We start from the raw sequence: 57671 nt of genomic DNA, 5'->3' as shown, positions 1-57671 counted from the left end.
TGTTTTAAAGAAACGCGCCGCCCAAAGCCACTTGTCCAGACGGACCTTTTCTTCCTCTTCCTGCTTTTGAGCCACTTGAATTCCTCGCTCTGACAAATGTCGCAACTGTAACGTTGAAACCCTTCGACGCATAAACCTCAAGGCTCACCTAAGATACGCCAGGTAGCACCCTGTTTTCGCGAGGATACGCCGTGACCGACTTTCCCTCTTCACTCACCTCGCCCGACCAGCGTTGCGTAGGCTGCCAACAAAGCGAACCCCTGGGTTTCGATTTTGCGTTCGCCTACCAGCCTATCGTAGACCTTCGGGACCATTCGATTTTTGCCCACGAAGCCTTGGTGCGCGGCACACAAGGCGAAGGGGCGTCGTCGGTGCTGGACCAGGTCAACGACAGCAACCGCTACCGCTTCGACCAGCGCTGCCGCACCCAGGCGATTGCCGGTGCTGCAGCTTTGGGGATGCAAACCCACCTTTCCATCAACTTCATGCCCAACGCCGTGTACCGTCCGGAGTTGTGCATCCGCAGCACCCTGGAGGCGGCGCGCGCGCACAATTTTCCGCTGGATCAACTGATTTTCGAGACACTGGAAAGCGAGCATGTAGATAACTATCGCCATTTGACGAATATTCTGCGTGAATACCGCGAATTCGGCTTCAAGACCGCTATCGATGATTTCGGCGCGGGCTATTCGGGGCTGAATCTGTTGGCTGATTTCCAACCTGACTTGATCAAACTCGACATGGCGCTGATCCGCGATGTCGACCAGGATCGTGTCCGTCAGGTGATCGTCCAGGGGATTGTCACAATCTGTGAGCAGTTGAACGTTACTGTCATCGCCGAAGGCATCGAAAGTGCCGGCGAACGCGACTTTCTGTCTGACTGTGGAATATTTCTGATGCAAGGCTACTGGTTCGCCAAGCCTGCATTCAAAGCCCTGGCCGAGGTTTCACCGAAAGCCTGGGCGAATTGATCGGTTACCCATATTGAAGACATTTGACCATTTGACCGTTGTAGGTCTGCGTGAGTGGGTGGCACTTCCCGACTTGGGAGTGGCAGGCCTGCGCGCAAAGATCGACACCGGTGCCAGCACCTCCAGCCTGCATGCCACCGACATCGAGCCTTTTGAGCGCGACGGGGAGAAGTGGGTACGCTTTACCGCGCACCTGGGCAGCGTGGTGCAACTGCGCCACCGCCGCTGCGAAGCGCCCCTGGTGGCGATGAAAACCATCAAGAGCTCCAATGGCCATGCGCAGGTGCGCTACGTGATCAGCACCACCCTGGCGCTGGGTGATCGGGTATGGCGGGTGGAGTTCACCCTGGCCTGCCGCAAGGCCATGCGTTACCGCCTGTTACTGGGTTCCAAGGCGCTGATTGACGGCCATCTGGTGGTCAATCCCGGCGTCAAGTACGTTCAAGACAAGCCGGTGTTCCCGGTCTCTACTATTTCTGCCCCAGGTGCTGCATGAAGATTGCTGTGCTGTCGCGAAACCCGCGTCTGTATTCCACCCGCCGCCTGGTCGAGGCCGGCACCGAACGCGGCCATGAAATGGTGGTGATCGACACGTTGCGTGCCTATATGAACATTGCCAGCCACAAGCCGCAGATCCACTATCGCGGCAAGCCCCTGGAAGGGTTTGATGCGGTGATCCCGCGTATTGGCGCCTCGGTGACGTTCTATGGCTGCGCAGTGTTGCGCCAGTTCGAAATGATGGGGGTTTTCCCCCTCAATGAATCCGTGGCCATTGCACGCTCGCGGGACAAATTACGCTCGTTGCAACTGCTCTCGCGGCGGGGCATCGGCCTGCCGGTCACCGGCTTTGCCCACTCCCCCGACGACATCCCCGACCTGATCGAAATGGTCAATGGCGCGCCGCTGGTGATCAAGGTGCTCGAAGGCACGCAGGGCATCGGTGTGGTGCTGTGTGAAACCGCGACCGCAGCGGAATCCGTGATCGAGGCGTTCATGGGCCTCAAGCAGAACATCATGGTCCAGGAGTACATCAAGGAGGCCGGCGGTGCGGATATTCGCTGCTTCGTGGTGGGCGACAAGGTGATCGCAGCCATGAAACGCCAAGCCAAGCCTGGGGAGTTTCGCTCCAACCTGCACCGTGGCGGCAGCGCCAGCCTGATCAAGATCACCCCTGAAGAACGAATGACCGCGCTGCGGGCGGCCAAGGTGATGGGGCTGGCCGTAGCGGGGGTCGACATCCTGCGCTCCAACCACGGCCCGCTGGTGATGGAGGTGAACTCGTCGCCGGGCCTGGAAGGAATCGAGACCACCACAGGCAAGGATGTGGCGGGGATCATCATTCAGCATCTGGAGAAGAATGGTGGACCGAATATGACCAGGACCAAAGGCAAGGGTTAGAGACGCGGCTTTAAGCTTCAAGCTATAAGCTGCAAGAAAGGGCAAAAACTGTCTGCTTTTCTCTTGCGGCTTTAAGCTTGAAACTTGCGGCTTTTTCTATACCGCGTCCCTTGGCAGCATCAGCCCAAGCGGCAACCTCACCCGCGCCTCAAGACCACCACCCTCGCGGTTGCGCAGCTCAACATTGCCTCCATGCATCGAAGCAATCCGCCGCACAATCGCCAGCCCCAGGCCAGTACCCTTGCCACCCCGAGCACGGTCGCCACGGGTAAACGGGTTGAAGATACCTTCCAGTTCCGCCGGATCGATCCCCGTACCACGGTCCATCACACTCAGCACCACGTACGGCGCAGCACTGTCGCCAGACACATACGCAGCCACTTCCACATCCGAACCGGCATGGTGCAAAGCGTTGCCGATCAGATTGTTCAGCAGGCGCTTCATCGACACCCGACGCAACGCAAACGGCTGGATCGGCTCAAGGCGCATGCGCACTTGCTCGCCATTCTGGTTATAGGGTGCGACAACCTCACGCACCAGGTCCGTGAGATCAACTTCCTCCACCACCTCGTCACGCCCGTCGCGGATAAACGCCAGGAACTGGTCGAGAATCGCGTCCATGTCTTCGATGTCACGAACCATGTCGTCGGTGAGGTCGCTATGGTTGCCCATCAGCTCCAGGGACAGGCGCAATCGCGTCAATGGCGTGCGCAAGTCATGGGACACCCCCGCCAGCATCAGCTCGCGTTCGCGCCCAGCCTGTTCGACGTCCTCCGCCATCTGGTTGAAGGCGCCATACACCTCGGTCATTTCACTGGGCGTATCGCTGACCGGCAGGCGCACGCTGCGCCCCTGGCCCAATTGGCGGGCGGCAAACACCAGGCGTTTAAGCGGTTGGTTAAGCTGACGAACGAAAATCCACGCGGACGCGGTGGAAAGCAAGCCGATGGCCAGGAACCAGCCCAACACGTTCCAGATCTTCTGCCCCCGCAAAGGATGTGGATACAGCGGAACCTTGATCCAGGCATCGCCCAGGCTCGGCGCCCTCACCCACAGCGCAGGTGAAACATGCATGCGCAATCGCACCTCGGTGTCCTCGCCCAGCTCGGCCTGCATCTGGCGCTGGTAGATCTCGCTGTAAGGCCAATGTTGCTCACCTTCAGGGACGCCGGCCCCGTCAACGCGGGTCAACGTCGACGCCTTGGCTACTTTTTCGCGGTTTTCGGGATCTACCGCCCAGTAACCACGCAGTGTCAGGGCAACACCGTGGCTGTACTGCCGGTCCACCAGCACGTCTTCGTTCATCAACAGATAAACCAGTGTCAGCGCCTTGGAAAACAGAACGACGATGAGCACCAGCCAAAGGGTGCGGGAGAAGAAACTTTGTGGGAACCACAGCGGGGTTTTCATAGATGACAGCTGGACACCTTGCAGGAACGAGCGGCGCTCGCAGAATTGCAGACGCCGGGCATCCCGTCGACCCTCATGGAGTCAAACGCCAGGATGCCCGCCCTGCAAATCATCGATCACTTGGTTGCGGTGCCATCCGGCACAAACACATAGCCCACACCCCAGACCGTCTGGATATACCGAGGCTTGGACGGGTCCGGCTCGATCATCCGGCGCAGACGGGAAATCTGCACGTCGATGGAGCGCTCCAGGGCGTCCCATTCGCGACCACGGGCCAGGTTCATCAGCTTGTCGCGGGTCAGCGGCTGACGTGCGTTCATCACCAGGGCCTTGAGCACGGCGAATTCACCGGTGGTGAGCATGTGCACTTCATCGCCACGCTTGAGCTCGCGGGTCGCCAGCGACAGCTCATAGTCGCCAAAGGTGACGCTTTCGTCTTCGCTGCCCGGCGCGCCCGGTACCGGCGGTGCCTGACGACGCAATACAGCCTTGACCCGCGCCATCAGCTCGTCCGGGTTGAACGGCTTGGCCAGGTAGTCATCAGCGCCCAGCTCGAGGCCCTTGATGCGGCTCAGCTCATCGCCCTTGGCGGTGAGCATGATGATTGGAATCTGGTTGTTCGCGCCGCGCAGGCGCTTGCAGGCGGTGAGGCCGTCTTCGCCGGGCAGCATCAGGTCGAGTACGACTAGGTTGAACACTTCGCGCCCCAGGAGACGGTCCATCTGCTCGGTGTTCGGCACCGCGCGCGCACGATAGCCCTTGGAATTGAAGAAACGCTCCAGCAGGCTGCTCAGCCCCGGATCGTCATCAACGATGAGAATTTTTTCGCCTTCAGCAGTTTGTGCAGTGCTGCTCATTGGATGCTCCTCTTATCTCGGCGCGCATTATGGCGTAGCTGCCGTTATACGCACCGTGTGCATTGTTAGCAGATTTTTCCTCTACTGCCAGCGAACGCGCGCCTTCCAACCACGGGCGCAGTACCCCCCAAGGGCAGAACGCTGGTTATAATGCGGCGCCTTCGTGCAGGGCAACGTCAGATCGTTGCCGTTTACTGCCGGTTTTTTTCACCCGCTTGTCGTGATTTTTTCGATTTCGAGGGTCAATAGGCTGCCTCTTGACCCAGGTAGCGGCGCCAGTCGGGCCGCTCAACCAGCCGCGCAAGGCCTTGTTTTCCGGGCCTGCGGGCTGCTTTTCAGAATTTCAGGTGGTTTTATGGACAGCATCAACAGCCGCATCGCCGAAGAACTCGGTGTACGCCCACAACAGGTCGAAGCGGCCGTCGCTCTACTGGATGAAGGCTCCACGGTGCCCTTCATCGCCCGTTACCGAAAAGAAGTGACCGGCAGCCTCGACGACATCCAACTGCGGCACCTGGAAGAACGCCTGCGCTACCTGCGAGAACTCGACGAACGGCGTATCAGCATCCTCGCCAGCATCGAGGAACAGGGCAAGCTGACGCCTCAGCTTGAACGCGACATCAAGCTCGCCGACACCAAGACCCGCCTCGAAGACCTTTACCTGCCGTATAAACAGAAGCGCCGCACCAAGGGCCAGATCGCCCTGGAAGCCGGCCTGGGCGAACTGGCCGACGGCCTGTTCAACGACCCCTCGCTGACCCCGGACACCGAAGCCGCGCGCTTCGTCAACGCTGAAAAAGGCGTTGCCGACGTCAAGGCCGCCCTCGAAGGCGCCAAGTACATCCTGATGGAGCGCTTCGCCGAAGACGCCAACCTGCTGGAAAAACTGCGCAGCTATCTGAAACAGGAAGCCATCCTCAGCGCCCGCGTCATTGCCGGCAAAGAGGAAGAAGGCGCCAAGTTCCGCGACTACTTCGAACACGACGAGCCGCTGAAAAGCATGCCGTCCCACCGTGCGCTGGCAATTTTCCGCGGCCGCAACGAAGGTATTCTCAGCTCCGCGCTGAAAGTCGGCGACGAACTGCCGGGCACCATGCACCCGTGCGAAGGCATGATCGGGCAACAATTCGGCATCCAGAATCAGAATCGTCCTGCGGACAAGTGGCTCGGTGAAGTCGTGCGCTGGACCTGGAAGGTCAAGCTCTACACCCACCTGGAAACCGACCTGCTCGGCGAGTTGCGAGACGGTGCCGAAACCGAGGCGATCAACGTATTCGCCCACAACCTGCATGACCTGCTGCTGGCCGCGCCGGCCGGCCCGCGCGCTACCTTGGGCCTCGACCCGGGCCTGCGCACCGGCTGCAAGGTTGCCGTGGTCGATGCCACCGGCAAGCTGCTGGACCACGCCACCGTGTACCCACACGTGCCGCACAACAAATGGGACCAGACCCTCGCCATCCTGGCCGCCCTGTGCGCCAAACATTCGGTGGACCTGATCGCCATCGGCAACGGCACTGCCAGCCGTGAAACCGACAAGTTGGCCGCCGAGCTGATCAAAAAATACCCAGCCATGAAGATGACCAAGGTGATGGTCTCCGAAGCCGGTGCTTCGGTGTACTCGGCATCGGAACTGGCCTCCAAGGAATTCCCGGACCTCGACGTGTCGATCCGTGGTGCGGTGTCCATCGCCCGTCGCCTGCAGGATCCGCTGGCCGAGCTGGTGAAAATCGATCCTAAATCCATTGGCGTCGGCCAGTACCAGCACGACGTGTCGCAGCTGAAACTGGCGCGTGGCCTGGATGCGGTGGTGGAAGACTGCGTAAACGCCGTGGGCGTGGACGTGAACACCGCCTCCGTGGCGCTGCTGGCGCGTATCTCCGGCCTCAATGCCACCCTGGCGCAGAACATCGTCACTCACCGCGACGAAAACGGTGCGTTCAAAACCCGTGCCGCGCTGAAAAAAGTCGCACGCCTGGGTGAAAAAACCTTCGAGCAAGCCGCCGGCTTCCTGCGCGTCATGAACGGCGACAACCCGCTGGATTCGTCCGCCGTTCACCCGGAAGCCTACCCGCTGGTGCAACGCATCGCCGCCGAGACCGACCGCGACATCCGCTCGCTGATCGGTGACGCCGCGTTCCTCAAGCGCCTGGACCCAAAGAAGTACACCGACGAAACCTTCGGCGTGCCGACCATCACCGACATCCTGCAAGAGCTGGAAAAACCTGGCCGCGACCCGCGTCCCGAGTTCAAGACCGCCGAGTTCCAGGACGGCGTCGAAGACCTCAAGGACCTGCAACTGGGCATGATCCTCGAAGGCGTGGTCACCAACGTGACCAACTTCGGCGCGTTTGTGGACATCGGCGTGCATCAGGACGGTTTGGTGCACATCTCTGCGCTTTCGGAGAAGTTCATCAAGGATCCGCGCGAAGCCGTGAAGGCCGGTGATGTGGTCAAGGTCAAGGTCATGGAAGTCGACATCCCGCGCAAACGCGTTGGCCTGTCGATGCGCATGAGCGATACCCCAGGCGAAAAAATCGACGGCGCCCGTGGTGCACGTCCTGGCTCGGCGCCGCGCCAGTCGCAGAACCGCTCTGAAAACAGTCAACCGCGCAAGGAAACCGCCACCGCAGCGCCAAGCAACAACGCCATGGCCTCGCTGTTCGCCAACGCCAAGCAGTTGAAGAAACGCTGATGGAAATCCCCGCCGGTTTGACCCAGAGCGCGTTCAGCGAACTGATCGGCTGCCGCCTGCAACGCCTCGAAGAAGGCGTTGCCGAAGTGGCCCTGACCCTGGAGCCGCACCTACGCAACCGCGCGGGCAAGCTCCATGGCGGGGCGATTTTCAGTCTGGTGGACATCACCATGGGGCTGGCGTGTTCCAGCGCCCATGGTTTTGATCAGCAGAGCGCGACCATCGAATGCAAGATCAACTACATCCGCGCCGTGGAAGACGGTGATGTGATGTGCACCAGCCGGGTGATCCACGCCGGCCGGCGCACGCTGGTGGTCGAAGCCGATGTGTATCAGGACGAAAGGCTTGTCGCAAAAGCACAGGGCACGTTCGCTGTCCTATAGCTCCACACCCCCGATTTGAGTTAATTTCGGCGCTGCGATAACAGCGTCGGAATTTTCTTGCTGCGCCATAGCCCAATTCATGGAGTGAAGTAGGCTTTTTTAACGCGGGTCAAATCGACTCAAAACCAGGCGATCACGCCAGTTTTAACTTCACCCTTGTAGACCGTCCTGCCCACCCCCATATTGGGGCGACTGACGCGTGAAGGAATCCAACTTGAGCGAACTTCTCAACCGCCGCCTGGCTCTGCTCGGCAAGCGCGAACACCTCTCCCTGCTAGAGCAGTGCTTGCACGGCATCGAGCGTGAATGCCTACGTGTCACCGGTGAGGGTCGCCTGGCGCAAACGCCGCACCCCGAAGCCCTGGGCGCCGCGTTGACCCATGAACAGATCACCACCGACTACTCGGAATCGCTGCTGGAGTTCATCACTCCGGCCCTGCCCAACCCGGCCGATACGCTGAGCAGCCTGGACAAGATCCATCGCTTTGCCTACACCAAGCTCGGCAGTGAATACCTGTGGAGCCCCTCGATGCCGTGCCCGTTGCCGGCCGAGGAAGACATTCCGATTGCCTACTACGGCACCTCCAATATCGGACAGCTCAAGTACGTGTACCGCAAGGGCCTGGCCCTGCGTTACGGCAAGACCATGCAGTGCATCGCCGGCATCCACTACAACTTTTCCCTGCCGGAACAGTTGTGGCCGCTGCTCAAGGAGACTGAAGGCTTCGTCGGCACCGACCGCGATTATCAGTCCACTGCCTATATCGCGCTGATCCGCAACTTCCGCCGCTACAGCTGGCTGCTGATGTACCTGTTCGGTGCCTCGCCGGCCCTGGACGCGGGTTTCCTGCGCGGTCGCTCGCACCAATTGGAAGTGCTCGACGCCGACACCCTGTATCTGCCGTACGCCACCAGCCTGCGCATGAGCGACCTGGGTTACCAGAGCAACGCCCAGGCCGGCCTGACGCCGTGCTACAACGACCTGAGCAGCTACACCGACAGCCTGCGCGAAGCGGTGGCAACGCCCTACGCGCCCTATGTCGAAGTCGGCACCCATAAGGACGGTGAGTGGGTACAGCTCAACACCAACATCCTGCAGATCGAAAACGAGTACTACTCCAATATCCGTCCCAAGCGCGTGACCTACACCGGCGAGCGGCCGATCCAGGCGCTGATGGCCCGCGGCATCCAGTACATCGAAGTGCGCTGCCTGGACATCAACCCGTTCCTGCCGATGGGCATCGACCTGCCGGAGTCGCGTTTCCTCGACGCATTCCTGCTGTACTGCGCGCTGAACGACAGCCCGCTGTTCGCCGACAACGAGTGCGGCAACGCCACGTCCAACTTCCTCAGCGTGGTCAAGGAAGGGCGGCGCCCAGGCCTGCAATTGCAGCGCAAGGGCCAGGCCGTGGACATGAAGGAATGGGCCACCGAGCTGCTGGAGAAGATTGCTCCGTTGGCTGCGCTGCTTGATGAAAGCCACGGCATCACCGAACACAGCCAGGCGCTGGACGCCCAACTGGCCAAGGTCAAGGACCCGTCCCTGACCCCTTCGGCGCAGGTATTGGCGGCGATGGCCGAGCGTAAAGAGAGTTTTGCGCAGTTCTCCCTGCATCAGAGCGAGGTGCATGCCGAGTACTTCCGCCGCGAGCCGTTGCCCGCCGAAGAACAGGTACGCTTTGAGGAACTGGCGCGCAAGTCGCTGGCGCAACAGGCGGAACTGGAGCAGAACGAAGTGGGCGACTTTGATGTGTTTGTCGGGTCGTACCAGGCAAGCATCCTCGCCATCAGCAACTGACTGAAGCCGAACCCGGCTCAAAATGTGGGAGGGGGCTTGCCCCCGATAGCAGAGTGTCAGCCACCCATCAGTGACTGATCTACCGCAATCGGGGGCAAGCCCCCTCCCACATTTGCCTTCATCCAGCTCAAGATTCGCTTCAACCTTTCGCCCATAAGCTAATTCGAAAATGTTATTTATTTTCGGATTCTTAGATCATTTAGTCTCCTCCCACGCCGACCCTCGGCCGCCTGATTGAGGAGCTTCCCCTTGAAACGTTTAACCCCACTGCGCCTCCTGGCGGCGTTGTCCCTGGCCGGTGTCAGCCTGTTTGCCCAGGCGGCGGATGTAACCATCGCTTACCAGACCACCGTAGACCCGGCCAAAGTTGCCCAGGCCGACGGCGCGTACGAAAAAGCCACTAACGCCAAGATCGACTGGCGCAAATTCGACAATGGCGCCGACATCATCGCCGCCATCGCCTCCGGTGACGTGCAGATCGGCTACCTCGGCTCCAGCCCGCTGACCGCTGCGATCACCCGCAAAGTGCCGGTGGAAACCTTCCTGGTTGCCACCCAGATCGGCGGTGCCGAAGCCCTGGTGGCGCGCAACGGTTCGGGGATCAACAGCCCCCAGGACCTTATAGGCAAGAAGGTCGCCGTGCCCTTCGTTTCCACCGGCCACTACAGCCTGTTGGCCGCGCTGAAGCACTGGAACATCGACCCATCGAAAGTGACCATCCTCAACCTCGCCCCGCCGGCGATCATCGCGGCCTGGAAGCGTGGTGACATCGACGCCACTTACGTATGGGACCCGGCCCTGGGCGTGGCCAAGGAAAACGGCAAGGTGCTGATCACCTCCGGCGAGCTGGCCAAGTTCGGTGCACCGACCTTCGATGCCTGGATCGTGCGTAAGGATTTCGCCGAGAAACACCCGGAAATCGTCACAGCCTTCGCCAAAGTCACCCTGGATGCCTACGCCGCTTACCGCAAAGACCCACAAGCCTGGCTCGCCGACAAAGGCAACGTCGACAAACTGGTGAAACTCTCCGGTGCCAAGGCCAGTGACATCCCACTGCTGCTGCAAGGCAACGTCTACCCGCTGGCCGCTGACCAGGTAACCCTGCTGGGCGCACCGACCACCAAGGCCGTGACCGATACCGCTGCGTTCCTCAAGGAACAAGGCAAGGTCGACGCCGTGCTGCCGGACTACGCCCCTTACGTCAGCGCCAAGTTCATCACCCACTGATCCAGGAGTTCATCGCGATGGCCTTGCTACAACTGGAGCGCATCAGCGCACAGTACCCAGGCGCCACAGAACCGGTACTGTCTGACATTTCACTCGACCTGGGGCCCCAGCAATTGCTGGTGGCCCTCGGCCCGTCCGGCAGTGGCAAGACTTCGCTGTTGAACCTGATAGCCGGCTTTGTCGAACCGTCTGCCGGGCGCATCACCCTCGATGGCGTGCCGGTCAAAGGCCCCAGCGCCGAACGCGGTGTGGTGTTCCAGGACGACGCGCTGCTGCCCTGGCAGGACGTGCTGGCCAACGTCGGTTTCGGCCTGGAACTCGCCGGCGTGCCCAAGGCGCAGCGTGAAGTGCGGGCCCGTGAAATGCTCGCGCTGGTGGACCTCGCCGGCTTCGACAATCGCCGCATCTGGCAGCTCTCCGGCGGCCAGAAGCAACGCGTCGGCCTGGCTCGCGCCTTGGCCGCCGACCCGCGCGTGTTGCTGATGGACGAACCCTTCGGCGCCCTCGATGCCTTCACCCGCGAACAGATGCAGGAACTGTTGCTGCAAGTCTGGCGACGCACGGCCAAGCCGGTGTTCCTGATTACTCATGACATCGAAGAAGCGGTGTTCCTCGCCACCGACCTGATCCTGCTGGCGCCCAACCCGGGGCAGATCGTCGAACGCCTGCATCTGGACTTCGGCCAGCGCTACGCGGCCGGTGAGTCGGCGCGGGCGATCAAGTCCGACCCGCGCTTTATCGAAACCCGTGAGCACGTGCTGGGCAAAGTGTTCTCGCAACGGCAGGTGTCCGCATGAGCAGCTACGAACTTCCCGCCACCGCTACCAAACCGGTGGCGCACGCCGTGATACCGGCGCGGCGCAGCCTGAGCACGCGCTGGATCAGCCTGTTGACCCTGGTCGCCTTGCTGGCCCTCTGGTGGGCCGTCACCGCCAGCGGCCTGATCGAACCGTTGTTCCTGCCACCACCCTCCGCCGTGCTGCAAAAAGGCTGGCTGCTGGCGACCACGGGCTATATGGATTCCACCTTATGGCAGCACCTGGGCGCGAGCCTCAGCCGGATCGGCCTGGGCCTGGGCTTCGCGGTGCTGACCGCCGTGCCGGTGGGGATTGCCATCGGCTCCAACCGCATCGCCCGTGGCATTCTCGACCCGCTGATCGAGTTTTACCGACCGATTCCGCCCCTGGCTTATCTGCCGTTGATCGTGATCTGGTGCGGTATCGGCGAGCTGTCCAAGGTGCTGCTGATTTACCTCGCGATCTTTGCCCCGATTGCTATCGCCACCGCGACCGGTGTGCGCACCGTCGACCCGGCCAAGCTGCGTGCGGCGCAGTCGTTGGGCGCCACCCGTGCCCAACTGATTCGCCATGTGATCCTGCCGAGCGCCCTGCCCGACATCCTCACCGGTGTGCGTATCGGCCTGGGCGTGGGCTGGTCGACCCTGGTCGCCGCCGAACTGATCGCGGCCACCAGCGGCCTGGGTTTCATGGTGCAGTCGGCGGCGCAGTTCCTGGTCACCGATGTGGTGGTGCTGGGGATCCTGGTGATCGCCCTGATCGCCTTCGCCATGGAAATGGGCCTGCGCGCCCTGCAGCGCAAACTGGTGCCTTGGCATGGCCAGGCACACTGAGTGATGAGAACTTAAATTGAGCAACCTGACCGTTACCCCCCTCAGCGTCGCCTTGGGCGCCCAGATCAGCGGCGTCGACATTACCCAGCCGCTGAGCGCCGAACACCGCGATGCCATCGAGCAGGCGTTACTCCGCCACTCGGTGTTGTTCTTCCGTGACCAGCCGATCACCCCGCAGCAACAGGCACGGTTCGCGGCGAATTTTGGCGACCTGCATATCCACCCGATCTACCCCAACGTGCCGGAACAGCCCGAAGTGCTGATCCTCGACACCGCCGTCACCGACGTACGCGACAATGCCGTATGGCACACCGATGTGACCTTCCTGCCCACCCCGGCCCTCGGCGCGGTACTCAGCGCCAAGCTGCTGCCGGCGTTTGGTGGCGATACGCTGTGGGCCAGTGGCATCGCGGCGTATGAGGCGCTGTCCGAACCGCTGAAACGGTTGCTCGATGGGCTGACGGCTACCCACGACTTCACCAAATCCTTCCCGCTGGAACGCTTTGGCAACAGCGCCGAAGACCTGGCGCGCTGGGAAGAAACCCGCAGGAAAAACCCACCGCTGTCGCACCCGGTAGTGCGCACGCATCCGGTGAGCGGGCGTAAGTCGCTGTTTGTCAGTGATGGGTTCACCACTAGGATCAATGAGCTGGAACCGGCGGAAAGCGAAGCGATCCTCAAACTGCTGTTCGCCCACGCGACACGCCCGGAATTCACCCTCCGCTGGCGCTGGCAGGAAAACGACGTGGCGTTCTGGGATAACCGCGTGACCCAGCATTACGCGGTGGATGACTACCGGCCGCAGCGGCGGGTGATGCATCGGGCGACGATTCTTGGGGATGTGCCGTTCTAAACCACACTGCAAATCAAATGTGGGAGGGGATTGCCCCCTCCCACATTGACCCAGTGGTGTCAGGTTATTCAGCGCTGGACGGCTTTTCCCACAAGTTGATTCCACCTTCCTGCGCAAACCGATCGATCTCCGCAAGTTCTTCCGCACTGAAGCTCAGGTTCTTCAACGCCCCGACATTCTCGATGATCTGCTCCGGCCGGCTGGCACCGATCAGCGCGCTGGTTACCCGAGGGTCGCGCAAGGTCCAGGCCAGCGCCAATTGCGCCAGGCTTTGGCCACGGCGCTGGGCGATTTCGTTCAGTGCACGTACGTGGGCGATGTTGGCTTCAGACAGGTGCTTGGCCTGCAACGAACCACCACCCGGGCGGTTGACCCGTGCGTCGGCCGGCACGCCGTTGAGGTACTTGTCGGTGAGCAAACCCTGGGCCAGCGGTGTGAAGGCGATCACTCCGGCGCCGAGTTCTTCGGTGGTGTCCAGCAGGTCTTTTTCCACCCAACGGTTGAGCAGGTTGTAGGCCGGTTGGTGGATCAGCAGCGGCACTTTCCACTCTTTGAGCAGTGCCGCCATTTCGCGGGTTTTCACCCCGGAGTAAGACGAGATACCGATGTACAACGCCTTGCCCTGCTGCACGGCGGTGGCGAGGGCGCTGGCGGTTTCTTCCAGGGGCGTGTCGGCATCAAACCGGTGGGAGTAGAAAATATCCACGTAATCGACGCCCAGGCGTTGCAGGCTCTGGTCCAGGCTTGCCAGCACGTATTTGCGTGAGCCGCCGCCCTGGCCGTAAGGGCCCGGCCACATGTCCCAACCGGCCTTGCTGGAGATGATCAATTCGTCGCGGTAGTGCTTGAAGTCTTCGCGCAGCAAACGACCGAAGTTGATCTCGGCGCTGCCGTAGGGTGGGCCGTAGTTGTTGGCCAGGTCGAAGTGGTTGATCCCCAGGTCGAACGCGGTGCGCAGCAGGGCGCGCTGGGTGTCGATCGGGGTGCTGTCGCCAAAGTTGTGCCATAGCCCCAGGGACAGTGCCGGCAGCACCAACCCACTGCGGCCTACGCGGCGATACGGGATAGATTCATAGCGGTTTTCGGCAGCAATGTAAGTCATCGAATCCTCTCTTGGACGTAGGCAAATAAGGCCTGGGAATAACGATATTCCCAGGCCTTTTAACCAGCTGAATCGCTTAAGTCTGCCCTTCCGTTTTACAGCAATTTCCTACCAGAGTGGAACGACATAGCTGACATAGAAGCGGTTTTCATCCTGCACGGTGGCACCGGTAATATCCGGGCTGGCGTGGGCATTTTTCCAGGTCACGCCAAGGCCCTTGAGGGTACCGGTCGGCACTTGGTACGCCACGGCCACGTTACGCTCCCATTCGCTGGTGGTGCCTTGGGCGGTGCGGATGTCATCGCCGTGGGCGTAGGCAGCGGAGAACGTCAGGCCGTTGAGGCCGAGTTTGCCCAAATCATATTTGTACTGCGCCAGCCAGGTACGTTCGCCGGCGTGCTGGAATTTGTTCAGCTGCATGTTGGTCAGCGCCGGGGTGTCGGCACCCGAGCCTGGGCCTTGGCGGGCGTCACCGCTGTTAAGGCCGGAGTCCAGGTACGGGAAGTCGCTGTCGCCGCTGTTTTTCTGGAGGCCCAGGCCGACGGTATGGCCGTCCAGGCTGTAGCTTTCCAGCAGGCTGACGGTGGACTGGTTGATGCGGCCCTTGTTCACGCCGTCGCCGTACAGGCCCGCTGCGGCAAAGTCCTTATCCCCGTCGGCGTTGGCGCCCACACCCAGGCTGCGGAACACGCGCACGTCGGTATCGATCGCCCCCACCGATAAGGCGTCATGGCGTTTGGCGCCGAGGAAGAACTGCTGGTAGTAATCCTCAAGGTTGGAGTACCACAGGCTGACAGTGGTGTTCTGTATGCCGCTGTAATCCGCACCGCCGAACAGGAAGCGGTCACTTTCTTTGGTCCCGCCGGCGGTGATCATGCCCTGGTCGCCGGTTTCGTTGCGGATCTTGGTCTTGAAAATATCACCGCCGGTGAAGGTGAAGTCGCTGAGGTCCTTGGACACCAGTTGCACACCGGTGTTGGTCTGCTGGTACAGGCGCCCGTCGGTGTTGGCCAGCACCGGGTTATTGCCGTACAGCGTACCGACGCGCAACTCATCCTTGGCAAAGCGCATCTTGAACGTCGGGCTGAGCACGCCGAACTGGTCGGCGGATTTGCCGTTGTCCAGCGGGAACATGCTGCCGGGATAGCGGCCCTGGTGATCCTTGTCGTTGAGGTCGCCACCGGAATCCAGTTTCAAGCCGTAGAACGCCTGCAGATCCAGGCCGAAACCCACTGGCCCCTCGGTGTAGCCCGACTTGAAGTTGAACTCGAAACCCTGGCCCCAATCCCGAATGCTATGGGCCTTGGCATTGCTGCCGACCACGTCACGTCCCTGCTGGTTGAGATAGCGGTTGAGCAGGGACACGTCGGCGTGGCTGTCATCGATAAAATCCGCCTGGGCAGACAGCATAAAGCTCGCCATGGCGGCTCCCACCACAGGGCTTAAAAACGTCTTCATGGGCACCGGTCTCCGTCACTGTTCTGAAATGAAAGCGTCAAACGCTTCACACAATTACGCAGTGACCAGATGACAGTTACGCGTCAAAACAGCGCCTTGACGGATGAAATTAAGTTTAAGAAAGCCCCGTAGAACGGGGCTTTGCGGGGAGTTGAGCGTCAGCGCACCAAGTGCAGGAACTGCAGGTGGCGCTCGTACTGGTCAAGGATGTCGTTGATGATCTGCTCCTTGGTGTAGCCCACCAGGTCGTAGTCCTGGCTGCCCTCGCTCAAGTGCACTTCCGCCCGGTAGTAGCGACGGTTATTGAGCTGCTTGGAGCCCATGCCACCGCGTGCAAATGAGGGCGTGAAATAGCCGCGCATCTGCACCTGGTACACGAACGGATGCTCTTCGCCGTGACCGATTTCCAGGCTGACGCTGTCGTTGGACGGGTCGGGCTGGGTGACGACATTGAGGCCTTTTTCGACAAACACCGCCGTCACTTCTTCAATCGCCGGACGCACCGTGGTCTCAAGGAAGCGGTACACCTCATCCCGCGACGGGAAATGCACGGCCTGGCTCAAACGCTGGCGCCAACCGCCGGTGCCTTTGCGTGAGCCCGAGACCGGCGCCAGCGAGTGCAACTGCGCAATCTGCTTTTGTGACTCGAGGTAGAAGGCCTTGTGCAGCCCCCACATCATCAGCAACAGGATCAGCGAGAACGGCAGCGAGGTCAGCACCACCGCCGATTTCAGCGAATCGATACTGCCGGCAAACAACAACGCGCTGGTGATCAGTGCCGTCATCGCGCCCCAGAACACCCGCAGCCATTTCGGCCCGTCTTCGTCGGCGTTGCCGCCCTTGGACGACAGGGTTGAGAGCACCACGGTGCCGGAGTCGGCCGACGTGACGAAGAACACGAAGCTGATAAACACCGTGACCGCGATGACGGTTTTGCTCCACGGGTAGGTTTCCAGCAGCAGGTAGAGGCTCATCGATGGATCATCGATGGCCGACTGACCGAGTGCGGTCATGCCGTGGTTGAGCACTTGGTCGATGGCGCTGTTGCCGAAAATCGACATCCACGCCAGGGTGAAGCCCAGCGGGATCAGCAGCACGCCGAACACGAATTCGCGGATGGTCCGGCCACGGGAAATGCGTGCAATGAACAGGCCCACGAACGGCGACCATGCAATCCACCAGGCCCAGTAGAACACCGTCCAGCCGCCCAGCCAGTCGCTGGGTTTGTCGTAGGCGTACACATCGAAACTCTTGGTCGGCAATGCGCCCAGGTAGTCACCTATGTTCTGGATCAGGGTGTTGAGCAAGTGCTGGGTGGGCCCGGCGAATAACACAAACAGCAGCAGCGCACAGGCCAGCAGCATGTTGATGTCGGACATCACCCGCACACCCTTGTCGACGCCGGCGACGGCGACCAGGATCGCCGCGCCCATCATCAAGGTGATCAAGCCGACCTGGATCCACTGGGTGTGGGCAATGCCGAACAGGTAGTCGAGGCCGGAGTTGAGGTGCAGCACGCCGAAGCCCATGTCGGCACCGAGGCCGAACACCGTGGCAATGATGCCGAAGCCATCCACCGCATAGCCGATAGGGCCATTGATGCGCTTGCCGATCAGCGGGTACAGCGCCGAGCGCAGCGCCAGCGGCAGGTTATGCCGGTAGGCGAAATACGCCAGCGCCATGCCGACAAACGCAAACACGCCCCAGCCGTGCAGGCCCCAGTGCAGGAACAGCACCTGCATGGCCTGGCGTGCAGCGTCGGCATTCATGGCCTCGCCCTGAGGCGGTTGCACCAGATGCGTCAACGGTTCGGACACGCAGAAGAAGAACAGCGTGATGCTGATCCCGGCGGCGAACAACATGCCGGCCCAGGACAGGTAACTGAATTCGGGCTCGTCGTGGTCGGCACCGAGTTTTATCTTGCCGTAGCCCGATAGCGCGGTGACCACCACGAAGACCAGATACAGGGTCATCGCCAGCATGTAGTACCAGCCGACCGTGTTGGCCGCCCAGTTTTGCGCCGCCAGCAGCCAGGCACCGGCCTGTTGCGGGATAGCGATGACAGTGATGCCGAACAGCAAGATGAAGGTAGCGGCAAAGTAGAACACCGGTGCATTCATGCGCACCAGGCCGCTGGATGGGGTGGACGATGCACTCATGAACGGTGCACCCCGAGGGTGAGGGATGTGGCTGTATAAAACGGACTCAGCAAAGGTAAGCCTCCTGTTGTGAGCGGGCAGCGAACCACCGGGTTTAACTTGAACGAACAGTCAAGTTAAACATGAATAGGCGGTTTGGGACTAATCGCAGGGCTGAGTGGTATGACGGGTGAACAAAGGAAATCGTTCAGCGACTGCTGAATGAAATACGGCCTCCGTGTGGAATGCCGTCAAAATGTGGGAGGGGCTTGCTCCCGATGGCGGTGGTTCAGCCAGTGCATCTGTGACTGACAGACCGCTATCGGGAGCAAGCCCCCTCCCACAGGTGACCGGTGCAGGCTCTCTACTTCTGCGTCCCATCATCATGCTGCAAATTCGCCTGCGTAATGTTCGCCCCCACCGGCACGCTGCGCGTCAGCCACACGTTACCGCCAATAGTCGAACCCTTGCCGATGGTGATGCGCCCGAGGATCGTCGCCCCGGCATAGATCACCACGTCATCCTCGACAATCGGATGGCGCGCATGGCCCTTCTGCAACTGCCCATCCTCATCCGCGGGGAAGCGCTTGGCCCCCAACGTGACCGCCTGATAGATACGCACCCGCTCGCCGATGATGGCGGTTTCGCCGATCACCACACCCGTCCCGTGGTCGATAAAGAAGCTCGGGCCGATCTGCGCGCCGGGATGGATATCGATACCGGTGGCCGAATGGGCGATTTCCGCGCTGATCCGCGCCAGCAGCGGCAAGCCAGCGCGGTAGAGGTGGTGGGCCAGGCGATGGTGAATCACCGCGAGAATCCCCGGGTAGCACAGCAGTACTTCATCCACACTGCGTGCGGCCGGGTCGCCGTGGTAGGCGGCGAGTACGTCGGTATCCAGCAGGCTGCGCAAGGACGGCAAGGCCAAGGCAAAATCCTGGATCAGGCGGATGGCATGGGCATCGATCTGACTGTCATCCTGGCCGCCCTGGCGCGCGGCATAACGCAACTCCAGACGCGCCTGGGCCAGCAAGGCGTTCAGCGCGACGTCGAGGGTATGGCCGACGTAGAAATCTTCACTTTCTTCACGCAAATCCACGGGCCCCAGGCGCATCGGAAACAGCGCACCACACAGGGCTTCGAGAATCTGCGCAACGGCTTCACGGGACGGCAATTCGCGGCCGCCATGCTCGCCGCTCAGGCGACCATTGCGCGTTCGCCACTGGTCACGGGCGCCACGCAACTGGCGGACGATGGTCTGTAATTGCCAATGGCTGGAACGCTCACTCACGGTATTCACTCCTGACGTAATGGCCATCACTTTACGGTATGCACCCTGATCGTCCTTAAGAACCAATGGTGTGATGCTAAGAACCATCAGGCATAAGCGATTGACGGTTGCCCGATGAAAAGTGCCTGCCTATAGTCGCTCCATCCCTTAGCCACCGTGCGTAGCCATGATCAAGCAACAGCTCGACCGTTTTAACCGCCTGGAACTGCTGGGCGGCGCCACCGCCCTGGAAAAACTCGAACGGCTGTCGACCTGGTTGGGACGCGACATCTACGTCAAGCGCGATGACACCACGCCACTGGCCATGGGTGGCAACAAGCTGCGCAAACTCGAATACCTGGCAGCCGATGCCATCGCCCAGGGCGCCGATACCCTGGTGACCGCCGGCGCGATCCAGTCCAACCACGTACGCCAGACCGCTGCCCTCGCCGCCAAGCTCGGCCTGGGCTGCGTCGCCCTGCTGGAAAACCCCACTGGCACCGAAGACCCCAACTACCTGGGCAACGGCAACCGCCTGCTGCTGGAGCTGTTCGACGCCAAGGTAGAGTTGGTCGAAAACCTCGACAACGTCGACGACCAACTCAACGCCCTCGCCGATCGCCTGCGCAGCAACGGCAAGAAGCCCTACCTGGTACCCATCGGCGGCTCCAATGCCCTTGGCGCGCTCGGTTATGTGCGCGCCGGGCTGGAGCTGGCCGGGCAGATCGAAGACAGCGGGATCGAATTCGCCGCCGTGGTGCTGGCCTCCGGCAGCGCCGGTACCCACAGTGGCCTGGCCTTGGCATTGAGTGAGGTACTGCCGCAGTTGCCCGTGATCGGCATTACCGTATCGCGCACTGAAGAAGCGCAGTTCCCGAAAGTACAGGGCCTGGCCGAACGCACGGCCGAACTGCTCGGCGTGGACATCCCCGACGCCTTCAAGGTGATCCTGTGGGACGAATATTTCGGCCCCCGTTATGGCGAACCGAACGCCGGCACCCTTTCGGCGGTCAAGCTATTGGCGAGCCAGGAAGGCCTGCTGCTGGACCCGGTCTACACTGGCAAGGCCATGGCCGGTTTGCTCGACGGTATCGGGCGTCAGCGCTTTGAAGACGGGCCGATTATTTTCCTGCATACCGGTGGGGCGCCGGCGTTGTTTGCCTATGACTCGGTTTTCAACTGAATAAACACGGGCTAAATGTGGGAGGGGGCTTGCTCCCACATTAGACCCACCACATATTCATAAATAGAATATCAATTAAGATTTATATTATTTTCAAGTCTTAAAATCCGGCTTTATCATCGCGCCGCAGGCGAAGACGCGCTACGCGCTTTAAGGCAGGATACGCCTACTGCGTCACCTGCTTCGCTCAACATAAAAAACACAGGGGCTCTTCATGACTATTTCTGTATTCCGTCGCACGTTGCTGGTTGGCACTTTGGGTCTGGCGCTTGGGGCTGGTTGGCTGGGCCAGGCGGTTGCCGGCGAGCAACTGGGCAACATCAAAAAGGCCGGCGAGATCAAAATCGGCCTGGAAGGCACCTATCCGCCGTTCAGCTTTCAGGATGAGAAAGGCAAACTGGCGGGTTTCGAAGTCGAGCTGTCCGAAGCGCTGGCCAAAGAACTGGGTGTGAAGGTCAAGCTGCAGGCCACCAAATGGGACGGCATTCTGGCGGCATTGGAATCCAAGCGTCTGGATGCAGTGATCAATCAGGTGACCATCTCCGACGAGCGCAAGAAAAAATACGACTTCTCCGAGCCCTACACCGTTTCCGGGATTCAAGCGCTGGTCCTGAAAAAGAACGAAGACAAGCTCAACATCAAATCCGCCAACGACCTGGCCGGTAAAAAGGTGGGTGTGGGCCTGGGCACCAACTACGAGGAGTGGGTAAAAGCCAATGTGCCTACCGCTGATATCCGTACCTACGAAGATGATCCTACCAAGTTCCAGGACCTGCGCATCGGCCGTATCGACGCCATCCTGATCGACCGCCTGGCCGCCTTGGAATATGCCAAGAAAGCCCCAGACACCGTCGCTGCCGGTGCTGCCTTCTCCCGTCAGGAAGCCGGTGTTGCCCTCCGCAAAGGCGAGCCTGAACTGCTTGAGGCGGTGAACAAGGCCCTCGACAAATTGCGCGCTGACGGCACCTTGAAGAAGCTATCGGATAAGTACTTCAACGCTGACGTTACCCAATAATGGAAGCAAAGCTCCAACTCGTCCTGGATTCCACGCCCTTCTTGCTGCAGGGCGTGTACTTCACCGTCATCCTGAGCCTGGGCGGCATGTTTTTCGGCTTTCTGCTGGGCTTCGGCCTGGCACTGATGCGCCTCTCGCGCATCAGGCTGGTGAGCTGGATCGCCCGCGTCTACGTGTCGTTCTTTCGCGGCACGCCGTTGCTGGTACAGCTGTTCGTGATGTATTACGGTTTGCCGCAAGTGGGCATCGAACTGGACCCGATTCCCGCCGCCCTGATCGGCCTCTCGCTGAACATGGCCGCATATATCTGTGAAACCCTGCGTGCCGCCATCAGCTCCATCGAGCGCGGCCAGTGGGAAGCCGCTGCCAGTATCGGCATGACCCGTGTGCAGACCCTGCGCCGGGCGATCCTGCCGCAGGCGATGCGTACGGCACTGCCACCACTGGGCAACAGCTTCACCTCACTGGTGAAGGACACCTCGCTGGCGGCAACCATTCAAGTGCCGGAGCTGCTGCGCCAAGCACAACTGGTGTCTGCGCGGACCTTCGAAATGTTTGCCATGTACCTGTCGGCCGCCCTGATCTACTGGGTGCTCATCAGTATCCTGGCGCATTTCCAAAACCGCCTGGAAGACCGGGTCAACCGGCATGACCTGGAGTCTTGAAGCATGATCGTGGTTGAAAAACTGACCAAACAATTCAACGGTCAGGTGGTACTCAACGGCATCGACCTGGAGGTCAAGGAAGGCGAAGTCGTCGCCATCATCGGCCCCAGCGGTTCCGGCAAGACCACCTTCCTGCGCTGCCTGAATTTCCTCGAAGAACCCACCAGCGGCCGTATCAAGGTGGGCGATATCCAGATCGACGGCAGCAAACCGCTCAACCAGCAACAAGGCCTGGTGCGGCGCCTGCGCCAACACGTGGGTTTTGTGTTCCAGAACTTCAACCTGTTCCCCCACCGCACGGCACTGGAAAACGTCATCGAAGGGCCGACCGTGGTCAAGAAGATGCCGCGCGAAGAGGCTATCGCCCTGGGGCGCAAGTTGCTGGCCAGGGTCGGCCTGGCCGGCAAGGAAGACGCCTACCCACGGCGCCTTTCCGGCGGCCAGCAACAACGCGTGGCGATTGCCCGCGCACTGGCCATGGAGCCGGAGGTGATCCTGTTCGACGAACCCACCTCGGCGCTGGACCCGGAGTTGGTCGGCGAAGTGCTGGCAACCATCCGCAGCCTCGCCGAAGAAAACCGCACCATGGTCATCGTCACCCACGAAATGAGCTTTGCCCGCGATGTCGCCAACCGGGTGATCTTCTTCGACAAGGGCGTGATCGTGGAGCAAGGCGACGCCAAGGCGTTGTTCGCCAACCCCAAGGAAGAGCGCACCCGGCAGTTCCTGAGCAAGTTCCTCGCCCACTGATGTGGCGAGGGAGATTGCTCCCTCACCACAAAATCTGCTCCTACAGGAAATCCTCGCCATCCACGCGTAATCCCCCCGCCTCCCCGATCCAAAAATCCCCCACCCAGTCAGACCCTTCTGAATATCTGCGAACCCGCCGTTTAGCCCTTTGCCGCCATTGACGCTCCCCGGCCAACCCTCTTATCTAGCGTCCAGAGGATTGGATCCTATCCCGGCTACTCACTGAATCGTTCCTTTCAGCCCACCTGCGCACCCGCGCCGCAGGGCTGGAACGATTGCTGCTGGCTGCATCAAGGAGATTACTTATGACGCGCACTGCAACCCCGGCCCTGCTCACGGCCCCAACCTTGCCCCAGGCTAACCGGCACGGCATCAACGCACTGGCGGCTAGCCAGCTGCAGGTGGACATCGCGCCTTACCCCGGCATGGATGAGGGCGACTTGATCGAACTGTTCTGGAACAACTGCTTTGCCGCCTCTCGGAGGGTGAGCGCATGCAAGGTCGGCATGCAGATCCATCTACGGGTGCCGGAAAGTTTTGTGCAGGACGGCCTGGCACAGGTGCATTACCAGGTCATGCAAGTTGGTCGCGCGCCTTTGCGCTCGGCCGTGACCGGGGTGCGTGTAAAGACCCGATACCCCGGCGGCCAGCCCTCCCCGCTGTACAGCGACGAAAACCACAACCTCGCCCCCGTCGGTTTGCCCGAAACCATCCGTCGCCATGGTGTCAACGGTCGCCAGGTAAGACGTGGCATTCCGCTGACCATCGCGCCCTACCTGAACATGTCCAGCGGCGACGCCATCACCCTGCGCTGGGGTGACGTACGCATGGACCTGCCGAAGATCCAGGCCAAGACAGTCGGCCAGGCGGTGCACGTATGGGTACCGTCGACGGTGATTGTCGAGGCAGGTGACGACAGCCGCCTGGAGGTGACGTACTGCATTCTCGATCGCGTCGGCAACAATTCCCGCTGGGCGCCCACGCGCACATTACGCATTGCCGCCTGTGCACCAGACCATCCGGCCGGGACCGCGCGGGTCTATCAACCGCGCCCCCTCGGCTCCCCCTGTGAACCGGGGTGACAGACCTTCTATGCATATTCCCAAAAGTTAGTTTATTTAAATATTTAACACGCTTAGGGTATATACACCGGACCACCGGACATCTCTGATTTTTCTGTTTTTATTTCATTGAATGCGAGGTCGGTATGGTCAGAATTACCCCGGTGCATAACGCCAGGGCATTACGTGCAGCCAAGGAGCGGCGCTGATGTCTAACTTGGCTCTAACACCCCCCCAGAGTGATCTGGACGTTGCTCCCCTGCTGTTGCCGGCCACCGTGCTGCGCAACGATGCAGAGGCGCTGAAGGCTGCCCACGAGCTGGCCCAAGCCGCACGCCTGCAAGCCGCCAAGCGTGACCAGCAACGCAAGTTGCCGTGGGCGCAGATCGAACAATTCACCCGCAGTGGGCTGGGCAGCATTTCCATTCCTCGCGAATACGGCGGCCCACAGGTCTCATTCGTGACCCTGGCCGAAGTCTTCGCGATCATCAGCGCGGCAGACCCGGCCCTCGGGCAGATCCCCCAGAACCATTTCGGCATCCTGCACCTGTTGCAGGGCGCCGCCACCGAGCGCCAGAAAGAGCAGCTGTTCCAGAGCGTCCTCGACGGCTGGCGCATCGGCAATGGCGGCCCGGAACGCGGCACCAAAAACACCCTGGAGCTCAAGGCGCGCATCACTGCCCACGGTGACGGTTACGTAATCAACGGCCAGAAGTTCTATTCAACCGGCGCGCTGTTTGCCCACTGGGTGGCGGTGAAGGCGCTGAACGACGACGGCAAGCAGGTCATGGCGTTTGTGCGCCGTGGCACCGAAGGGCTGCGCATCGTGGATGACTGGTCGGGCTTCGGCCAACGCACCACCGCCAGCGGCACCGTGTTGCTGGACCGCGTGCCAGTGGACGCCGAACTGGTCGTTGAAAACTGGCGCATCGGCGAAAGCCCGACTATCCAGGGCGCCGTTTCGCAACTGATCCAGGCCGCCATTGACGCCGGCATCGCCCGTGGCGCGCTGGACGACACCATCGCCTTTGTGCGTGAGCGTTCACGCCCGTGGATCGACGCCAAGGTCGAGCGCGCCAGCGATGACCTCTACGTGATCGCCGATATCGGCAAGCTGAAGATCGAACTGCACGCCGCCGAAGCGCTGTTGCGCAAGGCCGGGCAAGTGCTGGACCAGGTCAGCGCCGCGCCGATCACCGCACAGTCCGCCGCGCGTGCGTCGATTGCCGTGGCCGAGGCGAAAGTGCTCACCACCGAAGTGTCATTGCTGGTCAGCGAAAAGCTCTTCGAACTGGCCGGCAGCCGCGCCACCCTCGCCGAATTCAACCTCGACCGCCACTGGCGCAACGCCCGGGTGCACACCCTGCACGACCCGGTGCGCTGGAAGTATCACGCCGTCGGCGCCTATCGCTTGAACGGCACGTTGCCGGCTCGCCACTCCTGGATTTAACCGACCAGACCTCTGGAGAAACTCATGACCCTTTCTCACCGTGTCGCGGTTATCACCAGCGACGAACAAGCCCTTATTGTCGCCAGCGACCTGGCCGAAGACTTCCGCCGAGACAGTGCCCAGCGCGACCGCGAACGCCGCCTGCCGCTGCCCGAACTGGACGTGTTCTCACGCTCCGGCCTGTGGGGCATCAGCGTGCCCAAGGCATACGGCGGCGCAGGTGTGTCCAACGTCACCCTGGCCAAGGTCATTGCCCTCATCGCCCAGGCGGATGCCTCCCTGGGCCAGATTCCGCAAAACCATTTCTACGCCCTCGAAGTGCTGCGCGTGAATGGCAGCCCTGAACAGCAACGACGCCTGTACGCCGAAGTGCTCGCCGGGCAGCGTTTCGGCAATGCCCTGGCGGAACTGGGCACCAAGACCGCCCACGACCGCGTCACCCAACTGACCCGCGACGGCGACGGCTTCCGTATCACCGGCCGCAAGTTCTACGCCACCGGCGCGATCTATGCGCAACGCATCCCCACCTCGGTGGTGGATGAACACGGCATCCAGCAACTGGCCTTCGTGCCCCGCGACAGCGAAGGCCTGAGCGTGATCGACGACTGGAGCGGCTTTGGCCAGCGCACCACCGGCAGCGGCTCGGTGGTGTTCGACAACGTGTGGGTCGCCGCCCACGACGTGATCCCGTTCCAGAGCGCTTTCGAGCGCCCGACCACTGTCGGCCCGCTGGCGCAGATTCTTCACGCCGCCATCGACACCGGCATCGCCCGCGCCGCCTTTGAAGATGCGCTGCACTTTGTGCGCACCAAAACCCGCCCGTGGATCGATTCCGGCAACGACAAAGCCACCGAAGACCCGCTGACCCTGAAGAGCTTCGGCCACCTGAGCATCCGCCTGCACGCCGCCGAGGCACTGCTGGAACGTGCAGGCGAATTCCTCGACCGCGCCCAGGCCGACAGCAACGCCGACACCGTGGCGACTGCGTCGATTGCCGTGGCCGAAGTGCGCGCCTTGAGCACCGAGGTTTCCCTGGCCGCCGGCAGCACCTTGTTCGAACTGGCCGGCAGCCAGGCCACCCTGGCCGAGCACGGCCTCGACCGCCACTGGCGCAACGCCCGCGTGCACACCCTGCACGACCCGGTGCGCTGGAAGTACCACGCCGTGGGTAATTACTACCTCAACGATGAAAACCCGCCACTGCGGGGGACGATCTGATGGCGCTGCCTTTGAAAGCGAGAAAAAAGATCCTGCTCAATGCCTTCAACATGAACTGCATCGGGCATATCAACCACGGCATGTGGACCCATCCACGGGACACGTCCACCCAGTACAAAAGCATCGAGTACTGGACCGACCTGGCGCAAACCCTGGAGCGCGGGTTGTTCGACGGTTTGTTCATCGCCGACATCGTCGGCGTGTACGACGTGTATCAGAACTCGATTGATGTACCGCTCAAGGAGTCGATCCAACTGCCGGTCAATGACCCGCTGCTGCTGGTCTCGGCGATGGCCGCCGTGACCAAGAACCTCGGCTTCGGCCTGACCGCCAACCTCACCTATGAACCGCCGTATCTGTTCGCCCGGCGCATGTCCACGCTCGATCACCTGAGCCGTGGTCGGGTGGGCTGGAACATCGTCACCGGCTACCTCGACAGCGCCGCCAAGGCCATGGGCCTCACCGAACAGGTCGAGCATGACCGGCGCTACGACCAGGCCGATGAATACCTGGAGGTGCTCTACAAACTCTGGGAAGGCAGCTGGGAAGACGACGCGGTGCTCAACGATCCGCAGGCGCGGGTCTACGCGCAGCCGGGCAAGGTGCACAAGGTCGAACATCGCGGCGAGTTTTATCAGGTGGAGGGTTATCACCTGTGCGAGCCGTCGCCGCAGCGTACGCCGGTGCTGTTCCAGGCCGGCAGTTCGGACCGTGGCTTGCTGTTCGCCGGGCGCCATGCCGAGTGCGTGTTTATCAGCGGGCAGAACAAGGCGGCGACCAAGGTGCAGGTGGACAAGGTGCGCGCCAGCGCGGTCGAGGCTGGGCGCAACCCGCAAGACATCAAGGTGTTCATGGGCCTCAACGTGATCGTCGGCGCCACCGAGGAGCTGGCCTGGGCCAAGCATGCCGAGTACCTGAGCTATGCCAGCGCTGAAGCCGGCGTGGCGCACTTCTCGGCGTCCACCGCGATTGATTTTTCCCAATACGAAATCGACGAGCCGATCCAGTACGTGAAAAGCAACGCGATCCAGTCGGCCACCAAGAACCTGCAAAACAACGACTGGACCCGGCGCAAATTGCTCGAGCAGCACGCCCTCGGTGGGCGCTATATCACCCTGGTCGGCTCGCCCGAACAGGTCGCTGACGCGCTGGAATCCTGGATCAGCGAAACCGGCCTGGATGGCTTCAACCTCACGCGCATTGTGACGCCGGAAAGCTACGTGGATTTTATCGACCTGGTGGTGCCGGAGTTGCAGAAGCGGGGGTCGTACAAGACCGAATATGAGAGCGGCACGCTACGGGAAAAAGTCTTCCACGGCAGTGCTCGCCTCCCCGAACAACACACCGGTTCCACCTACCGCCACTGAACAGAAATGTGGGAGGGGGCTTGCTCCCACAGTGGATCTCCACTGTTTGTACCAATACCTTATGACTGGAAATCGACCATGAAAAAAACACTGCTCTCCCACCCAGTCAAAGCACTGGCCCTGGCCTTCGGGTTGTTCAGCTCGGCGGTGTTCGCCGCCGATGCACCGCTGAAAATCGGCACCACCGCCGCCTTCGCGATTCCCCTGGAAGCCGCGGTGGCCGAAGCCGGCAAGCAAGGCCTGAACGTCGAACTGGTGGAATTCACCGACTGGATCGCGCCCAACGTCAGCCTGGCCGCCGGCGATATTGACGTGAACTACTTCCAGCACATCCCGTTCCTGGAAAATGCCAAGGCCGCCGCCGGTTTTGACCTGGTGCCGTACGCGCCGGGCATCATCAACAACGTCGGCCTGTACTCGAAGAAATACAAAAGCATCAACGACCTGCCCCAGGGCGCCAGCGTGGCGATTGCCAATGACCCGATCAACAGCGGTCGCGGCCTGCAACTGCTGGCCAAGGCCGGCTTGATCACCCTCAAGCCGGGCGTGGGCTACAAGGCCACCGAAGAAGACATCGTGACCAACCCGAAAAAGATCAAGATCCTGCAAGTCGAGGCCGTGCAGCTGGTGCGCGCCTATGACGATGCGGACCTGGTGCAGGGCTACCCGGCGTACATCCGCCTGTCCAAGACCTTCGATGCCGAGTCGGCGCTGCTGTTCGACGGCCTCGACCACCCGGAATACGTGATCCAGTTCGTGATCCAGCCCAAGAGCAAAACCGACCCGCGCGTGATCAAGTTCGTCGACATCTACCAGCACTCTCCGGTGGTGCGCGCGGCGTTGGATAAATCCCTTGGCAAGTTGTACCAAGTCGGTTGGGAAGACAAAAAATGACCGCCGCCCACGCTCAACTGCGCGACCCGGGGTCACCGCCCAGGGACGCCGAGCAGACAGAACTGCATCCGGACCTGAACCGCGCGCACGTGCGCTTTATCAACCTGGGCAAGACCTACGACGGCAGCGTGCAGGCCTTGCAGGGCATCGACCTGGCGATCCAGCGCGGTGAGGTGTTCGGCATTATCGGCCGCAGCGGTGCCGGCAAATCCTCGCTGATCCGCACCATCAACCGGCTGGAGCAGCCCAGCAGCGGGCGCGTGCTGATCGATCAGGTGGACATCGGCGAGTTCGACGAAGACCGCCTGGTGGCGCTGCGTCGGCGTATCGGCATGATCTTCCAGCACTTCAACCTGATGTCGGCCAAGACCGTGTGGCAGAACGTCGAATTACCGCTGAAAGTCGCCGGCGTGCCCAAGCCCCAGCGTGAGCAAAAAGTGCGCGAGCTGCTGGAATTGGTCGGCTTGCAGGACAAGCACACGGCCTACCCGGCGCAGCTGTCCGGCGGGCAGAAACAGCGCGTCGGCATCGCCCGTTCGCTGGTGCACGACCCACAGATCCTGCTGTGCGATGAAGCCACCTCGGCCCTTGACCCGGAGACCACCCAGTCGATCCTCGGCCTGCTGCGCGAGATCAACCGGCGCCTGGGCCTGACCATCGTCTTGATCACCCATGAGATGGCCGTGATCCGCGACATCTGCGACCGCGTGGTGGTGCTGGAACACGGGCGCATCGTCGAGCAAGGCCCGGTGTGGCAAGTGTTCGGCAACCCGCAACACGAGGTCAGCAAGACCCTGCTGGCGCCGCTGCAACATGGGCTGCCGGAGGAACTGCAAAGCCGTTTGCACACCCAGCCTGAATCGCCCGACGCCGCGGTGGTGCTGCGCTTGCAGTTCACCGGCAGTGCCAGCGATGAGCCGGACCTGGCCGCGCTGTTCAGCGCCCTCGGCGGGCGCGTGCGTCTGCTGCAGGGCGGAGTCGAACGGATTCAGGGGCATGCCTTGGGGCAACTGCTGCTGGCGGTGAATGGCTCATCTCACGACACCGAAGAACTGCGCAACCGCGCCGCGAACTGGGCACAACAGGTGGAGGTACTGGGCTATGTGGTTTGATCGTTTAGTGCAGGGCGCCATCGACACCTTGTTGATGGTCGGCGTGTCATCGCTGATCGCCTTGCTGGTGGGGATTCCGCTGGCGGTGTTTCTGGTGACCAGCGACAAGGGCGGCATCTACCAGGCGCCGGCGCTGAACCGGGTGCTGGGGGCGTTCGTCAATCTGTTCCGCTCGATTCCGTTCCTGATCCTGATGGTGGCGCTGATCCCGTTCACGCGACTGATCGTCGGTACCACCTACGGTGTGTGGGCGGCGGTCGTACCGCTGACCATCGCCGCGACACCGTTCTTCGCGAGGATCGCCGAGGTGAGTTTGCGCGAGGTCGACCATGGCCTGATCGAAGCCGCCCAGGCCATGGGCTGCCGGCGCTGGCACATCATCTGGCATGTGCTGCTGCCGGAAGCGCTGCCGGGGATTGTCGGCGGGTTCACCATCACCCTGGTGACCATGATCAACTCGTCGGCCATGGCCGGGGCAATTGGTGCCGGTGGCTTGGGCGACATCGCCTATCGCTACGGCTACCAGCGTTTCGACACGCAGATCATGCTCACGGTGATTGTGCTGCTGGTGATTCTGGTGGCAGTGATCCAGTTGGGTGGTGATCGGTTGGCGCGGGTGCTGAATAAGCGCTGAAAGCTGGGGCTGCTGCGCAGCCCAACGCGGGGCAAGCCCGCTCGCCACAAGGTATAGTCGGGGCATCTCAATACCCGGTATTGCCCACCATGCCCCTCAAGCCCGACGACCTCGACCAGATCACCTCCACCACCCTCGGCCACTACAACAAGGTGGCCGAGGACTTCCGTGAAGGCACCCGCGATCACGATGTGAGCCAGAACATCGACGCGCTGCTGCGGCATATCCAGGGCTCGGCGCCCTTTACCGTGCTGGATTTCGGCTGCGGGCCGGGACGGGATTTGCAGGCCTTTACGCGCATGGGGCATATCGCCGTCGGCCTGGATGGCTCCGAGCGGTTTGCACAGATGGCGCGCGAGGACAGCGGCTGCGAGGTGTTGCAGCAGGACTTCCTCAAGCTGGATTTACCCGCCGAACGCTTTGACGGGATCTTTGCCAACGCGGTGCTGTTTCATATTCCCAAGCAGGAACTGCCGCGTGTGCTCAAGCAACTGCATGGGGCGCTGAAGCCCGGCGGTGTGCTGTTCAGTTCCAATCCACGGGGTGAGAACCAGGAAGGCTGGAACGGGCCGCGGTATGGCTCCTATCACGACCTGGCGGCGTGGCAGGCATTGCTGACGACGGCGGGTTTTGAAGAGTTGGAGCATTACTTCCGGCCGGCGGGATTGCCTCGGGAACAGCAGCCTTGGTTGGCCAGCGTTTGGCGCAAGGCTTGAGTCAGGGCAAGCCCATTCCCACATTTGGAATGCATTCCCCTGTGGGAGCCGGGCTTGCCCCCGATGACGGACTGATGGACGCCACTACTCCACCTGATACGCCACCGATTTCTCATCCACCACCGCTGTCACACTCCTTGCCGCAAACCCCTCTCTCGACCCCGTGGAAAAATTCGCCACCAACCGCGTGCCATCGGCAAACGTGGTTTCCTGCACCTGTCGATCCGCCGTCAGCCAGCGAAACCCGGTCATCGCCTGGGTGGCCAGGCGCTCATGCAGCGGTCGAAAAAATCGGTCCTGGCGCTGGATCAGCGGCAGCCGCGCCTTGAGCGTCGCAGCACTCAGGTGATACAGCGGCGGCACGTTGTAGAGCAGTTGGGCCAGCTCGTTCTCGGCGCGCACATTGCTCAGTTTGAGGCTGTCGAACAGCCAGTGATGAGTGGTGATCACCGAGCCGTGGAACACCGCCTGATACAGCGGCAGGCGCAGCGTCGGGTCGAAGTAAAGCGTACGGAACGGCTCGTTCAGCGGCACCGACTTGAAGAACACCGCCGGTTGCTCCGGCGGGTACCAGTTGCCCACGTAGTAGGGCGACTGTTTGTCCTGGGTCATGTTGCGATCACCCCAGCCCAGCACCGGGGTTTGCATGCCATGGGCGAATAAAATGCCCTGGGCGGTAATCGCGTTGCCGTCTTCGGAGCCTGTCGGCACTTGCAGCGTGGTATTCAACCAACGGGACGCATCGATATTGCCTTCGGCGTTTTGCGCCTGGGTCATCGGGGCGCTGTCGCGGTAACTGTCGAGCACCATGCTGGTGGCATAAGCATCGAGAAACCAGGCATTGAAGCCGGCCCTGGCCTGCACGGCTTTCACCCGCGCTTCCAGCAGAGGCCGCACACAGCGCGGGTCGGTGTAGTGGCCGGACTGCTGGAAGCCGGTCTTGAGTGTGCCGTCCTTCAACACGATGGCGCAGTCGCGGTAGGCCCGGCTGCCCAGGTGGGCGGTGGTCCAGTCGGGGTTTTCGGTGGCGGACAACGCGGTTTGATAGGAATCGTAGGGCGCCATCAGGTAGCCGGCGTCGACACCGGCGCGGATGGTTTCGGGGTGCCAAAGGCCGCCTTCCCAGCCTTCGCCCAGGGTCAGCATCAAGCGTGGTAACCCGGCGTCGCGCAGCGCTTGTACCGTCTGGCTGCCCCAGGTTTCGGGGTTATCGCCGAGGGCACCGGCGAAGTCCATGGCCAGTTCGCGACGCAATTCACCGTAGCGGGCGGCAAGACGGGTCATATCGGGCTCGGCCACCTGCCAACTCTGCCGGGCCTTCCTGTTGATCGCGGCGTTGAGGCCGCGCAACAGCACGCTTTGCTCGTAGCGATTCAACCTGCGGGGCTGCGCCAGCACTTGTGCGGAGTCCTTGTCCAACAGGCCTTTGAGCTCATGGGCGCGCAAGCGCGTGAGCAACAGCGGCCAATCACGCACGTCCTCCGGCGCCAGCAGGTCATTGCCCCACAGGTACACATGGCTGGCGCCCAGCAGCTTTTCAGCCCCCGGGGTTTGCCGCAGCTTGTCTGCCAGGGGTTCATAGCGGCCCTGCTCGACCAGCCATTGGCGATAGCGCTTGGCGCCGGCCAGCGGATCACTTTCGCCCAGGTGCAACAACAGGGTCATGGGTGCGGCAGGTGCGAGCGAGGTGAACGCATGGGCCAACGACAACGCCTGGCCCTGCCAGCGCAGGCGGTTGTTATAGGGATTGGTCAGCAACCAGTTCAGGGTGAAGGCACCGTGATCGACACCCCACAGCGGCAGGCTGAGGTCCTGGGTGGTGTTGATGTCGCCCTGCTCCACCAGGAAAGCGTTCCACAGGGCATTGCCGGTCGGCACGTAATGCCCTTCGGCCAACGGCCACATCAACCCCTTGCCCAGGGCGCTCGCCGGCTGCACAAGGATCGGCAGTTCACCGGCTTCCCGCGCGGTGATCGACAGCATAAGGTCGCGCTGCTCAAGGCTGGCACTTACACGATAGGCACCGTCATCCCATTGCCAACTGACCTGTTGAGCGTTTTGTGCAAGTTGACTGACGGCACGGGCCGATACGCCGTTGGAGGCGTGTACCTGCGGCTGGCCGCTGGGGGTCACGCGGATGGCGAGGGTGGCCGGGTCGAGTTCGACTCGCCACAGCGGGTTTTCCAAGACGGTGCCGGCAAAGGCCATGGGCGACAGGAAGCAGCAGATCAGCAAGGTATGACGCAGACGGTTCATGGCAGGCGACCGTTGAGAGGTGGAGGCCGGAGGGTAAAGCACTCAATGGTTGGCCAGGACAACAGGCGTCACTTCCGGAAGTTTCCCACGTCTCAAATGCCCAGCTGAGATCAAATTGTGGGAGGGGCGGTGCGACGATTCGACTTGCTCCCTCCCACATTTTTAACCGTGTTCTTCCTGTTGCTCGTGCTTTGGTTCGCGGATCTTGTACCAGGCTACATACAGCGCCGGCAGGAACAACAGCGTCAGCAAGGTGGCGATGATGATGCCGCCAATCATCGCGTAGGCCATCGGCCCCCAGAACACTTCGCGGGCAATCGGGATCATGCCCAGGCTCGCCGCAGCCGCCGTGAGCAGGATCGGCCGACGCCGATGTTCGGTGGCTTCCACCACCGCGTCCCACGGCGTGTAGCCGGCCACTTCATATTCGTGGATCTGCGTCACCAGGATCACCGAGTTGCGGATGATGATGCCGATCAGCGCCAGGATGCCGAGGATCGCCACAAAGCCCATGGGCGTGCCCGTGGGGATCAAGGCCAGCACCACGCCGATCAGCCCCAGCGGCGCGACACTGGCCACCAGGAACATCTTCTGCACGCTGTGCAGCTGGATCATCAGGAACGTCGCCATGAGGAACAGCATCAACGGCACCACGCTGGCAATCGGGCCCTGGGCCTTGCCGCTTTCTTCCACGGTGCCGCCCGTGGCGACCTTGTAGCCCACCGGCAGGCCGGCGCTGAATGTGTCGATCTCCGGCTTAAGCTGCTTGACCAGGTCGGTCGGCTGCATCTCATCGCGTACCGACGCTTTAATGGTGATGGTCGGCTTGCGGTCGCGACGCCACACCAGCGGCTGCTCCAGCTCATAGCGCACGGTGGCGAAGGCCAGCAGCGGAATCGAGGCGCCGTTGGGGGTGACGATCTGCAGGTTCTGCAAGGTTTCCGGCGTACCGCGCTCGGCGTCTTCAGCGCGGCCGACCACGTTGATCAGGTAGATGTCGTCGTGCACCTGGGTCACCGACGCACCGCTGACCACGCTGTTCATCAGTTGCGCCACGTCTTCGGAGGACAGCCCGAGCTGGCGCGCCTTGTCCTGGGCAATGTCGATGCGCAGCACTTTGCCAGGCTCGTTCCAGTCGTAGATGATCTCGCCCAGGTGGGTGTTTTTATCCAGCAGGGTCGCCAGTTCGATGGCGTGCTTGCGTACCTGATCGGTGTCTTTTCCGGACACCCGGTACTGGATCGGTCGCCCCACCGGCGGGCCCATTTCCAGTGGCTGCACAAAGCTGCCGATACCCACGAAGTCATCACGCAGGCGCTTTTGCAGGCGCGCAATCAAGGCACCGCGCTCTTCCAGGCCTTTGCTGACAATCACCAACTGCGCGTAATACGGGTTTTCCAGTTGCTGGTCGAGGGGCAAGTAGAAACGGATCGCGCCCTGGCCGATATAGGTGCTCCAGCGCGTAATGTCCGGGTCGTCCTTGATGATCGCTTCGAGGCGGTCGACGGCCTTGCGGGTTTCGTTGATCGAGGCGTTTTGCGGCAGGTTGAGGTCGACAAGGATTTCCGGACGGTCCGACGACGGGAAGAACTGGTTCTGCACAAACTGCATGGAGAACACCGACGCCACAAACAGGCCCACGGTGATACCGATGGCCCACCAACGGTTGCGCATGGCCCACAGCATGCCGCCATTGAAGGCGCGGCCGATGCGCCCCGGCTCGGCGTTGTGGGGCTTCACCTTGGCACTGAGGATATGCACGCCGATCACCGGCGCAAACAGCACCGCCACCACCCACGACACCAGCATCGCCACGGCAATCACCGCGAACAGGGTGAAGGTGTACTCGCCTGCCGAACTGGCGTTGAGACCTATCGGCACAAACCCGGCAACGGTCACCAGTGTGCCGGTAAGCATCGGAAAGGCGGTCGAGGTGTAGGCGTAGGTCGCCGCCTGCTCCTTGGTTTCGCCTTTTTCCAGGCGCGTGATCATCATCTCCACGGTGATCATCGCGTCGTCCACCAACAGGCCAAGGGCGATGATCAACGCACCGAGCGACACACGCTGCATGGTGATGCCGCTGTACTCCATGAACACGAACACCAGCGCCAGCACCAACGGAATCGAGCACGCCACCACCAGCCCAGCGCGCATGCCGAGGCTGATAAAGCTCACCACCAGCACGATGATCACCGCTTCGAACAGCGCGCTGGTGAAGCCGCCGACGGCCTCTTCCACCACTTCGGCCTGGTCGGAGACCTTATGCACACCGACGCCCACCGGCAAGTCGGCGGTCAGTTCGTCCATGCGCGTGTGCAGCGCCTTGCCGAACGACTGGATGTTGCCGCCCTTCTGCATGGCGATGGCCAAACCTATCGCCGGCTTGCCGTTGAAGCGGAACATCGGCCGCGCCGGGTCGACGTAGCCACGGCTGATCTCGGCGATGTCCGCCAGGCGATAGAAGCGGTCATTGAGGCGCAAATTAACGTCGGCCAGGTCTTTCTCCGAAGCAAACTGCCCGGATGTGCGCACCGAAATCCGCTCCGGCCCGGCCTCGATCACCCCGGCCGGGGTCACGGCGTTCTGCGATTGCAGGCTTTGCACCACCTGGCGCTGGTCAATGCCCAGGGCCGCCAGTTTGCGCGTGGAGAAATTCAGGTAAATCACTTCGTCCTGCTGGCCGATCATCTCGACCTTGCCCAGCCCCGGCACCGAACGGATCTCGGCGCGCACCTGCTCTACGTAATCGCGCAACTGGCGCATCGACAGGCCGTCGCCGGTAAAGGCGTACACCGAGCCGAACACATCACCGAATTCGTCGTTGAATGACGGCCCCTGCAAGCCCTGGGGGAAGGTGCCGCGTATGTCGTCGATCTTCTTGCGGACCTGGTACCAGATCTCCGGGATGGCCTTGGCGCTGGTGGTGTCCTTGAGGAACACGAACACCGTGGACTCACCCGGCCGGGTGTAGCTTTTCACGTAGTCGAGGGCGTCGAGTTCTTCAAGCTTCTTCTCGATGCGGTCGGTGACCTGCTTGAGGGTTTCTTCCTGGGTCGCACCCGGCCAGCGGGTCTGGATCACCATGGTCTTGATGGTGAACGAAGGGTCTTCCTCGCGGCCCAGGTTCATGTACGAGAACACGCCCATCAGCAGCGCGACGAACATCAGGTACCAGACGAAGGACTGATGCTTGAGGGCCCAGTCGGATAAGTTGAAGCTCCCTTTCATCGTGGGCTGTCCTCGTCGATTTTGACTTTTTGCTGAGGTGTCAGGCTATTCACGCCGGCGGTGATGATACGTTCGCCGGCGTTGACGCCGCCGTTGAGCAAGACGCTGTCAGCGTCACGGCTAAGCACCGTGATGTCGCGCGGTTGCACGGTCTGGCTTTGGGTATCGAGGATCCAGATGCGGGTCTTGCCGTCGACTTCCTGCAACGCGCTCAGGGGCAGTTCGATGCGTGGCGCGATGGCCGAACTCAAGGTCACGCTGATCGCCGTGCCGAGGCGGAACGCGGGCGGCGTTTCGGCCAGGGTCAGGCGCGCGCGACGGGTGCGCGTGGCGCTTTGGGCCTGGGGTTCGATCTCGCGCACGGTGGCGGTGGTGTTGACGCTGGGGTCGAGTTGCCCGGCGACGAGGAACACCACATCCGGCGGCAGGCGCTCGGCGAGGCCGGCGGGCAGGTCGATGACCGCCTCCTTGATGTCCGGGCGCGCCAGGGTCACCACTTGCTGACCGGCGCTGACCACCTGGCCGGCCTCGGCATTCCAGGCGGTGACGATGCCGGCGTGGTCGGTGCGCAGCTCGGCGTAGTTGAGCTGGTCCTTGGCCTGGTTGACCGACGCCTGGGCCTGGTCGAGGGAAGCCTGGGTGGTTTTCAGGTCGGTCTGGGCCACATCCAGCTGGGCCTGGGCGCCGACGCCTCGGTTGAACAGTTCCTGCTGGCGACGGGCATTGGCCTGGGCATTGATGAACTGCGCCTGCACGCGCGCCAAATCGCCTTGGGCGGCGCGCAACTGGTTCTGTTGGTCGGTAGGGTCGAGGACGGCAAGCAAGGCGCCCTTCTCCACTTCAGCGCCCACATCCACGGCACGCCGGGCAATGCGACCGGGGACGCGGAAGCCCAAATTGCTTTCGTAGCGCGCCTGGACCGTGCCGGCAAAGCGGCCGAGGGTTTCCTGGTCTTCGGACTTCACTTCCATGGACAGCACCGGGCGCACGGGCTCGGGTGCCGGTTCTTCCTTGGAGCAGGCCATCAGCAACAGGCTGGCGGCGAGTACGAACGTCAGGCGCTTCATGGCTGGGCTCCTGGCTGGGCGATCTCGACCAGCATGCCGGGGTGCAGCAATTGCCCACCGGCCACCACGACTTTTTCGCCGCCTTTAAGGCCGTCGGCAATAATCACTTTGCCGGTGAGGTAACGCGCCACGCTGACCTTGTGCAGTTGCGCCTTACCCTCGCCGTCCACCAGCCATACAGCCGGCTCGTTGAGGTCTTTGGTCAACGCCGACCATGGCAGCTCGATGCTCGACTTGGCCGGGCCATTGGCGGTGGCGCTGACCACCGAACCGAGTCGCATGCCTGGGGGCAGAGATTGCAGAGCGATCTTTACTTGCACCGTACCGGTATTGGCGGCCACGGCCGGTGTGACTTCACGCACTTTACCCACCGCCTTGATGCTGGGGTTATCCAGCAGGCTGATGGTGATCGGCGTATCCGGCGGCGGTTCCACCAGCAGCGATTCATAGACGTTGAACACCGCATCGCGCTCGCCATCGGTGGCCAGGCTGAAAATCGGCACGGTGGCCTGCACCACCTGACCGACTTCGGCCTGGCGCGCGGTGATCACCCCCGGCGCATCCGCAACCAGCGCGGTATAGCCGAGTTGTTCACGGGCGTTGGCCAACTGCGCCTGCGCTGCGGCCAGGGCACTTTGGCTGCTGCGCAGCGCGGCCTGGGCGGAGTCGTATTCGCTGCGGCTGGTGTAGCCCTTGGGCAGGAGTTTTTCCTGGCGCACAAAAGCGGCGGCGGTTTGCTTGACCCGCGCCTGCTCGGCCACGACCTGGGCCTGGGCAGAATCCACGTTGGTCTGCAAATCCTTGGGATCGAGCTTGGCCAGCACTTGTTTGGCGCTCACGCGGTCGCCCACATCCACCATGCGCTGGATGATCTTGCCGCCCACGCGAAAGGACAAGTCGGTTTGCACGCGCGCCTGCACATCCCCGGTCAGCGTGACGGCCGCAGCAAAATCCGCGGGTTGCACGGTTTGCACGAACACTCGGGAATGCTGCTTGGGTTCGGCGTTTTCCTGGCCGCAAGCGCTCAGCAACACCACTAAACCCATGCCGACAATACAGATGGAAATACGACCGCCCATGCAGACTCCTTGTGCGCGATGCGATGTGCCAGTTTGTATGCGACTGTGAGCTTAGATCAGGGTTCCTTATCCGCATGGAGCAGGCAGCATTGAGGTGATATGACCGGCCTCATAGGGGGTAGTCGAATCGTCGCACCACCCCTCTGGAATTCGCGTGTTTGGCGGGTGGCGGCTATGGTTGGGGGGTCTGTGTTTCGAGGGAATGAACAATGAACAAAGCGAAACCGATTGATCCGCAGGAGCTGGTGAAGTGGTTGATGGCGTTGCGCAGAGCGATCAATAGCCGGGATCTCTAAAACACCGCAGATCCAATGTGGGAGGGGGCTTGCCCCCGATAGCAGTGGTTCAGTCAATGCATCTGTGACTGACATACCGCTATCGGGGCATAAGTATCTACACAACTTCAGTAGGATAACGCGTAGCAGCTGTCGAGCCTTGGCGAGGCTGCGTTTGCGGCGCGTCTGACACACCGCCGACGCAGCCTCGCCAAGGCTCGACAGCTGCGCAGGGGGCTCGGCTCAAGATGTGTAGATACTTAGGGCTATCGGGGGCAAGCCCCCTCCCACAGTTTTTACCGCATTCCAAATTCCACACATAAAAAACGCCGACGCTATGTGAGCCGCCGGCGTTGAAACCTTAAAGGGGGTTTTGGCTTACATCAGAACGCTGGCACGACTGCACCGTTGTACTTCTTCTCGATGAAAGCTTTGACTTCCGGGCTGGTCAGGGCCTTGGACAGTTTCTGGATAGCGTCGCTGCCCTTGTTGTCCGGGCGAGCCACCAGGAAGTTCACGTAAGGCGAGTCGGCACTTTCGATGATCAGCGCATCCTTGGCCGGGTTGAGGCCAGCTTCCAGGGCGTAGTTGGTGTTGATCATGTCCAGGTCAACCTGGTCCAGCACGCGTGGCAGCAGGGCCGATTCCAGCTCTTTGAACTTCAGGTTCTTCGGGTTACTGGCGATGTCTTTCGGCGTAGCCAGGGCGTTGGTCGGGTCTTTCAGGGTGATCACACCGGCCTTCTGCAGCAGCAACAGGGCGCGGCCGCTGTTGGAGCCTTCGTTCGGGATAGCCACGGTGGCGCCATCCTTGAGCTCGGAAATATTCTTGATCTTTTTCGAGTAACCGCCGAAGGGTTCAACGTGCACGCCGACCACGGTGACCAGGTTGGTGCCCTTGCCCTTGTTGAAGTTTTCCAGGTACGGCAGGGTCTGGAAGTAGTTGGCGTCCAGGCGCTTCTCGGCAACCTGCACGTTTGGCTGGACGTAGTCGGTGAAGACTTTGATTTCCAGGTCCACGCCTTCTTTGGCGAGGGTTGGCTTGACCAGTTCGAGGATCTCGGCGTGCGGGACCGGGGTGGCGGCAACCACCAGTTTCTCGTTGGCCTGGGCGAAGCTTGCAGTCAGGGCAGCCGCCAGTGCGGTAAACAACAGAACCTTTTTCATGCAGTGTCCTTATTGGAATTGCGGGGCGTCTCTGACGACCGTTTCTTCTGTGGGGTGCCAGCGAAGTGCTATCGCGGCGTGGGAGGGACAATACCTAGATTTTTTATTCCCGAACAATATCTTTTATTCACGTTGATATTCCATTTTTCTCATGTGGCTGCCTGTTCATGTAGAAAGCTGCGCAAGGTTGCCTGCTCAGCCGGGCTGGCATTGGCGAAGATCCGCTGCACTTGTTCCAACGGCGACCCCGCCACCGGCAGGTTCAAATGTTCGGGTAGAATTTCGTCGCCGCTGCTCACCAGCAAGGCGAAGTGAATGACGTTCTCCAGCTCGCGGGTATTACCCGGCCAGCTGTGGTGTTCGAGTACACGCTGGGCGGCGTCGCTGATCAACGGCACCGGCAGGTCCAGGCGCTGGCTGTAGATGCCGAGAAAGTATTCGGCCAACGACAGGATGTCACCCACCCGCTCACGCAACGCAGGCAGGTCCAACCGGCCTTCGCTCAGGTAATGGAACAGCCGCTCATGAAACTTGCCGGCGGCCACCGCCTGGGCCAGGTCGATGCTGGTGGCGGCCACCAGGCGCACGTCCACCGGGCTCGGCTGATGGGCGCCAACGCGGGTGACTTCATGGTTTTCCAGGGCGGCGAGCAGTTTTACCTGGATCGGCAGCGGCAAGTCGCCGATCTCGTCCAGGTACAAGGTGCCGCCATTCGCCGAGCCAAACCACCCGGCCCGGCTGCTGGCCGCGCCACTGTGGGCGCCGGCGGCATAGCCGAACAACTCGGCATCGGCGTAGGTCGGGCTGATGGCGCCGCAATTCACAGAGACAAACAAACCGGTGCGGTCGCTGCCCCGGTGAATATGCCGCGCCAGCAATTCTTTACCGCTGCCGGTCTCGCCCCGAATCAATACGGGCAAGGCGCGCGGGGCGAGGTTTTCCAGGTCTTCGCGCAGTTGCCGCGAGCGTGGGTCAACAAACACCAGCGCCTTGGCGCGGATGCTCAGCGGGCTTTTTTCGGCGTCGGGGAAGGTCAGCAACGGCTGACCGAAGGTTTCATGCAGACTCATGGCAAGCTCCCGCCCCAAATCCACTCAGGGACGGGGCGTTGAAAAAATATCAGGCGGTGCGCCGGGCGTGATGCTCGAGGCGGCTTTGCAGGCGATACAGGTAGGCGAACCCCTGCTCCCAGCGCTGGTGACCGGACTTCACATTGATATGGCCGGCCCCCGACAGGATGCCGGCTTCGGCCCCCCAGTTGCGCGCCAGCTCCAGGGCCCGGGGGGCACTGACGGCGCTGTCGTTATCGGAACTGACCACCTGGCTGGGAAACGGCAACAGGTCGGTGGGGATCGGCGCAAAGTTGCGCAACGCAGGCGAGCACGCCGGACGTTCGACGTCCGCCGGGGCCACCAGCAAGGCGCCACGCACCTGCCGCAGGAACTGCACGGGGGCAGTGGCCGCCCAATGGGCCACGGTGATGCAGCCCAGGCTATGGGCGATCAGAATCACCGGGGTGCTGTCGGCGGCAATCGCCTCGGCCAGCGCAGCCACCCAGTCCTCGCGGCGCGGCGTCAGCCAATCGGCCTGCTCCACGCGTGCGCTGTTGGGCAGGCTGTTCTGCCAGTGACTTTGCCAATGATCTTCTGGCGATCCTTGCCAGCCCGGCACGATCAGATAACGAATCGACTCGCTGTGCATGGGTGTGCCCTCCTGCAGCGTTTAACGTTGTAGGACAGTATAGGGACGAGGGTTATATTCGTTAAGGAATAAGAAGCTATTTATTAATAACCAAAAACTCAAACCCGCATGAGATCAAAATGTGGGAGGGGCTTGCCCCCGATGGCGGTGGGTCAGCCACCTATTTTTAGCTGACGGACCGCTATCGGGGGCAAGCCCCCTCCCACATTGACTCGATTTCACATTCAATTTGCAGTGGTTTTAGATGACGTGATTGGTACGAGGCATGCAGTCGATGGTGCGATCCACCACGGTCTTGGCCATTTCCAGCAAATGCCACACCGCATGGACTTTCGCGCGGTCGTGCGGCTGCAGGTGCTCACAACAGTCCCATACGGTGGCCGATGCGCTGTGGATCAGGTGAGCGATATAAAGTTGGGCGTCTTCGAAACTGAGGTTTTCGTTGGCGACAAGGCAGTCAACGGGTGGGTCGGGAAGTGCTTTGGTCATGGTGTAACTCCTATTGAACACGGGAGCGACCACTAACGCTGCTAAACGATAGGTGGCAGCTGTACGCGGGTTAGCAGACTGGCCAATAGGAACACCAGCGCACCCGAGGGTGCCCCACGCACAGCCACCATAAACGCGGATGTGAACCGTGTGCCTATTGAACTCAGGCTGCTAAACCCGATCGCTGAAAACCAGCGACGGGCCGAAGACTAGCCATCCATTCCAACAGTCACAAGGCGGCGGGGATTGTCTCGGAAACGTCCTGCAATTTAAAGGGACACGGCTTGCTGGCCCTTTACAAATCATGACGAAATGCCAGCATCGATCACCTGATGAACTTTCTTGTAGGAAATATCTTCCATGACGGTTTTTTATGGCTCCGCTGACGACTTTTCGCTTTTCCGGAGAGTGGTGAGGTTAGTTAAATATTGACTCCAACCAACCCCGTAAAGAATCGCAATGAATATAAATATAAGTACTTTCCACCACGAAATTTCTAAAGTCAGGCTTTCTAAGACCGCATTCAACGAACTACTGAGCGCAAAAGCCAGCTCCGAACCGGATGATCAAACTAATCGATTCGATGCAAAACCTGCTTACATCGCCCCCCATCACTCGCAGACCCTCAGCGCAGAACTGCGCAATATACGAAAAATCGTTGATCACGAAAAACACGTCCTTATCCTAGATGGATTTAAAGTCGATGATCTTGCAGGTTTCAAATCTTTGATATGGACGTTCGACTCTTTGCTGGGAGCGCCAATGGTGCAGAACCATCTTGGCCATAGGGTTATTGAGGTGTATGACCGGGGAGGTAAAAGCATTGAAGAAGGTGCGAGATATCATCAGACCCGTCAGGGCGCATATGTCCATAACGATGGCGTAAGCGATCCGCTCCCTATCGATTATTTGATTCTGGCTTGTGGCCAGAAAGCCTTACTCGGCGGCGAAAGTATTCTGATAGACGCAAGTGCGGTATACGCTGAATTAATGGCATTCCCTGAGGTACTGGAATAACTTAAGTGCGATTTCTATTTTGAAAATCGAGGTATGGCGGAGGAAGAACAATTATTCAAAGCGCCAATCTTGAGCTTTTCAAATGAGGGCATCCCTTTGATTAGGTACTTCCGCGTCTATATCGAATCGGCCCACATCAAAGCGGGAGCGCCATTAACCCTGGCGCAAATACATGCATTGGATTTTCTAGATACAGTCCTTGATCAATCTTCAGTTCAACATCGAGTGCTGCTTGAACCAGGGCAGGTTCTTATTTCAGCTGACAACAAGTTTCTCCATACCCGAACGCATTTCATCGATAAGAGCGCTCCGCGCTTAGAGATTGATGACGCAGTCTCTTTGAAAGATCTCAATCGATACATGTTACGAATGTGGTTGCGCAAACGATGATCCCTCGCTGGCCATAAGGCACAACTTCATATTCCCATCACAAGCCGAGCCCCATGGACAACTCCAACATCGCGATCACCCTTGTTTTGATCTCCGCCTTCATGCACGCCACCTGGAACGCGGTCGTCCGGGCGGGGAGCAGTCGCTTCATGACCTTGGCCATGGTCGATGGTACGGCGTTGCTGATCTGCCTGGCGGCGCTGCCGCTGGTGAATACGCCAAGCCTGCAGGTGTGGGGCTACGTGCTGGTTTCCGTGGTGCTCAACACGGCCTATCGATTGTTTCTGATCAAAGCGTATGAAACCGGCGACTTTGGGCAGGTCTACCCGGTCATGCGCGGGGTGCCACCGGTTTTAGTCGCGCTGTTTTCCTATTTCCTGCTGCACGAGCAGCTATCGTTTCATGCCATGGCGGGGGTGTTGCTGATTTGCGTAGGCATTATCAGCCTGACATTCGTGCGCAGGATGTCCGCGCGTATGTTCAAACCAATTCTGATGGCGGTGTGCGCAGGTGCTTTCATCGCGTCCTACACAGTGGTGGATGCCAAAGGTGTCAGAGCCAGTGAGACGGTGCTGCAATACATCATCTATCTGACGGTATTCCAGAGCATTCCGATTCCGGCGCTGGCGTTTTTCAAGAAACGTCTGGAATTCGCAGAGGCCATTCGCAACCATTGGAAAGTCGGCGTAATGGGCGGCGTTTTTTACCTCACTTCCTACGGCCTGGTGCTGTTCGCGCTGTCGCTGGATGCGGTGGCCAAGATCTCAGCGTTGCGGGAAACCAGTGTTATTATCGGCGCCATTATTGCCGCGCTGTTTTTTCACGAGCGGTTCGGCTGGCGGCGGATGCTTTCGGCGTTCGTCATTGTTTGCGGGATCATCCTGATCAAAGTGAGCACCTGATGGGCCAACGTCCGCCACCTACACCCATGCTGCAAGCCTTTGTCAGTGCTGCACGAACAGGCAGTTTCGCCCGCGCAGCATCAGAGTTGAGCCTCACCGCCAGTGCCATCAGTCATCAGATCGCAGGTCTGGAAGAGTGGTGGGGCGTTCAGTTGTTCGAACGCCATTCGCGGGGCGTCAACCTCACAACCGCCGGGCAGGCTTTGTTGCCGGTGACCGATGATTTTTTCAAAACCCTTGAGACGGTGTTGCACTCGCTGAATCCGCGCAAATCTCAGCCCCTTTATCTTTCGTGCACTTCGTCCCTGTGTTCGACCTGGCTAATCCCCAGAATGCATGGTTCCCACACCGACGCTTCATTCAATCTCGACCTGGTATTGACCAGTGCGGATATGAATAGCGCCAATCTCGGTGCCCATCAATTCGATGTTGCGATTGTGATGGGGTACGGCGACTACCCGGATCATCATGCCGAGCTTCTGATGCGCGATGCCGTGTTCCCGGTTTGCTCACCGGAGTTTCAACGCATGAATGGCGATATTTCGCTGACGGATATCGCGCGGTATCCACTCATTCACCGTGTGGACGATCAAGTGTGTCCAGGGTGGGAAAGCTGGTTTGCGTTCCAGGGCCTGGCAGCTGCGCCTTATCACCATGGGCCGCGCTTTCCGGACTCAAGCCTGGCAATCAGTCTGGCGGTGAAGGGTGGCGGGATTGCGCTGGCCAGGACAGCGTTGGTGTATGACCGGTTGGAAGAAGGTGCATTAGTCACACTAGGCGGCCCGCTGATGATGTCGCCGGCGGCGTACTACGTTATTTGTAGGAATGGGCGGCAGTCGGAACCTGATATCGCTCGGTTGATTGACTGGCTTAAAGAGAGCGCTAGAAAGTTTCAGCAAGAAGTTGAAATCCGGTATCCGCAAATCGCTGGGGTTGGCGCACTTTGATCGTGTGATGCTACTGAAACGGAGGCAAAAAAAAGGCCGCACCCTGCCAAGGAAAACGGCCAAAAAATTGTCGAGGCTTTTGCAACTAACGTGCGGTAATCACCGACAGCTTGGTAATACCCGCGCGCTCGATAGACGCCATGGCTCGCGCCACTTCGCCGTAGTTCACGCCATCGTCAGCCTGCAGTTGCACCCGCACATCGGGGTCCTTGGCCTTAGCCGCCTGCAGGTTGAACTCCAGCAGGTCCGCCTGGATTTCGTCCTTGTTGATAAACAGTTTGCCGGCGCCGTCGATGCTCACCACCAGCGGGTCCTTCTGCTCCACCGGCGCCACGGCCTCGGTCTTGGGCAGGTTGATCGGGATCGCGTTGGTCAACAGCGGCGCGGTGACGATAAACACCACCAGCAGTACCAGCATCACGTCCACCAGCGGCGTGACGTTGATCTCGCTCAACACCTCATCACTGTCTTGCGTGGAGAAGGCCATGTCAGGACGCCTCCTTCACTTTTTGCGGGTTGCCCGGCGCATTTTTAGTCAGGGCAGGATGCAGCAGCACGCGGAAAGAGTTCTTCTGCGCCAGGCTGTAGAAGTCGTGGGCGAAGTCATCCAGGTCGGCCGCCGTCAGCTTCAGGCGACGCAGGAAGTAGTTGTAGACCAGCACCGCCGGCACCGCGACGGCGATCCCCACGCCCGTGGCGACCAAGGCTGCACCGATCGGGCCGGCCACGGTTTCAAGGCTGGCGGAGCCGGCGGCGCTGATGCCCTTGAGCGCTTCCATGATCCCCCACACGGTGCCGAACAGGCCGATAAACGGCGAGGTGCTGCCAATACTGGCGACCACGGCCAGGCCGGTTTCCAGGGAGCGGCGCTCACGTACGATCTGCTGGCGCAGGGCACGCTCGAGGCGGTCCTGATGGTTGATCGCCTGGCTCAGGTCGGCCGCGTGCGGCGCATCCCCTACCTGGATCGCGGCGTAACCGGCCTGGGCCACACGGGCAGCGGCGCCGGGCTGGGTTTCGGCCAGCTCGGCGGCCGAGTCAAGACTCGACGCCGCCCAGAACTGTTTGTGGAACTTGCGATCCTGCGCTTTAAGGCGACCGAACTGCACGCCCTTGAGCAAGGCCAGGCCCCAGGTGGCGACCGAAAAGACCACCAGCAGCCAGATCACCGCGCTTTCGATGGATTCAAGTGGAGATGCTAATGCCATGATGTTTCCCCTCTGTACAAGTCGCGGCGTGTGCAACACACCGAAGCGCAATAGTTAGTGAATCTTGAAATCGATCGGGACGCTGACCCAGCCGTCCTGGGCCACATCGCCCTGCTTGGCCGGCACGAAGCTCCAACGCTTCACGGCGGTCAACGCGGCATCGTCGAGTTGCTGGCGACCGCTGCTTTTCTGGACCTGGATCTCGCCCGGCTTACCGCTGGCCAATACATGCACCCGCAACAACACCGTACCTTCCCAACCGCGACGCTGAGCCAGTGACGGGTATTCCGGCGCCGGGTTCTTGAGGTACGCGGCGTTGGCCGAAGCCGGTGTCACCGGGGCGGGCGCGGGCGGAGCAGGCGCGGGTGCCGGTGGCGCCGGTTGCGGTGGCGTGGGCGCCTGCTCGACCGGTTTCGGGGCGGGCTTGGGCTCAGGCTTTGGCACCGGCTTGGGCTTGGGTTTTGCAATCGGCTTGGGCGGCGCCGGCTTGGCGGCCAACTCATCCACCACCGGCGGCGGTGGCTCAACCACGGGCGGTGGCGGTGGTGGCGGCACAGGCGGTGGCGGTTCCACCACGGGCGGTGCCGGCTGGGAAAATTCGATGGTCATCGGCGGAATCTCCGGCGGCACAATCGGCAGCACCGGGGTGGGTTTCTGGCTTACCCAATAAATCACCGCACCGTGCAGGGCCAATACCAACAGACCGAGCAGGATCCCTTCGCGGCGGCTGGAGAAGCGCTTTGGGGTTTTCTGCGTTCGCAATTGCCCCAACGGCGCGCGGTGCGGCCGGCCAAGGTCGACCAACTCACCACTCGGTGCCTGGCGCCATTGCGCCTCGGGTGCACTGGCGGCGGTCTGGACATTGCCCATTGATTGACTCCCTGCGGTTTCGAAACAAAAAAACCGACGGGCCTGCGTGGAAGGCCGTCGAGGGCTGAATCATCGGGGCTAGACGCTTATCTCTTAAAGTAATCTTTGAAGTTATAGATAGATCAAATTTGAATAAACGATCTCTCTGAAAACACCAAAGCCCCGGCCGGCGTGGCCTGGCGCCGAGGTGGTTTTTTTTGATGCTTTTCAGGCATACAAAATATTCAGTTAAGGCATGGATCAACGGGACTGTTTGCGCACAAATCGAACAGTTCAGCCTGTAAGCACTGCCCCGCGGCACTCAGGCCATGACGGGCATACAACGCCAGGCGCACGCCTTGCACCACGGGCAAACCACTGCCCGGCCCCAGTTCCACATGCCCTGGCTGCACGACCCGTCGCGGCAACAGACTCACACCCAATCCCGCCGCCACCGCCGAACACACGCTGGCCAGGCTCGCGCTGGAATAGCCGATACGCCAGCGCCAGCCGCTCACTTCCAGGTGGTGCAGCATTTCATTGCGGTACAGGCCGCCCACCGGGAATGCCACCAACGGCAGAGGGTCGCGCCCCAGGCACGGCGTGCTGCAGCTGTCGACCCAACACAGCGGCTCGGGCCACGACGCCAGGCAGTCATCGCTGCTGCCCATCTGCTTGACCAGCAACACGTCGAATTCACCACTGCGGTACTGACGCTGCAACTCGGGGCCCAGGCCGCTGGTGACCTCCAGGCGCACCCGCGGATAGGCCAGCACAAATGCCGACAGCAACGGCATCAGTCGCTGCGCCGCAAAGTCTTCCGGTACGCCGAGGCGCAGCACGCCGTCGCTCTGTTGGTTGATCAACACATCGGCAGCTTCTTCATGCAACGCGAGGATGCGCCGCGCATAGGCCAACAAACGCTCGCCCTCGGCGGTGGCGACCACACGGCGCTGGTCGCGGTCCAGCAACTGGCACGCCACGGCGTCTTCGAGGCGGCGGATCTGCTGGCTCACAGTGGACTGGGTCAAGTGCAGGCGCTCGGCGGCGCGGGTGAAGTTGCCGCAGTCCACCACGGCAACAAAGCTGCGTAACAACACGGGATCGAACATCGGCGTCACCATTCCCTTTGCCACTGGCTGGCATGGTTATATTTAATTTCAGAATACCTTTGGCGCTGGCCATACTCACGCCTCATTTACCGACCGCAAGGCGTTGCATGACCCTGAATAAATCCCTCGCCGGCTGGGGCCTGTTGGTGGTGCTCGGCCTGAACCTGCGGCCGATCCTCAGCTCCATCAGCCCGTTGCTCGGCGAGATTCGCCAGGCCACCGGCCTGAGTTTCCAGAGCAGTGCCCTGCTGACCAGCCTGCCGGTGGTGTGCATGGGGCTGGTGGCGCTGGTGGGCGTGCGCGTGGAGGCCCGCCTGGGCGAACGGCGCGGCATCGCCCTGGGCTTGATGATGATCCTGCTGGCGTGCCTGGCTCGCGGGTTGATGGGCCAGGCGTCGGCGCTGCTGGTCACGGCGTTGCTCGGCGGTGCGGGTGTGGCGCTGATCCAGGCCTTGGTGCCGGCGATGATCAAGCGCGAATTCCGTCATCGCGTGCCGGTGGCGATGGGTGTGTACTCAGCCTCGCTGATGGCCGGCGGCGGGCTGGCAGCGTTGCTCAGCCCCCTGGTGGCCTCGCATTTCCAGCAATGGCAGGCGGGGCTGGGGGTGTGGCTGCTGCCGGCGCTGGGCGCCTTGCTGCTATGGGCCTGGCTGCCGTTGGGCGCGGCCAGAAATCCACAGGTGGTGCCGGCCTTCAAAGACCTGCGCAATCGTCGCGCCTGGTTGCTGGCGGTGTATTTCGGCCTGGTCAATTGCGGCTACATGAGCCTGGTGGCGTGGCTGCCGGCCTACTATCAGCAACTGGGCTGGGGGGTGTTGCCCAGTGGTTCGCTGCTGGCGTTCATGACTATTTTCCAGGTGCTCGCCGCGCTGCTGATGCCGGTGCTGGCGCAACGTGGTATCGACCGTCGACCGCTGCTGGGCATTGCCCTGCTGGCCCAGACCGTGGGTTACCTCGGCCTGATCGTCGCGCCGCAGGAATCTGCGCACCTCTGGGTGGCGTTGTGTGGCTTCGGCCTCGGCGCGTGTTTCGCCCTGAGCCTGCTGCTGACCCTCGACCACCACCGCGACCCACGCCAAGCCGGGCAGCTGGCGGCCTTTGTGCAAGGTGTGGGCTTCTTGATCAATGCGGTGTCGCCGTGGATGACCGGCTGGCTGCGCGAGCTGACCGGCAATTTTGTCAGCGCCTGGGTGGTGCTGACGGTCACGGCAGTAGCGATGCTGGTGGTGACGCGAGTGTTCAGCCCGGCCACCTATCGCACGGGGCTAGAAGTCATAGCGCCCAGTCACTCCTAGCGTGCGCGGCGTACCTAGCAAGCCTTCGTAGCCGCCGTTCCCCCCCGTCCACAGAGTGGTGTAGTAGGTCTTGTCGAAGGCGTTTTTCAGCCATAACGACACGTCCCACTGGCCCTGCTCATAGTTGCCGCGCAGGCCGGTGGACAGGTTGACCACGGCGTAGGCGGGAATCTGTCCATAGTCGGAGTCCTCCACCGTGCCCACGGCCTTGGAACGGAAGGCATAGCTGGCGGTGACGTAGGGTTCGAAGCCGTTATCCAGGTTCCACTTGTATTCGCCGTTGGCGTTGGCGATCCATTTCGATGCCCCCACCACTTGGTGCCCACTCAGGTCGCAGGAGGCCGGCGCACCGGGGCGCAGACTGACTTCCGGCGGGCACGGTGCATCCTTGTACGACAGGTAACTCACATCGTTGAACGAGCCGTTGAGGTTCAGCGTCAGGCCTTTGATCGGCACCAGAGTACTTTCCACCTCGACGCCCCGCGAGCGCACCGAACCGGCGTTGGTCAGGTACTGCACACGGTTGTCCTGGTCGTAAGCGTTGGTCTGGTAGCCGTTGACCTGGGTCCAGAAGAGGTTGGCATTGAGCTGCAGCCGCCGGTCCCACAGCGTGCTTTTGAAACCCAGTTCGGCGTTGTTGGCGCGCTCGGTGCCGATCAGCAGCGAGTCGGCGCCGGCCGTCGGCGCTGAGCCTACCGCTAGGTTGACCCCGCCGGACTTCTCGCCATGGGACAGCGTCGCGTAGCCCAGCAGGTTTTCGTTGAAGCGGTAGCTCAGGTTCAGCAGACCCGAGGGGCTGGTGCTGTATTGCGTGAGATCACCGGAATCGTATGCCCCCGCCCGGCCACGTCGAGCCGTAGCGGCAGCACCGGTGACCGCCGCACCGCCGAGGGGATTGTTGCGCGTGACCCAGGCACTTTTTTCTTCATAGGTGCCGCGCAGGCCGGCGGTGAAATCCAGGCGCTCGGTAAGGTGCCAGGTGCCCTGGGCAAACAGGGCAAAACTGTCGGTGCGAATGTGCCCGTTGCCGACGCTGCTGACGTTGGCCAGCGCACCGGCTGGCGTGCCATTCCAAATGTCGGCCTGAGGCCCGTAATAGCTGAAGGATTTGTTATCCAGCGAATTACCGAAGTAGTAGGCGCCCAGTACGTAATCGAAGAAACCACCGGTAGGCGAAGCCAGCCGGAATTCCTGGGACCACTGTTTGTCTTCCACCGACACCCCGCCGTTATACGAAGCCGGCACGTTAAGGCCGTCGTCGTTGCGCGGAGTGAAGTTCCAGAAGCGATACGAACTGACCGAGGTCAGGGTGAAGTCACTCGGCAATGTCCAGTTGGCCTCCAGCGACGTGCCGCCCTGGAACACGGTGACCTGCTGGTCGCTGTCCAGGTTGACCTTGCGATGCGTGCCATCGACCAGGGTCGCGCCTGCCGCGTTGGCCCGCGACTGGTAGAGGTTGGTGCCGTTGATGGTCGGCCCGGTGCTGTACAGCACACGCGTGCCGGCGCTGGAATCCTCTTCGTTGTAATCGCCGATCCAGCGCAGGTTGAATGCCTCGCTGGGCTTGTACAGCAGTTGCCCGCGAAAGCCCTGGCGCGAGCCGCCGTTGAGGTCATGGCCGTTGTATTCGTTCTTGATGTCGCCGTCGCTGCGCGTGCGATACGCCGAGAAACGCCCCGCGAGGTCATCGGTGAGCGGGCCGGAAATCGTGCCCTTGGTCTGGAAGTAGCCGTCCTCGCCCAACGAGGTTTCAATGCTGCGTTCCGGGGTAAAACTCGGCGCGCGTGTGCTGATGTTGATCACCCCGGCGGTGGTGTTTTTGCCGAATAACGTGCCCTGCGGGCCGCGCAAGACTTCAAGCTGCTCGATGTCCATCAAGTCGAACACCGCCATCCCCGGCCGCCCGAGGTACACGTTGTCGATGTACAGCCCCACGCTGCCTTCCAGGCCGTCGCTGGCCGGGTTGTTGCCGAGGCCGCGAATCGACACGCTGGACTGGCGCGCATGCATGTAGGCGACGTTGACGCTGGGCACCAGTTGCTGCAAATCCTGAATCCGGTACACCCGCTGGCTCTCCAAGGCCTGGCCGCCGATCACGCTCATGGGTGTCGGCACCTCCTGGGCACTTTCGGTGCGGCGCCGAGCGGTCACTGTGACGGTTTCCAGTTGGCCACTGGCGCTTTCACCCGAGGGTGCCGGCTCGGCTGCGTGACTGGGTGTCCAACTGGCACTTCCCGCCAGCAACATCGCCAGGGGCAGGCGCTTGAGCCTCCAGGAAGAGCAAGGTACAGCGGGCTTCAACAGACTCATAAGCGGCTCCGGACCCCAGGAATATCCACCTTCTGATATTCCTTTAGGTTATTTATTTATGTTTTTACGAACATTTACTGCATAAGAGATAGCCTTTATAAGGAGTCGACCTAATGCATAGCCAATGCATTTCCCGGATATTTTTGATGTGAAAAATGCATATCGATCTGCGCCAGCTTCGCCACTTCATTGCCCTTGCCGAACAACGCAGTTTTGTCGCGGCGGCGTTGGCCGTGAACCTGTCGCAATCGGCGTTCAGTCGCAGCATCCAGGCCCTGGAACACAGTGCCGGCTGCCAACTGGTTGACCGTGGTCGCAAGGACCTGGCACCGACCAAGCAAGGCCAGGTATTGCTGGAGCACGCCCGGCGCCTGGTCAGCGGCGCACAGCAATTGGCCAACGAGATCAGCCAGTTCAATGGCCTGGAGGCGGGGGAGTTGCGCTTCGGTTGCGGCCCGGCACCGGCAGGCGGCTTGATCCCCCGCGCCATCGGCAGTTTTATCGGGCGCTACCCCAAGGCACGGGTGCAGTACCAGGTGGACGACTGGCAAAGCCTGAGCAAGCGCCTGCTCAGTGAAGAGTTCGAGTTTTTCGTCGCCGACACCCGCCACTTCGAAGCCAACCCGGACTATCACACCCACCGCCTGCGCCCGCGCCGCTGGTATTTCTGCTGCCGCGCCGGCCACCCGCTGGCCCTGCGCGACAGCGTGAGCGCCGCCGAGCTGATGAGTTACCCGCTGGCCGTGACCATCCGCCCGCCCAACCTGCGCAAAGTCATCGTCGACCTCAGCGGCCGGCCCGATTACCTGCCCAATGTCGAATGCGAGAACGGCTATAGCCTGATGGGCGTAGTGCTGCGCTCCGACGCCATCGGCATCGTCAGCGCCAACAGCGACGTGCTGCACATGGCTCGCGGCGAACTGGTGTGCCTGAAGATCGAGGGCCTGGCCGAAGACCTGGAGGAGCGTTACACCCGCTATGGCATCGTCAGCCGTGCGGGGTATCGCTTGTCGCCGCTGGCGGAAGCGATGATCGAGCAAATCAAGCAGATCGATGAGTTGGTTGAGGATGTGTGTGCGCTGGAGAACGTCGCCGTTTAAGCCATGCATTCACTGCATGAAATCCAGTCCCCAAATGCACTTGCCAACCCCCCGCCCGAACGGCGAAAAACCTCACCTGTCCTCCGTCTGGTGAAGCCTCATGTCCGATCCCCAACCCGTGCGCAACGTGCTGTACATCATGTGCGACCAGCTGCGCCGCGATTACCTGTCGTGCTATGGCCATGCCCATCTGCACACGCCAAACATCGACCGCCTGGCTGCCGCCGGCGTGCGTTTCAGCCGCGCCTATACCCAAGGCACCATCTGCGGGCCCTCGCGCATGTCGGCCTATACCGGGCGCTACGTCAGCAGCCACCAGGCGGCGTGGAACGCGGTGCCATTGCCCCTGGAAGAACTGACCATCGGCGACTACCTGCGCCCCCACGGCATCCGCACGGCACTGGTCGGCAAGACCCACGCCACGCCCAATGTGGAAGCCTTGCAACGCCTGAATATCGACCCTGACAGCGAGCAGGCCGAGCCGTTGAACGAGGTCGGCTTCGAGGCGTACCTGCGTCACGACGGCATCTACCCCGACAGCCCGCTGTTCGATGAAAAACGCGAGTCCGCGCCCTACACCCATTACCTGCGCGAGCAGGGCTACAGCGGCACCAACCCATGGCACGAATGGGCGAATGCGGCAGCAAGTGAAAACGGCGAAGTGCTCAGCGGTTGGCACATGCGCCATGCAGGCCTGCCCGCGCGCGTAGCCGAGGAACATTCGGAAACCGTCTACACCACCGACCGTGCTATCGACTTTATCCGCGAGCAGGCCGAACAACCGTGGTGCCTGCACCTGTCGTATATCAAGCCACACTGGCCCTACATCGCGCCGGCGCCGTATCACGCGCTGTATGGCGCCGAGCATATCCAGGCACCGATCCAGCCTGGGGAAACCAGTGATCACCCGGTGTACCAAGCGTTCCGCCAGCACCAGGAGAGCCTGAACTTTTCCCGTGACGAGGTACGGCTCACGGTAATTCCCACCTACATGGGCCTGATCAAACAGATCGACGACCAACTGGGGCGACTGTTCGATTTTCTGCAAGGCAATGGCCGTTGGGACGACACCCTGATCGTGTTCACCAGCGACCACGGCGACTTCCTCGGCGATCACTTCCTCGGCGAAAAAGAATTTTTGCTGGAACCCGCGGTGGGTATTCCGCTGATCGTGCGTGACCCGCGCGTCGCTGCCGATATCAGCCGTGGCACGGTGGACGCGCGGCTGGTGGAAACCATCGATGCGCTGCCGACCTTCCTCGATGCCTTGGGCCTGCCCGCAGCCGACCATCGCCTGGAAGGGCGCTCACTGATCCCGCTGCTGCACGGCCGGGAAACGCGCTGGCGCCGCTATGCCATCGCCGAGTATGACTACGCCTTCCAGGCCCCGGCCCGCGAACGCCTGGCGCAACCCATCGACCGCTGCCGCATGACCATGGTGCGCAGCGAACGCTGGAAATACCTGGCGTACGACGGCTTTCGCGCACAACTGTTCGACCTGGAAAACGACCCGCAGGAACTGCACGACCTGGGCAATGACCCGGCCTATGCCGACGTGCGCGAAATCCATGTGGGGTACCTGTTCGAATGGCTGCGCGGGCTGAAGCGGCGCACCACCATCAGCCACGCAGAGATCGATCTGCGTGGCCAATGGTTTCGTTACGGTGAGCCGGAGGCGGAGAAAGTGGTGCAGATCGGCGTCTGGTAAGCCCTTCGGGAGCTGCAAGTTGTCAGCTACAAGCTGCAGGTAAAAGCCGATTAGCTTTTTCTTACGGCTTGTAGCTAAGAGTTTGCAGCTTATCGTCCCTTTATCGTCTGACTGCGCTGCCCTTGCACGCCCACCGGCACATCGCCCTTGAGCGTCACCCGGCGCACGATGCGTTCCTGGGTGCCGTAGTCGTCCACGGCGTAATGCTGGGTGGCGCGGTTGTCCCAGATCGCCACGTCGCCGGTGTTCCAGCGCCAGCGCACGGTGTTTTCCAGGCGGGTGACGTGGCTTTGCAGCAGGTTGAACAGCTGGGTCGAGTCCGCCTGGGAATAGCCTTTCAGGCGCTTGACGAAGTGCCCCAGCAACAGGGTCTTCTCGCCACTGACCGGATGCACGCGCACCACCGGGTGCTCGGTTTCGTACACCGTCGAGGTGAACACCTTGCGGTATGCCTCAAGCCGCTCTACCGACACATCCGGCTTGATCGCGGCGTAGTCGTATTCGTTGCTGTGCACCGCCCACAAGTTATCCGCCAGGGCGCGCAGTTCGACGCTGAGGTCGTTGTAGGCGCTGGAGGTGTTGGCCCAAACGGTGTCGCCACCGGACTTGGGCGCCAATACCGAGCGCAGGATCGAGGCTTTGGGGTAGGCGTCGACGAAGGTCACGTCGGTGTGCCACGAATTGGCGCGCTGGCCACGGGTGCCGTCCAGTTCCATGAGGAAGCGCGTGCCGTCGCGCACCGGTACCGTCGGGTGGGCAATCGGCTCGCCGAGCAGATGGGCGAAGGCCTCCTGGCTCTGGTCATCGAGGTGGGTCTGCTCACGGAAGAAGATCACTTTGTACTGCACCAGCGCCTGCTGGATGGCTTCGACCGTGGCGGCATCCAGATCGCCGGACAGTGTGATACCGCGGATCTCGGCACCGATGCGACCAGCGACCGGGTGGATGTCCAGCGCCAGGGCGGTAGGTTGAACAGCTAATGCGGCGTTGCTCATGGTGATGACCCTCTTGTGCTTGCTGATGGTGGGGACGCTTTCCGACAACGCTCTATCCATATGCAATTTAGGTCTAGCAAATGAACACATGCTTCGTTGACGGAATAAGAGCTTGCATTTAAAACCTCAGCTCCCGTGGTCGCAAATGCCTTCGACCTATTTTTAAGATGCAGGGAAAGCATATGGATCTTCGCCAACTGCGGTACTTCATCGCCCTCAACGAACACCGCAGTTTCGTGCGGGCGGCGGACGCCATGGGCATCACGCAACCGGCCTTCAGCCGCAGCATCCAGGGGCTGGAACAGGAGTTCGGCTGCGTGCTGGTCGACCGTGGCCACAAGGACCTGCGCCCTACGCCGGAAGGCCAGGTAGTGCTGCAACACGCCCTGACCCTGGTGCACGGCGCGGCATTACTGAGCAGTGAAGTGACGCGCATGACCAAGCTCGACGCCGGCGACCTGCGCTTCGGCTGCGGCCCGGCCCCGGCGGTGAAACTGGTACCGGATGCGGTGGCGCGCTTTATCAGCGCCCACCCGAAAATCCGCACCAGTTTCCAGGTGGATAACTGGGAAAAACTCAGCCGTGCCCTGAGCCGCGAAGAGATCGAGTTCTTTATCGCCGACATCCGCCAATTCGAAGCCGACCCGAATTTCCAGACCCGCGCGCTGACCCCCAAGCGCGGGGTATTTTTTTGCCGGCCGGGGCACCCGTTGCTGGCCAAGGACAGCCTGTCGACCAACGACATGTTCGACTACCCGCTGGCATCGCCACTGATCTCACAGGGCATTCGCAAACTGTTGGCGAACCTGAGCGGGCGCATGGATTTTTCCCCGAGCATCCAGACCGAACATTTCCCGGCGCTGGTGAAGATCGTGCTGCAGTCCAATGCCATCGGCGTGGGCACCGAGGAGGCGTTCGCCGAAGACATCGCCCAGGGCACGTTGAAGCTGCTGCACTGGCGCAACCTGCCGCAGAACATGGAGACCATGAGCGCCCGCTGCGGGATTGTGAGCCGCACCGGTTCACGGTTGTCGCCGGCGGCGAAGGCGATGATCGAGACGCTGGTGGAGGTGGACAGGCAGGAGGTGAGTGTGGCGGTTTGACGGGCCTCATCGGGGGCAAGTCCCCGATGGCCATGAGTATCTACACAACTTCAATAGAATAGTGCGCAGCTGTCGAGCCCCGGCGAGGCTGCGTCGGCCGCGACTCGAGCTTGAATCGGCAGCGCGCCTGACGCAGCCTCGCTTGCGCTCGGCAGCTGCTACGGGGGGAGGCCTTGATGGGGTTGGCATTCGTAGCAGCTGCCGAGCCCCGGCGAGGCTGCG

51 protein-coding genes (1 of these 51 running past the window's edge) are annotated in these 57671 nt (G+C 61.4%); 30 read left to right on the top strand and 21 right to left on the bottom strand.

From position 1 onward, the window contains the following. A protein-coding gene (locus AB1462_RS22010; protein WP_090401095.1) for a S4 domain-containing protein crosses the window boundary here: on the bottom strand, window positions 1–75 show its start. The gene continues 333 nt to the left of window position 1, outside the view; only the first 75 of its 408 coding nucleotides appear in the window; it begins with the start codon at window positions 73–75; the stop codon falls past the left edge of the window. Between the two features lie 116 nt (window positions 76–191). On the opposite strand from AB1462_RS22010, the gene AB1462_RS22005 reads away from it, so the two are divergent. Genes AB1462_RS22005 through rimK form a run of 3 tightly spaced genes read left to right on the top strand, consistent with a single transcriptional unit; the run spans window position 192 to window position 2369 of the window. Beyond that, window positions 192–971, top strand: a complete 780-nt coding sequence (locus AB1462_RS22005) for an EAL domain-containing protein (RefSeq protein ID WP_259194619.1) — start codon at window positions 192–194, stop codon at window positions 969–971. Between the two features lie 31 nt (window positions 972–1002). Then, complete coding sequence (locus tag AB1462_RS22000) at window positions 1003–1467, top strand: ATP-dependent zinc protease (RefSeq protein WP_259194620.1); 465 nt, start codon at window positions 1003–1005, stop codon at window positions 1465–1467. Further along, on the top strand, window positions 1464–2369 hold the full coding sequence (gene rimK, locus AB1462_RS21995; RefSeq protein WP_003171022.1) for a 30S ribosomal protein S6--L-glutamate ligase: 906 nt from the start codon (window positions 1464–1466) through the stop codon (window positions 2367–2369). The genes AB1462_RS22000 and rimK overlap by 4 nt, the downstream gene beginning before the upstream one ends. A gap of 96 nt (window positions 2370–2465) precedes the next feature. Here rimK and AB1462_RS21990 read toward each other — a convergent pair whose 3' ends face one another. Together AB1462_RS21990 and ompR are read right to left on the bottom strand one after the other, a co-directional pair. Beyond that, window positions 2466–3779 carry an ATP-binding protein gene (locus AB1462_RS21990; protein ID WP_053140284.1) on the bottom strand — a complete coding sequence of 438 codons (1314 nt, stop codon included), beginning with the start codon at window positions 3777–3779 and terminating at the stop codon, window positions 2466–2468. A gap of 116 nt (window positions 3780–3895) precedes the next feature. Then, window positions 3896–4636: a two-component system response regulator OmpR gene (ompR, locus tag AB1462_RS21985; RefSeq protein WP_015373500.1), complete on the bottom strand. Its 741-nt coding sequence runs from the start codon at window positions 4634–4636 to the stop codon at window positions 3896–3898. Window positions 4637–4991: 355 nt separating this feature from the next. Here ompR and AB1462_RS21980 point away from each other — a divergent pair, with 355 nt between their 5' ends. The 7 genes from AB1462_RS21980 (at window position 4992) to tauD (ending at window position 13219) form a co-directional block, all read left to right on the top strand. Then, window positions 4992–7328 carry a Tex family protein gene (locus AB1462_RS21980; protein WP_259194621.1) on the top strand — a complete coding sequence of 779 codons (2337 nt, stop codon included), beginning with the start codon at window positions 4992–4994 and terminating at the stop codon, window positions 7326–7328. Continuing rightward, complete coding sequence (locus AB1462_RS21975; RefSeq protein WP_090401099.1) at window positions 7328–7711, top strand: PaaI family thioesterase; 384 nt, start codon at window positions 7328–7330, stop codon at window positions 7709–7711. Before AB1462_RS21980 ends, AB1462_RS21975 begins: the two co-directional genes overlap by 1 nt. A gap of 214 nt (window positions 7712–7925) precedes the next feature. Beyond that, complete coding sequence (gene gshA, locus AB1462_RS21970) at window positions 7926–9509, top strand: glutamate--cysteine ligase (RefSeq protein WP_259194622.1); 1584 nt, start codon at window positions 7926–7928, stop codon at window positions 9507–9509. Between the two features lie 249 nt (window positions 9510–9758). Then, window positions 9759–10736: a taurine ABC transporter substrate-binding protein gene (tauA, locus tag AB1462_RS21965; protein ID WP_367247915.1), complete on the top strand. Its 978-nt coding sequence runs from the start codon at window positions 9759–9761 to the stop codon at window positions 10734–10736. A 17-nt stretch (window positions 10737–10753) separates the two neighbouring features. Next, window positions 10754–11533: a taurine ABC transporter ATP-binding subunit gene (gene tauB, locus AB1462_RS21960; RefSeq protein WP_065948520.1), complete on the top strand. Its 780-nt coding sequence runs from the start codon at window positions 10754–10756 to the stop codon at window positions 11531–11533. Then, window positions 11530–12366, top strand: coding sequence for a taurine ABC transporter permease TauC (gene tauC / locus AB1462_RS21955; RefSeq protein WP_090401102.1), 837 nt, complete (start codon window positions 11530–11532; stop codon window positions 12364–12366). Before tauB ends, tauC begins: the two co-directional genes overlap by 4 nt. Before the next feature lie 16 nt (window positions 12367–12382). Beyond that, window positions 12383–13219 (top strand): taurine dioxygenase, encoded by an 837-nt coding sequence (tauD, locus tag AB1462_RS21950; RefSeq protein ID WP_367247914.1) that lies wholly within the window; start codon window positions 12383–12385, stop codon window positions 13217–13219. Window positions 13220–13283: 64 nt separating this feature from the next. On the opposite strand, the gene mgrA is transcribed toward tauD, so the two are convergent. From mgrA to epsC, 4 genes are all read right to left on the bottom strand, one after another. Then, window positions 13284–14321, bottom strand: coding sequence for an L-glyceraldehyde 3-phosphate reductase (mgrA, locus tag AB1462_RS21945; protein WP_090401106.1), 1038 nt, complete (start codon window positions 14319–14321; stop codon window positions 13284–13286). 108 nt (window positions 14322–14429) lie between these two features. After that, window positions 14430–15779 carry an OprD family outer membrane porin gene (locus tag AB1462_RS21940; protein ID WP_367247913.1) on the bottom strand — a complete coding sequence of 450 codons (1350 nt, stop codon included), beginning with the start codon at window positions 15777–15779 and terminating at the stop codon, window positions 14430–14432. A gap of 158 nt (window positions 15780–15937) precedes the next feature. Then, entirely contained in the window at window positions 15938–17899 is a 1962-nt protein-coding gene (gene betT, locus AB1462_RS21935) for a choline transporter BetT (RefSeq protein WP_167361143.1), read from the bottom strand. 382 nt (window positions 17900–18281) lie between these two features. Next, on the bottom strand, window positions 18282–19208 hold the full coding sequence (epsC, locus tag AB1462_RS21930) for a serine O-acetyltransferase EpsC (RefSeq protein WP_367247912.1): 927 nt from the start codon (window positions 19206–19208) through the stop codon (window positions 18282–18284). A gap of 166 nt (window positions 19209–19374) precedes the next feature. Here epsC and AB1462_RS21925 point away from each other — a divergent pair, with 166 nt between their 5' ends. The 12 genes from AB1462_RS21925 (at window position 19375) to AB1462_RS21870 (ending at window position 31252) form a co-directional block, all read left to right on the top strand. Beyond that, the gene (locus AB1462_RS21925) at window positions 19375–20370 is read left to right on the top strand and encodes a D-cysteine desulfhydrase (RefSeq protein WP_259244619.1); all 996 of its coding nucleotides are present in this window, start codon (window positions 19375–19377) and stop codon (window positions 20368–20370) included. 214 nt (window positions 20371–20584) lie between these two features. After that, a complete protein-coding gene (tcyJ, locus tag AB1462_RS21920) occupies window positions 20585–21385 on the top strand; it encodes a cystine ABC transporter substrate-binding protein (RefSeq protein WP_367247911.1) in 801 nt (266 codons plus the stop codon). Continuing rightward, window positions 21385–22050, top strand: a complete 666-nt coding sequence (gene tcyL, locus AB1462_RS21915) for a cystine ABC transporter permease (protein ID WP_065925825.1) — start codon at window positions 21385–21387, stop codon at window positions 22048–22050. The genes tcyJ and tcyL overlap by 1 nt, the downstream gene beginning before the upstream one ends. A 3-nt stretch (window positions 22051–22053) precedes the next feature. After that, complete coding sequence (gene tcyN, locus AB1462_RS21910) at window positions 22054–22800, top strand: L-cystine ABC transporter ATP-binding protein TcyN (RefSeq protein ID WP_090401111.1); 747 nt, start codon at window positions 22054–22056, stop codon at window positions 22798–22800. A gap of 305 nt (window positions 22801–23105) precedes the next feature. Next, window positions 23106–23882, top strand: a complete 777-nt coding sequence (locus AB1462_RS21905) for a hypothetical protein (RefSeq protein ID WP_367247910.1) — start codon at window positions 23106–23108, stop codon at window positions 23880–23882. Window positions 23883–24069: 187 nt separating this feature from the next. After that, window positions 24070–25311, top strand: a complete 1242-nt coding sequence (locus AB1462_RS21900) for an SfnB family sulfur acquisition oxidoreductase (protein ID WP_315337589.1) — start codon at window positions 24070–24072, stop codon at window positions 25309–25311. Window positions 25312–25335: 24 nt separating this feature from the next. Next, on the top strand, window positions 25336–26529 hold the full coding sequence (locus tag AB1462_RS21895) for an SfnB family sulfur acquisition oxidoreductase (protein ID WP_090401114.1): 1194 nt from the start codon (window positions 25336–25338) through the stop codon (window positions 26527–26529). After that, complete coding sequence (locus AB1462_RS21890; RefSeq protein WP_367247909.1) at window positions 26529–27896, top strand: LLM class flavin-dependent oxidoreductase; 1368 nt, start codon at window positions 26529–26531, stop codon at window positions 27894–27896. The genes AB1462_RS21895 and AB1462_RS21890 overlap by 1 nt, the downstream gene beginning before the upstream one ends. A gap of 78 nt (window positions 27897–27974) precedes the next feature. Then, window positions 27975–28790, top strand: a complete 816-nt coding sequence (locus AB1462_RS21885) for a MetQ/NlpA family ABC transporter substrate-binding protein (RefSeq protein ID WP_090401116.1) — start codon at window positions 27975–27977, stop codon at window positions 28788–28790. Continuing rightward, window positions 28787–29902 carry a methionine ABC transporter ATP-binding protein gene (locus AB1462_RS21880; RefSeq protein ID WP_090401117.1) on the top strand — a complete coding sequence of 372 codons (1116 nt, stop codon included), beginning with the start codon at window positions 28787–28789 and terminating at the stop codon, window positions 29900–29902. Before AB1462_RS21885 ends, AB1462_RS21880 begins: the two co-directional genes overlap by 4 nt. Next, the gene (locus AB1462_RS21875) at window positions 29892–30536 is read left to right on the top strand and encodes a methionine ABC transporter permease (RefSeq protein ID WP_016974994.1); all 645 of its coding nucleotides are present in this window, start codon (window positions 29892–29894) and stop codon (window positions 30534–30536) included. Before AB1462_RS21880 ends, AB1462_RS21875 begins: the two co-directional genes overlap by 11 nt. Window positions 30537–30625: 89 nt before the next feature. After that, window positions 30626–31252, top strand: a complete 627-nt coding sequence (locus AB1462_RS21870; protein ID WP_090401119.1) for a bifunctional 2-polyprenyl-6-hydroxyphenol methylase/3-demethylubiquinol 3-O-methyltransferase UbiG — start codon at window positions 30626–30628, stop codon at window positions 31250–31252. A gap of 84 nt (window positions 31253–31336) precedes the next feature. Here the strand turns inward: AB1462_RS21870 and AB1462_RS21865 are convergent, their stop codons facing one another. The 8 genes from AB1462_RS21865 to AB1462_RS21830 all read right to left on the bottom strand — a co-directional run bounded on the left by AB1462_RS21865 (window position 31337) and on the right by AB1462_RS21830 (window position 42513). Beyond that, window positions 31337–33508 (bottom strand): glycoside hydrolase, encoded by a 2172-nt coding sequence (locus AB1462_RS21865; RefSeq protein ID WP_367247908.1) that lies wholly within the window; start codon window positions 33506–33508, stop codon window positions 31337–31339. Between the two features lie 162 nt (window positions 33509–33670). Then, complete coding sequence (locus AB1462_RS21860) at window positions 33671–36736, bottom strand: efflux RND transporter permease subunit (RefSeq protein ID WP_315337575.1); 3066 nt, start codon at window positions 36734–36736, stop codon at window positions 33671–33673. Continuing rightward, window positions 36733–37803, bottom strand: coding sequence for an efflux RND transporter periplasmic adaptor subunit (locus AB1462_RS21855; protein ID WP_259194636.1), 1071 nt, complete (start codon window positions 37801–37803; stop codon window positions 36733–36735). The genes AB1462_RS21860 and AB1462_RS21855 overlap by 4 nt, the downstream gene beginning before the upstream one ends. Next, entirely contained in the window at window positions 37800–38882 is a 1083-nt protein-coding gene (locus tag AB1462_RS21850) for an efflux RND transporter periplasmic adaptor subunit (RefSeq protein ID WP_090401123.1), read from the bottom strand. The genes AB1462_RS21855 and AB1462_RS21850 overlap by 4 nt, the downstream gene beginning before the upstream one ends. Window positions 38883–39540: 658 nt before the next feature. Continuing rightward, window positions 39541–40323 (bottom strand): MetQ/NlpA family ABC transporter substrate-binding protein, encoded by a 783-nt coding sequence (locus AB1462_RS21845; RefSeq protein ID WP_090401125.1) that lies wholly within the window; start codon window positions 40321–40323, stop codon window positions 39541–39543. 149 nt (window positions 40324–40472) lie between these two features. Then, window positions 40473–41393, bottom strand: a complete 921-nt coding sequence (locus tag AB1462_RS21840; RefSeq protein WP_090401126.1) for a sigma 54-interacting transcriptional regulator — start codon at window positions 41391–41393, stop codon at window positions 40473–40475. Between the two features lie 49 nt (window positions 41394–41442). After that, complete coding sequence (locus AB1462_RS21835) at window positions 41443–42024, bottom strand: alpha/beta hydrolase (protein ID WP_016975008.1); 582 nt, start codon at window positions 42022–42024, stop codon at window positions 41443–41445. A 240-nt stretch (window positions 42025–42264) separates the two neighbouring features. Next, entirely contained in the window at window positions 42265–42513 is a 249-nt protein-coding gene (locus tag AB1462_RS21830) for a hypothetical protein (protein ID WP_090401127.1), read from the bottom strand. Between the two features lie 459 nt (window positions 42514–42972). Here AB1462_RS21830 and AB1462_RS21825 point away from each other — a divergent pair, with 459 nt between their 5' ends. Genes AB1462_RS21825 through AB1462_RS21810 form a run of 4 tightly spaced genes read left to right on the top strand, consistent with a single transcriptional unit; the run spans window position 42973 to window position 45769 of the window. Then, window positions 42973–43530, top strand: a complete 558-nt coding sequence (locus AB1462_RS21825) for a TauD/TfdA family dioxygenase (protein WP_367247907.1) — start codon at window positions 42973–42975, stop codon at window positions 43528–43530. A gap of 33 nt (window positions 43531–43563) precedes the next feature. Further along, window positions 43564–43920 (top strand): hypothetical protein, encoded by a 357-nt coding sequence (locus tag AB1462_RS21820; protein WP_315337565.1) that lies wholly within the window; start codon window positions 43564–43566, stop codon window positions 43918–43920. A gap of 53 nt (window positions 43921–43973) precedes the next feature. Then, entirely contained in the window at window positions 43974–44822 is an 849-nt protein-coding gene (locus AB1462_RS21815) for an EamA family transporter (protein ID WP_090401129.1), read from the top strand. Continuing rightward, window positions 44822–45769, top strand: coding sequence for a LysR substrate-binding domain-containing protein (locus AB1462_RS21810; protein WP_315337562.1), 948 nt, complete (start codon window positions 44822–44824; stop codon window positions 45767–45769). Before AB1462_RS21815 ends, AB1462_RS21810 begins: the two co-directional genes overlap by 1 nt. An 85-nt stretch (window positions 45770–45854) precedes the next feature. On the opposite strand, the gene AB1462_RS21805 is transcribed toward AB1462_RS21810, so the two are convergent. From AB1462_RS21805 to AB1462_RS21790, 4 genes are all read right to left on the bottom strand, one after another. Then, window positions 45855–46256, bottom strand: a complete 402-nt coding sequence (locus AB1462_RS21805) for an ExbD/TolR family protein (RefSeq protein ID WP_367247906.1) — start codon at window positions 46254–46256, stop codon at window positions 45855–45857. Window position 46257: 1 nt separating this feature from the next. Next, window positions 46258–46980 (bottom strand): MotA/TolQ/ExbB proton channel family protein, encoded by a 723-nt coding sequence (locus tag AB1462_RS21800; RefSeq protein WP_090409821.1) that lies wholly within the window; start codon window positions 46978–46980, stop codon window positions 46258–46260. 51 nt (window positions 46981–47031) lie between these two features. After that, on the bottom strand, window positions 47032–47847 hold the full coding sequence (locus AB1462_RS21795; RefSeq protein WP_090401131.1) for an energy transducer TonB: 816 nt from the start codon (window positions 47845–47847) through the stop codon (window positions 47032–47034). 224 nt (window positions 47848–48071) lie between these two features. Next, a complete protein-coding gene (locus AB1462_RS21790; RefSeq protein ID WP_367247905.1) occupies window positions 48072–48938 on the bottom strand; it encodes a LysR family transcriptional regulator in 867 nt (288 codons plus the stop codon). A 107-nt stretch (window positions 48939–49045) separates the two neighbouring features. Between AB1462_RS21790 and AB1462_RS21785 the strand changes: the two genes are divergently transcribed. Continuing rightward, entirely contained in the window at window positions 49046–50233 is a 1188-nt protein-coding gene (locus AB1462_RS21785; protein ID WP_259194359.1) for a CynX/NimT family MFS transporter, read from the top strand. Here AB1462_RS21785 and AB1462_RS21780 read toward each other — a convergent pair. After that, complete coding sequence (locus tag AB1462_RS21780) at window positions 50204–52543, bottom strand: TonB-dependent receptor (RefSeq protein WP_090401134.1); 2340 nt, start codon at window positions 52541–52543, stop codon at window positions 50204–50206. The two genes, AB1462_RS21785 and AB1462_RS21780, sit on opposite strands and share 30 nt — an antisense overlap. Window positions 52544–52698: 155 nt before the next feature. Between AB1462_RS21780 and AB1462_RS21775 the strand changes: the two genes are divergently transcribed. Both AB1462_RS21775 and AB1462_RS21770 read left to right on the top strand, forming a co-directional pair. Then, entirely contained in the window at window positions 52699–53643 is a 945-nt protein-coding gene (locus tag AB1462_RS21775; RefSeq protein ID WP_367247904.1) for a LysR family transcriptional regulator, read from the top strand. A gap of 100 nt (window positions 53644–53743) precedes the next feature. Continuing rightward, window positions 53744–55351, top strand: a complete 1608-nt coding sequence (locus tag AB1462_RS21770; RefSeq protein WP_367247903.1) for an alkaline phosphatase family protein — start codon at window positions 53744–53746, stop codon at window positions 55349–55351. 89 nt (window positions 55352–55440) lie between these two features. Here AB1462_RS21770 and AB1462_RS21765 read toward each other — a convergent pair whose 3' ends face one another. After that, complete coding sequence (locus AB1462_RS21765) at window positions 55441–56346, bottom strand: TauD/TfdA family dioxygenase (RefSeq protein ID WP_090409823.1); 906 nt, start codon at window positions 56344–56346, stop codon at window positions 55441–55443. A 182-nt stretch (window positions 56347–56528) separates the two neighbouring features. Between AB1462_RS21765 and AB1462_RS21760 the strand changes: the two genes are divergently transcribed. Beyond that, window positions 56529–57449 carry a LysR family transcriptional regulator gene (locus tag AB1462_RS21760; RefSeq protein WP_090401136.1) on the top strand — a complete coding sequence of 307 codons (921 nt, stop codon included), beginning with the start codon at window positions 56529–56531 and terminating at the stop codon, window positions 57447–57449. Window positions 57450–57671: the final 222 nt, after the last annotated feature.

Origin of the sequence: Pseudomonas sp. SB113 (assembly GCF_040754745.1) — a bacterium.
Taxonomy (GTDB): Bacteria; Pseudomonadota; Gammaproteobacteria; order Pseudomonadales; family Pseudomonadaceae; genus Aquipseudomonas; species Aquipseudomonas grimontii.
Note: the sequence above shows the minus strand (reverse complement) of the source record. Positions and strands in the feature narration are given on the sequence as shown.

Coding starts and splice junctions, on each gene's coding strand:
- AB1462_RS21875 (WP_016974994.1), top strand. CDS start 29,892: ATGTGGTTTGATCGTTTAGTGCAGGGCGCCATCGACACCTTGTTGATG.
- AB1462_RS21975 (WP_090401099.1), top strand. CDS start 7,328: ATGGAAATCCCCGCCGGTTTGACCCAGAGCGCGTTCAGCGAACTGATC.
- AB1462_RS21925 (WP_259244619.1), top strand. CDS start 19,375: ATGATCAAGCAACAGCTCGACCGTTTTAACCGCCTGGAACTGCTGGGC.
- AB1462_RS21990 (WP_053140284.1), bottom strand. CDS start 3,779: ATGAAAACCCCGCTGTGGTTCCCACAAAGTTTCTTCTCCCGCACCCTT.
- rimK (WP_003171022.1), top strand. CDS start 1,464: ATGAAGATTGCTGTGCTGTCGCGAAACCCGCGTCTGTATTCCACCCGC.
- AB1462_RS21855 (WP_259194636.1), bottom strand. CDS start 37,803: ATGAAGCGCCTGACGTTCGTACTCGCCGCCAGCCTGTTGCTGATGGCC.
- AB1462_RS21850 (WP_090401123.1), bottom strand. CDS start 38,882: ATGGGCGGTCGTATTTCCATCTGTATTGTCGGCATGGGTTTAGTGGTG.
- ompR (WP_015373500.1), bottom strand. CDS start 4,636: ATGAGCAGCACTGCACAAACTGCTGAAGGCGAAAAAATTCTCATCGTT.
- mgrA (WP_090401106.1), bottom strand. CDS start 14,321: ATGACTTACATTGCTGCCGAAAACCGCTATGAATCTATCCCGTATCGC.
- AB1462_RS21775 (WP_367247904.1), top strand. CDS start 52,699: ATGCATATCGATCTGCGCCAGCTTCGCCACTTCATTGCCCTTGCCGAA.
- AB1462_RS21780 (WP_090401134.1), bottom strand. CDS start 52,543: ATGAGTCTGTTGAAGCCCGCTGTACCTTGCTCTTCCTGGAGGCTCAAG.
- tcyL (WP_065925825.1), top strand. CDS start 21,385: ATGGAAGCAAAGCTCCAACTCGTCCTGGATTCCACGCCCTTCTTGCTG.
- AB1462_RS21845 (WP_090401125.1), bottom strand. CDS start 40,323: ATGAAAAAGGTTCTGTTGTTTACCGCACTGGCGGCTGCCCTGACTGCA.
- betT (WP_167361143.1), bottom strand. CDS start 17,899: ATGAATGCACCGGTGTTCTACTTTGCCGCTACCTTCATCTTGCTGTTC.
- AB1462_RS21820 (WP_315337565.1), top strand. CDS start 43,564: ATGGCGGAGGAAGAACAATTATTCAAAGCGCCAATCTTGAGCTTTTCA.
- AB1462_RS21900 (WP_315337589.1), top strand. CDS start 24,070: ATGTCTAACTTGGCTCTAACACCCCCCCAGAGTGATCTGGACGTTGCT.
- AB1462_RS21835 (WP_016975008.1), bottom strand. CDS start 42,024: ATGCACAGCGAGTCGATTCGTTATCTGATCGTGCCGGGCTGGCAAGGA.
- AB1462_RS21760 (WP_090401136.1), top strand. CDS start 56,529: ATGGATCTTCGCCAACTGCGGTACTTCATCGCCCTCAACGAACACCGC.
- tcyJ (WP_367247911.1), top strand. CDS start 20,585: ATGACTATTTCTGTATTCCGTCGCACGTTGCTGGTTGGCACTTTGGGT.
- AB1462_RS21840 (WP_090401126.1), bottom strand. CDS start 41,393: ATGAGTCTGCATGAAACCTTCGGTCAGCCGTTGCTGACCTTCCCCGAC.
- AB1462_RS21825 (WP_367247907.1), top strand. CDS start 42,973: ATGAATATAAATATAAGTACTTTCCACCACGAAATTTCTAAAGTCAGG.
- AB1462_RS21980 (WP_259194621.1), top strand. CDS start 4,992: ATGGACAGCATCAACAGCCGCATCGCCGAAGAACTCGGTGTACGCCCA.
- AB1462_RS21890 (WP_367247909.1), top strand. CDS start 26,529: ATGGCGCTGCCTTTGAAAGCGAGAAAAAAGATCCTGCTCAATGCCTTC.
- AB1462_RS21940 (WP_367247913.1), bottom strand. CDS start 15,779: ATGAAGACGTTTTTAAGCCCTGTGGTGGGAGCCGCCATGGCGAGCTTT.
- AB1462_RS21785 (WP_259194359.1), top strand. CDS start 49,046: ATGACCCTGAATAAATCCCTCGCCGGCTGGGGCCTGTTGGTGGTGCTC.
- AB1462_RS21805 (WP_367247906.1), bottom strand. CDS start 46,256: ATGGCCTTCTCCACGCAAGACAGTGATGAGGTGTTGAGCGAGATCAAC.
- AB1462_RS21790 (WP_367247905.1), bottom strand. CDS start 48,938: ATGTTCGATCCCGTGTTGTTACGCAGCTTTGTTGCCGTGGTGGACTGC.
- AB1462_RS21885 (WP_090401116.1), top strand. CDS start 27,975: ATGAAAAAAACACTGCTCTCCCACCCAGTCAAAGCACTGGCCCTGGCC.
- AB1462_RS21860 (WP_315337575.1), bottom strand. CDS start 36,736: ATGAAAGGGAGCTTCAACTTATCCGACTGGGCCCTCAAGCATCAGTCC.
- AB1462_RS21810 (WP_315337562.1), top strand. CDS start 44,822: ATGGGCCAACGTCCGCCACCTACACCCATGCTGCAAGCCTTTGTCAGT.
- AB1462_RS21830 (WP_090401127.1), bottom strand. CDS start 42,513: ATGACCAAAGCACTTCCCGACCCACCCGTTGACTGCCTTGTCGCCAAC.
- tcyN (WP_090401111.1), top strand. CDS start 22,054: ATGATCGTGGTTGAAAAACTGACCAAACAATTCAACGGTCAGGTGGTA.
- AB1462_RS21865 (WP_367247908.1), bottom strand. CDS start 33,508: ATGAACCGTCTGCGTCATACCTTGCTGATCTGCTGCTTCCTGTCGCCC.
- AB1462_RS21795 (WP_090401131.1), bottom strand. CDS start 47,847: ATGGGCAATGTCCAGACCGCCGCCAGTGCACCCGAGGCGCAATGGCGC.
- AB1462_RS21880 (WP_090401117.1), top strand. CDS start 28,787: ATGACCGCCGCCCACGCTCAACTGCGCGACCCGGGGTCACCGCCCAGG.
- AB1462_RS21905 (WP_367247910.1), top strand. CDS start 23,106: ATGACGCGCACTGCAACCCCGGCCCTGCTCACGGCCCCAACCTTGCCC.
- AB1462_RS21765 (WP_090409823.1), bottom strand. CDS start 56,346: ATGAGCAACGCCGCATTAGCTGTTCAACCTACCGCCCTGGCGCTGGAC.
- tauC (WP_090401102.1), top strand. CDS start 11,530: ATGAGCAGCTACGAACTTCCCGCCACCGCTACCAAACCGGTGGCGCAC.
- AB1462_RS21870 (WP_090401119.1), top strand. CDS start 30,626: ATGCCCCTCAAGCCCGACGACCTCGACCAGATCACCTCCACCACCCTC.
- tauB (WP_065948520.1), top strand. CDS start 10,754: ATGGCCTTGCTACAACTGGAGCGCATCAGCGCACAGTACCCAGGCGCC.
- AB1462_RS21895 (WP_090401114.1), top strand. CDS start 25,336: ATGACCCTTTCTCACCGTGTCGCGGTTATCACCAGCGACGAACAAGCC.
- AB1462_RS21815 (WP_090401129.1), top strand. CDS start 43,974: ATGGACAACTCCAACATCGCGATCACCCTTGTTTTGATCTCCGCCTTC.
- AB1462_RS21770 (WP_367247903.1), top strand. CDS start 53,744: ATGTCCGATCCCCAACCCGTGCGCAACGTGCTGTACATCATGTGCGAC.